The organism is Streptococcus sp. Marseille-Q5619, from assembly GCF_946901205.1.
GTDB lineage: Bacteria > Bacillota > Bacilli > Lactobacillales > Streptococcaceae > Streptococcus.
The window spans coordinates 57672-115342 of sequence record NZ_CAMPPO010000006.1 but is presented as its reverse complement, the minus strand read 5'-3'; the positions used below and the strand labels follow the sequence as shown (position 1 = coordinate 115342).

At 39.7% G+C, this 57671-nt stretch carries 59 protein-coding genes, 2 pseudogenes and 1 riboswitch (2 of these 62 cut by a window edge); of the genes and pseudogenes, 53 read left to right on the top strand and 8 right to left on the bottom strand.

The genetic code is table 11. The annotated features are described in order from the left end of the window. The 4 genes from mreD to tsf all read left to right on the top strand — a co-directional run. Positions 1-436 carry the 3' portion of a rod shape-determining protein MreD gene (gene mreD / locus OC530_RS08475; protein ID WP_061654453.1) on the top strand. 59 nt of this gene lie to the left of the window's left edge, so 436 of the gene's 495 nt are visible here — the last part of the coding sequence; its start codon lies off the left edge, out of view; its stop codon occupies positions 434-436. A gap of 93 nt (positions 437-529) precedes the next feature. Continuing rightward, entirely contained in the window at positions 530-1708 is a 1179-nt protein-coding gene (pcsB, locus tag OC530_RS08470) for a peptidoglycan hydrolase PcsB (protein ID WP_173212950.1), read from the top strand. A gap of 224 nt (positions 1709-1932) precedes the next feature. Further along, positions 1933-2712, top strand: coding sequence for a 30S ribosomal protein S2 (rpsB, locus tag OC530_RS08465; protein ID WP_000268466.1), 780 nt, complete (start codon positions 1933-1935; stop codon positions 2710-2712). 78 nt (positions 2713-2790) lie between these two features. Further along, on the top strand, positions 2791-3831 hold the full coding sequence (gene tsf / locus OC530_RS08460) for a translation elongation factor Ts (protein WP_000808091.1): 1041 nt from the start codon (positions 2791-2793) through the stop codon (positions 3829-3831). A 121-nt stretch (positions 3832-3952) separates the two neighbouring features. On the opposite strand, the gene cysK is transcribed toward tsf, so the two are convergent. From cysK to OC530_RS08445, 3 genes and pseudogenes are all read right to left on the bottom strand, one after another. Then, complete coding sequence (gene cysK, locus OC530_RS08455; protein WP_112444666.1) at positions 3953-4879, bottom strand: cysteine synthase A; 927 nt, start codon at positions 4877-4879, stop codon at positions 3953-3955. A 96-nt stretch (positions 4880-4975) separates the two neighbouring features. Beyond that, positions 4976-5071: pseudogene (locus OC530_RS08450) on the bottom strand (PH domain-containing protein); the annotation flags it as partial. 93 nt (positions 5072-5164) lie between these two features. Further along, a complete protein-coding gene (locus tag OC530_RS08445) occupies positions 5165-5800 on the bottom strand; it encodes a YigZ family protein (protein WP_112444668.1) in 636 nt (211 codons plus the stop codon). A 56-nt stretch (positions 5801-5856) separates the two neighbouring features. On the opposite strand from OC530_RS08445, the gene OC530_RS08440 reads away from it, so the two are divergent. The 39 genes and pseudogenes from OC530_RS08440 (at position 5857) to OC530_RS08250 (ending at position 45006) form a co-directional block, all read left to right on the top strand. Next, the gene (locus OC530_RS08440) at positions 5857-7155 is read left to right on the top strand and encodes a DEAD/DEAH box helicase (RefSeq protein WP_173218763.1); all 1299 of its coding nucleotides are present in this window, start codon (positions 5857-5859) and stop codon (positions 7153-7155) included. Further along, positions 7152-7814, top strand: a complete 663-nt coding sequence (locus tag OC530_RS08435) for a ComF family protein (RefSeq protein WP_173218765.1) — start codon at positions 7152-7154, stop codon at positions 7812-7814. Before OC530_RS08440 ends, OC530_RS08435 begins: the two co-directional genes overlap by 4 nt. A 79-nt stretch (positions 7815-7893) precedes the next feature. Next, the gene (gene hpf / locus OC530_RS08430; protein ID WP_050073478.1) at positions 7894-8442 is read left to right on the top strand and encodes a ribosome hibernation-promoting factor, HPF/YfiA family; all 549 of its coding nucleotides are present in this window, start codon (positions 7894-7896) and stop codon (positions 8440-8442) included. A 508-nt stretch (positions 8443-8950) separates the two neighbouring features. Beyond that, positions 8951-10159: an acyl-CoA dehydrogenase family protein gene (locus OC530_RS08425; protein WP_050242834.1), complete on the top strand. Its 1209-nt coding sequence runs from the start codon at positions 8951-8953 to the stop codon at positions 10157-10159. A gap of 81 nt (positions 10160-10240) precedes the next feature. Next, positions 10241-11086, top strand: a complete 846-nt coding sequence (locus tag OC530_RS08420; protein WP_050242833.1) for a 3-hydroxybutyryl-CoA dehydrogenase — start codon at positions 10241-10243, stop codon at positions 11084-11086. Between the two features lie 17 nt (positions 11087-11103). Further along, the gene (locus OC530_RS08415) at positions 11104-12282 is read left to right on the top strand and encodes an acetyl-CoA C-acetyltransferase (RefSeq protein WP_050242832.1); all 1179 of its coding nucleotides are present in this window, start codon (positions 11104-11106) and stop codon (positions 12280-12282) included. Between the two features lie 605 nt (positions 12283-12887). After that, on the top strand, positions 12888-13667 hold the full coding sequence (locus OC530_RS08410; RefSeq protein WP_050242831.1) for an enoyl-CoA hydratase/isomerase family protein: 780 nt from the start codon (positions 12888-12890) through the stop codon (positions 13665-13667). 16 nt (positions 13668-13683) lie between these two features. Continuing rightward, complete coding sequence (locus OC530_RS08405; RefSeq protein ID WP_050242830.1) at positions 13684-14406, top strand: CoA transferase subunit A; 723 nt, start codon at positions 13684-13686, stop codon at positions 14404-14406. Position 14407: 1 nt separating this feature from the next. After that, positions 14408-15061 carry a 3-oxoacid CoA-transferase subunit B gene (locus OC530_RS08400; RefSeq protein ID WP_050242829.1) on the top strand — a complete coding sequence of 218 codons (654 nt, stop codon included), beginning with the start codon at positions 14408-14410 and terminating at the stop codon, positions 15059-15061. A gap of 296 nt (positions 15062-15357) precedes the next feature. Beyond that, positions 15358-16266, top strand: a complete 909-nt coding sequence (locus OC530_RS08395; RefSeq protein ID WP_262081074.1) for a LysR family transcriptional regulator — start codon at positions 15358-15360, stop codon at positions 16264-16266. 15 nt (positions 16267-16281) lie between these two features. Further along, a complete protein-coding gene (locus tag OC530_RS08390) occupies positions 16282-17394 on the top strand; it encodes an acyl-CoA dehydrogenase family protein (RefSeq protein WP_262081073.1) in 1113 nt (370 codons plus the stop codon). Between the two features lie 3 nt (positions 17395-17397). Then, positions 17398-18315 carry an MBL fold metallo-hydrolase gene (locus OC530_RS08385; protein ID WP_050242826.1) on the top strand — a complete coding sequence of 306 codons (918 nt, stop codon included), beginning with the start codon at positions 17398-17400 and terminating at the stop codon, positions 18313-18315. Between the two features lie 105 nt (positions 18316-18420). Beyond that, positions 18421-19359, top strand: a complete 939-nt coding sequence (locus tag OC530_RS08380) for a DUF561 domain-containing protein (RefSeq protein ID WP_262081072.1) — start codon at positions 18421-18423, stop codon at positions 19357-19359. Positions 19360-19562: 203 nt separating this feature from the next. After that, positions 19563-21536 carry a DHH family phosphoesterase gene (locus tag OC530_RS08375; RefSeq protein WP_262081071.1) on the top strand — a complete coding sequence of 658 codons (1974 nt, stop codon included), beginning with the start codon at positions 19563-19565 and terminating at the stop codon, positions 21534-21536. Further along, positions 21533-21985, top strand: coding sequence for a 50S ribosomal protein L9 (rplI, locus tag OC530_RS08370; protein WP_000864214.1), 453 nt, complete (start codon positions 21533-21535; stop codon positions 21983-21985). Before OC530_RS08375 ends, rplI begins: the two co-directional genes overlap by 4 nt. A 43-nt stretch (positions 21986-22028) precedes the next feature. Further along, complete coding sequence (gene dnaB, locus OC530_RS08365) at positions 22029-23381, top strand: replicative DNA helicase (RefSeq protein ID WP_112444677.1); 1353 nt, start codon at positions 22029-22031, stop codon at positions 23379-23381. Position 23382: 1 nt separating this feature from the next. Then, positions 23383-23649: a Veg family protein gene (locus OC530_RS08360; RefSeq protein WP_000128619.1), complete on the top strand. Its 267-nt coding sequence runs from the start codon at positions 23383-23385 to the stop codon at positions 23647-23649. An 87-nt stretch (positions 23650-23736) separates the two neighbouring features. Beyond that, the gene (gene cbpD / locus OC530_RS08355; protein WP_112444678.1) at positions 23737-24855 is read left to right on the top strand and encodes a choline binding-anchored murein hydrolase CbpD; all 1119 of its coding nucleotides are present in this window, start codon (positions 23737-23739) and stop codon (positions 24853-24855) included. Positions 24856-24937: 82 nt separating this feature from the next. After that, positions 24938-25040: riboswitch (TPP riboswitch) on the top strand. Between the two features lie 68 nt (positions 25041-25108). Beyond that, the gene (locus OC530_RS08350; protein WP_049513323.1) at positions 25109-25399 is read left to right on the top strand and encodes a thiamine-binding protein; all 291 of its coding nucleotides are present in this window, start codon (positions 25109-25111) and stop codon (positions 25397-25399) included. After that, the gene (locus OC530_RS08345) at positions 25362-26120 is read left to right on the top strand and encodes an ABC transporter permease (RefSeq protein ID WP_166736901.1); all 759 of its coding nucleotides are present in this window, start codon (positions 25362-25364) and stop codon (positions 26118-26120) included. The genes OC530_RS08350 and OC530_RS08345 overlap by 38 nt, the downstream gene beginning before the upstream one ends. Positions 26121-26158: 38 nt before the next feature. Then, positions 26159-27166 (top strand): ABC transporter substrate-binding protein, encoded by a 1008-nt coding sequence (locus OC530_RS08340; RefSeq protein ID WP_112444682.1) that lies wholly within the window; start codon positions 26159-26161, stop codon positions 27164-27166. Next, entirely contained in the window at positions 27166-27894 is a 729-nt protein-coding gene (locus tag OC530_RS08335) for an ABC transporter ATP-binding protein (RefSeq protein ID WP_262081070.1), read from the top strand. The genes OC530_RS08340 and OC530_RS08335 overlap by 1 nt, the downstream gene beginning before the upstream one ends. A 118-nt stretch (positions 27895-28012) precedes the next feature. Beyond that, complete coding sequence (locus OC530_RS08330; RefSeq protein ID WP_004261972.1) at positions 28013-28471, top strand: CtsR family transcriptional regulator; 459 nt, start codon at positions 28013-28015, stop codon at positions 28469-28471. A 1-nt stretch (position 28472) separates the two neighbouring features. Further along, the gene (locus OC530_RS08325; protein WP_172925425.1) at positions 28473-30905 is read left to right on the top strand and encodes an ATP-dependent Clp protease ATP-binding subunit; all 2433 of its coding nucleotides are present in this window, start codon (positions 28473-28475) and stop codon (positions 30903-30905) included. A 387-nt stretch (positions 30906-31292) separates the two neighbouring features. Continuing rightward, positions 31293-31607 (top strand): YdcP family protein, encoded by a 315-nt coding sequence (locus tag OC530_RS08320; protein WP_000420682.1) that lies wholly within the window; start codon positions 31293-31295, stop codon positions 31605-31607. A 15-nt stretch (positions 31608-31622) separates the two neighbouring features. Next, on the top strand, positions 31623-32009 hold the full coding sequence (locus OC530_RS08315; RefSeq protein WP_000985015.1) for a YdcP family protein: 387 nt from the start codon (positions 31623-31625) through the stop codon (positions 32007-32009). Between the two features lie 28 nt (positions 32010-32037). Further along, entirely contained in the window at positions 32038-33261 is a 1224-nt protein-coding gene (locus OC530_RS08310; protein WP_262081069.1) for an FtsK/SpoIIIE domain-containing protein, read from the top strand. Positions 33262-33263: 2 nt separating this feature from the next. Beyond that, positions 33264-33416 carry a hypothetical protein gene (locus OC530_RS08305; protein WP_000879507.1) on the top strand — a complete coding sequence of 51 codons (153 nt, stop codon included), beginning with the start codon at positions 33264-33266 and terminating at the stop codon, positions 33414-33416. Between the two features lie 22 nt (positions 33417-33438). Continuing rightward, the gene (gene mobT, locus OC530_RS08300; protein WP_000398284.1) at positions 33439-34644 is read left to right on the top strand and encodes a MobT family relaxase; all 1206 of its coding nucleotides are present in this window, start codon (positions 33439-33441) and stop codon (positions 34642-34644) included. A 42-nt stretch (positions 34645-34686) separates the two neighbouring features. After that, on the top strand, positions 34687-34908 hold the full coding sequence (locus OC530_RS08295; RefSeq protein WP_001009056.1) for a hypothetical protein: 222 nt from the start codon (positions 34687-34689) through the stop codon (positions 34906-34908). Between the two features lie 116 nt (positions 34909-35024). Beyond that, on the top strand, positions 35025-35522 hold the full coding sequence (locus OC530_RS08290; RefSeq protein WP_000342539.1) for an antirestriction protein ArdA: 498 nt from the start codon (positions 35025-35027) through the stop codon (positions 35520-35522). Positions 35523-35610: 88 nt separating this feature from the next. Next, positions 35611-36003: a conjugal transfer protein gene (locus OC530_RS08285; protein WP_000723888.1), complete on the top strand. Its 393-nt coding sequence runs from the start codon at positions 35611-35613 to the stop codon at positions 36001-36003. After that, positions 35987-38434, top strand: coding sequence for an ATP-binding protein (locus tag OC530_RS08280; protein WP_000331160.1), 2448 nt, complete (start codon positions 35987-35989; stop codon positions 38432-38434). Before OC530_RS08285 ends, OC530_RS08280 begins: the two co-directional genes overlap by 17 nt. Before the next feature lie 2 nt (positions 38435-38436). Continuing rightward, complete coding sequence (locus tag OC530_RS08275) at positions 38437-40614, top strand: CD3337/EF1877 family mobilome membrane protein (protein ID WP_050199214.1); 2178 nt, start codon at positions 38437-38439, stop codon at positions 40612-40614. Further along, the gene (locus tag OC530_RS08270) at positions 40611-41492 is read left to right on the top strand and encodes a lysozyme family protein (RefSeq protein WP_006150747.1); all 882 of its coding nucleotides are present in this window, start codon (positions 40611-40613) and stop codon (positions 41490-41492) included. The genes OC530_RS08275 and OC530_RS08270 overlap by 4 nt, the downstream gene beginning before the upstream one ends. Then, the gene (locus tag OC530_RS08265) at positions 41489-42424 is read left to right on the top strand and encodes a conjugal transfer protein (protein WP_001224320.1); all 936 of its coding nucleotides are present in this window, start codon (positions 41489-41491) and stop codon (positions 42422-42424) included. Before OC530_RS08270 ends, OC530_RS08265 begins: the two co-directional genes overlap by 4 nt. 313 nt (positions 42425-42737) lie before the next feature. Beyond that, positions 42738-42785 (top strand): annotated as a pseudogene (locus OC530_RS10265) (hypothetical protein); the annotation flags it as partial. 15 nt (positions 42786-42800) lie between these two features. Then, complete coding sequence (gene tet(M) / locus OC530_RS08255; RefSeq protein ID WP_000691743.1) at positions 42801-44720, top strand: tetracycline resistance ribosomal protection protein Tet(M); 1920 nt, start codon at positions 42801-42803, stop codon at positions 44718-44720. Positions 44721-44838: 118 nt separating this feature from the next. Continuing rightward, a complete protein-coding gene (locus OC530_RS08250; protein ID WP_000336323.1) occupies positions 44839-45006 on the top strand; it encodes a cysteine-rich KTR domain-containing protein in 168 nt (55 codons plus the stop codon). A 59-nt stretch (positions 45007-45065) separates the two neighbouring features. Here the strand turns inward: OC530_RS08250 and OC530_RS08245 are convergent, their stop codons facing one another. After that, the gene (locus tag OC530_RS08245) at positions 45066-45419 is read right to left on the bottom strand and encodes a helix-turn-helix transcriptional regulator (RefSeq protein ID WP_001227347.1); all 354 of its coding nucleotides are present in this window, start codon (positions 45417-45419) and stop codon (positions 45066-45068) included. 504 nt (positions 45420-45923) lie between these two features. On the opposite strand from OC530_RS08245, the gene OC530_RS08240 reads away from it, so the two are divergent. Both OC530_RS08240 and OC530_RS08235 read left to right on the top strand, forming a co-directional pair. Then, on the top strand, positions 45924-46346 hold the full coding sequence (locus OC530_RS08240; RefSeq protein ID WP_000804885.1) for a sigma-70 family RNA polymerase sigma factor: 423 nt from the start codon (positions 45924-45926) through the stop codon (positions 46344-46346). Further along, entirely contained in the window at positions 46343-46573 is a 231-nt protein-coding gene (locus OC530_RS08235) for a helix-turn-helix domain-containing protein (protein ID WP_000857133.1), read from the top strand. The genes OC530_RS08240 and OC530_RS08235 overlap by 4 nt, the downstream gene beginning before the upstream one ends. A 225-nt stretch (positions 46574-46798) precedes the next feature. Here the strand turns inward: OC530_RS08235 and OC530_RS08230 are convergent, their stop codons facing one another. Then, on the bottom strand, positions 46799-47050 hold the full coding sequence (locus OC530_RS08230) for a hypothetical protein (protein WP_001845478.1): 252 nt from the start codon (positions 47048-47050) through the stop codon (positions 46799-46801). Here OC530_RS08230 and OC530_RS08225 point away from each other — a divergent pair. From OC530_RS08225 to OC530_RS08205, 5 genes are all read left to right on the top strand, one after another. Further along, the gene (locus OC530_RS08225) at positions 47034-47237 is read left to right on the top strand and encodes an excisionase (protein ID WP_000814511.1); all 204 of its coding nucleotides are present in this window, start codon (positions 47034-47036) and stop codon (positions 47235-47237) included. The genes OC530_RS08230 and OC530_RS08225 overlap by 17 nt on opposite strands. 81 nt (positions 47238-47318) lie before the next feature. Then, complete coding sequence (locus OC530_RS08220; RefSeq protein WP_001291561.1) at positions 47319-48536, top strand: tyrosine-type recombinase/integrase; 1218 nt, start codon at positions 47319-47321, stop codon at positions 48534-48536. 276 nt (positions 48537-48812) lie between these two features. Continuing rightward, a complete protein-coding gene (locus OC530_RS08215) occupies positions 48813-49871 on the top strand; it encodes an AAA family ATPase (RefSeq protein WP_172925428.1) in 1059 nt (352 codons plus the stop codon). 9 nt (positions 49872-49880) lie between these two features. Then, positions 49881-50660 (top strand): nicotinamide riboside transporter PnuC, encoded by a 780-nt coding sequence (gene pnuC / locus OC530_RS08210; RefSeq protein ID WP_173234323.1) that lies wholly within the window; start codon positions 49881-49883, stop codon positions 50658-50660. A gap of 1 nt (position 50661) precedes the next feature. Continuing rightward, entirely contained in the window at positions 50662-51435 is a 774-nt protein-coding gene (locus OC530_RS08205; RefSeq protein ID WP_173249771.1) for an NUDIX hydrolase, read from the top strand. Between the two features lie 165 nt (positions 51436-51600). Here the strand turns inward: OC530_RS08205 and OC530_RS08200 are convergent, their stop codons facing one another. The 3 genes from OC530_RS08200 to hslO are packed head-to-tail and all read right to left on the bottom strand — an operon-like array spanning position 51601 to position 53993. Then, positions 51601-52152 (bottom strand): cysteine hydrolase family protein, encoded by a 552-nt coding sequence (locus OC530_RS08200; RefSeq protein ID WP_172925430.1) that lies wholly within the window; start codon positions 52150-52152, stop codon positions 51601-51603. 1 nt (position 52153) lies between these two features. After that, positions 52154-53134, bottom strand: a complete 981-nt coding sequence (gene dusB, locus OC530_RS08195; RefSeq protein WP_173234318.1) for a tRNA dihydrouridine synthase DusB — start codon at positions 53132-53134, stop codon at positions 52154-52156. Further along, positions 53121-53993 (bottom strand): Hsp33 family molecular chaperone HslO, encoded by an 873-nt coding sequence (gene hslO / locus OC530_RS08190; RefSeq protein WP_262081068.1) that lies wholly within the window; start codon positions 53991-53993, stop codon positions 53121-53123. Before hslO ends, dusB begins: the two co-directional genes overlap by 14 nt. 164 nt (positions 53994-54157) lie before the next feature. Between hslO and OC530_RS08185 the strand changes: the two genes are divergently transcribed. From OC530_RS08185 to glpO, 3 genes are all read left to right on the top strand, one after another. Further along, complete coding sequence (locus OC530_RS08185; RefSeq protein WP_262081067.1) at positions 54158-55585, top strand: helix-turn-helix domain-containing protein; 1428 nt, start codon at positions 54158-54160, stop codon at positions 55583-55585. 158 nt (positions 55586-55743) lie between these two features. Beyond that, positions 55744-57252, top strand: coding sequence for a glycerol kinase GlpK (gene glpK / locus OC530_RS08180; RefSeq protein WP_049511829.1), 1509 nt, complete (start codon positions 55744-55746; stop codon positions 57250-57252). Positions 57253-57293: 41 nt separating this feature from the next. Continuing rightward, positions 57294-57671: the 5' end (the start) of a type 1 glycerol-3-phosphate oxidase gene (glpO, locus tag OC530_RS08175; RefSeq protein WP_164226146.1), read on the top strand. The gene runs 1449 nt beyond the window's last position; only the first 378 of its 1827 coding nucleotides appear in the window; its start codon is at positions 57294-57296; its stop codon lies off the right edge, out of view.

Genomic DNA, 57671 nt, shown 5'->3' with positions numbered 1-57671 from the left:
CGCCCATATTAGCCAGCTTCTGGGCTCATTTTTCCCCCATGTACATTTGGCTAGTCATTTTCTATTTCTATTTCTATTATTTGAGACGATAGAAGTATCAGAGTATCTCTACCTAGTCTATTGTTTTGTGATAGGCTTGGTTTACGATGTTTACTTTTTCCATCTAATAGGGATTGCAACTCTCTTATTTATCTTATTGGGAGCGTTTCTTCATAAATTGAATAGTGTTATTTTGTTGAATCGTTGGACACGAATGCTCTCTATGATTGTCCTGACCTTCCTGTTTGAAATGGGTAGTTATCTTTTGGCTTTTATGGTAGGGCTGACAGTGGATAACATGTCGATTTTTATAGTCTATAGCTTGGTACCGACGATGATTTTAAATTTTTTATGGATTACTGTTTTTCAATTTATTTTTGAAAAATATTATCTATAAGAACGACATATAAATGTAACAAAGGCGTAATATTTATTGGAGTTTTTTTTGGTATACTAGTATTGTCTTAAACAGAAGGAGTATTTATTAACCATGAAGAAAAAAATCTTAGCCTCGCTTTTATTAAGTACAGTAATGGTTTCCCAGGCAGCAGTATTGACGACTGCCCATGCAGAAACGACTGATGACAAAATTGCTGCTCAAGATAATAAAATTAGTAACTTAACAGCACAACAAGAAGAAGCACAAAAACAAGTTGATCAAATTCAGGAGCAAGTATCTGCTATTCAAGCAGAGCAATCTAACTTGCAATCTGAAAATGATAGATTACAAGCAGAATCTAAGAAACTCGAGGGTGAGATTACAGAACTTTCTAAAAACATTGTTTCTCGTAACCAATCTTTGGAAAAACAAGCTCGTAGTGCTCAAACAAATGGAGCCGCAACTAGCTATATCAATACCATTGTAAACTCAAAATCAATTACAGAAGCTATTTCACGTGTTGCTGCAATGAGTGAAATCGTATCTGCCAACAACAAAATGTTGGAACAACAAAAGGCAGATAAAAAAGCTATTTCTGAAAAACAAGTAGCAAACAATGAAGCAATCAATACTGTAATTGCTAATCAACAAAAATTGGCAGATGATGCTCAAGCATTGACTACTAAACAGGCAGAACTAAAAGCTGCTGAATTGAGTCTTGCTGCTGAGAAAGCGACAGCTGAAGGGGAAAAAGCAAGTCTATTGGAACAAAAAGCAGCAGCTGAGGCAGAGGCACGTGCAGCTGCGGCAGCAGAAGCAGCTTATAAAGAAAAACAAGCTAGCCAACAACAATCAGTACTTGCTTCAGGTAATACAAACCTAACAGCACAGGTACAAGCAGTATCTGAATCTGCAGTAGCACCTGTTCAGGCTAAAGTACGTCCAACATATAACACGGATGCCTCAACTTATCCAATTGGAGAATGTACCTGGGGAGTTAAAACATTAGCACCTTGGGCTGGAGACTATTGGGGTAATGGAGCACAGTGGGCTACAAGTGCAGCAGCAGCAGGATTCCGTACAGGATCGACACCTCAAGTTGGAGCAATTGCATGTTGGAACGATGGTGGATATGGACACGTAGCGGTTGTTACAGCTGTTGAATCAACAACACGTATCCAAGTATCAGAATCAAACTATGCAGGTAATCGCACACTTGGAAACCACCGTGGATGGTTTAATCCAACAACGACTTCTGAAGGTTTTGTGACATATATTTATGCAGACTAATTACAGAGGGACTCGAATAGAGCCCTCTTTTTCAGTTTTTACCAGGGACAATAACGATTAAAAATCCCATCAAAATAGCTTGAAAATATCGAAAAAGTATGGTAGAATAAAAATTGTCGTGTGAACGATAATACTCATTCTTGATGAATTGTGAAGCAGTTGCCCTTGGGTCGTTTTGCGAGTTGAAGTCAAGAAGAGGAAAAAAACAAAAAGGAGAAATACTCATGGCAGTAATTTCAATGAAACAACTTCTTGAGGCTGGTGTACACTTTGGTCACCAAACTCGTCGCTGGAACCCTAAGATGGCTAAATACATCTTTACAGAGCGTAACGGAATCCACGTTATCGACTTGCAACAAACTGTAAAATACGCTGACCAAGCATACGACTTCATGCGTGATGCAGCAGCTAACGATGCAGTTGTATTGTTTGTTGGTACTAAGAAACAAGCAGCTGATGCAGTTGCTGAAGAAGCAGTACGTTCAGGTCAATACTTCATCAACCACCGTTGGTTGGGTGGAACTCTTACAAACTGGGGAACAATCCAAAAACGTATCGCTCGTTTGAAAGAAATCAAACGTATGGAAGAAGATGGAACTTTTGAAGTTCTTCCTAAGAAAGAAGTTGCACTTCTTAACAAACAACGTGCACGTCTTGAAAAATTCTTGGGTGGTATCGAAGATATGCCTCGTATTCCAGATGTGATGTACGTAGTTGACCCACATAAAGAGCAAATCGCTGTTAAAGAAGCTAAGAAATTGGGAATCCCAGTTGTAGCGATGGTTGACACAAACACTGATCCAGATGATATCGATGTAATCATCCCAGCTAACGATGATGCTATCCGCGCTGTTAAATTGATCACAGCTAAATTGGCTGACGCTATCATTGAAGGACGTCAAGGTGAAGATGCAGTAGCGGTTGAAGCAGAATTTGCAGCTTCAGAAACTCAAGCAGATTCAATTGAAGAAATCGTTGAAGTTGTAGAAGGCGACAACGCTTAATTCATATAAATAGTAATTACCTAGGAGGGCGGGGCTTAGCCCGGCTCTCCTATTTTTAAAAAATATAGGAGAATAAAAATGGCAGAAATTACAGCTAAACTTGTAAAAGAGTTGCGTGAAAAATCTGGTGCCGGTGTTATGGACGCTAAAAAAGCATTGGTTGAAGTGGAAGGCGATATCGAAAAAGCGATTGAATTGCTTCGCGAAAAAGGTATGGCAAAAGCAGCTAAGAAAGCTGACCGTGTTGCTGCAGAAGGTTTGACTGGTGTTTATGTTGACGGTAACATTGCAGCAGTTGTTGAAGTAAATGCTGAAACTGACTTCGTTGCGAAAAACGCTCAATTTGTTGAGTTGGTAAACGCAACAGCTAAAGCAATCGTTGAAGGAAAACCAGCTAATAATGAGGAAGCACTTGCTTTGACTATGCCTTCAGGTGAAACTCTTGAAGCTGCATACGTATCTGCAACAGCGACTATCGGAGAAAAAATCTCATTCCGTCGCTTTGCTTTGATTGAAAAAACAGATGCACAACACTTCGGAGCATACCAACACAACGGTGGACGTATCGGTGTTATCTCTGTAATCGAAGGTGGAGACGAAGCACTTGCTAAACAAATTTCAATGCACATTGCTGCTATGAAACCAACAGTTCTTTCATACAAAGAATTGGATGAGCAATTTGTTAAAGATGAGTTGGCACAATTGAACCACGTTATCGACCAAGATAACGAAAGCCGTGCAATGGTTAACAAACCAGCTCTCCCACACTTGAAATATGGATCAAAAGCTCAATTGACTGATGATGTTATTGCTCAAGCTGAAGCTGACATCAAAGCTGAGTTGGCTGCAGAAGGCAAACCAGAAAAAATCTGGGACAAAATCATCCCAGGTAAAATGGATCGCTTCATGCTTGACAATACTAAAGTTGACCAAGCTTACACACTTCTTGCACAAGTTTACATCATGGATGACAGCAAGACAGTTGAAGCATATCTTGAATCAGTTAACGCTTCAGTAGTTGAGTTCGCTCGCTTTGAAGTTGGTGAAGGTATTGAGAAAGCTGCAAACGACTTTGAAGCTGAAGTTGCAGCTACAATGGCAGCAGCCTTGAATAACTAATTATAGAAAGGAAGTAAATTTGCTTCCTTTTTTCTATGCAGTCGATCCTTATAGGGAGAACTTCCTATTTTCAAGGTAAAAATAAAAAGCCCTATAATAAGGGCCAATTGTATTTAGGAGACTAAACTTCAAATTCATAGAGTGCTGTAGAGAGATAACGTTCACCGTTATCTGGTGCTAGAGCAAGGACTTTTTTACCTGAACCTAATTTTTTGGCAATTTCGATGGCTCCGTAGATAGCTGCAGCTGAAGAAATCCCTACAAGGAAGCCTTCTTTTCCACCAATTTCACGTCCGAGTGCAAGAGCATCATCTGATGTTACACGAACAATACCATCATAGGCGTTTGTATCAAGTGTATCAGGAATAAATCCAGCTGAGATACCTTGAATTTTGTGAGGACCAGGTTTTTCACCAGATAGAATAGCAGATTCATCAGCTTCCACTGCATAAACTTGAATGTTTGAATTTGCTGATTTGAGTGCATGAGAAACACCAGAAATTGTTCCACCGGTACCAACCCCAGCAACAAAGGCATCTAATCCATCTTTACCGAAAGCAGCTAGTATCTCAGCTCCTGTTGTTCTTTCGTGTACTTCTGGATTAGCTGGGTTGTCAAATTGAAGAGGAAGGAAACCATCACGTTCAGCAGCGATTTCTTGAGCCTTAGCAATAGCACCTTTCATTCCCTCGCTACCAGGAGTTAGGACGAGTTCAGCACCATAAGCTTGGATAATCTTACGTCGTTCCACACTCATAGTTTCAGGCATAACGATAACAACTTTATACCCTTTAGCAGCCCCTACCCATGAAAGTCCAATACCAGTGTTTCCACTTGTTGCTTCAACAATAGTAGAACCAGGTTTCAGAATACCGTCTTGTTCAGCTTTTTCAATCATGCTAAGAGCAATACGGTCTTTTACAGAAGAACCAGGGTTAAATGCTTCAAGTTTTACATAGACATCTGCAGCACCTTCTGGCACAATGTTGTTTAGTTTAACAATCGGAGTTTGACCGATTAGTTCAGTAATGTTGTTATAAATAGACATATGAATACCTCTTTGTATAAGATATATCTAGTATAACGCTATCTATACCATTTGTAAAATATAGAAATCCTATCGAAGTGATAGGATTTTTTTATATCACAGGTCTAAGCCATTAATTTTTAAGCGATTGTGATAAGTTAATTTTAGTAAATAGGTGTAAAGAAGAAAGTTATCAGTTTTCTTTTTGAATTGCTTCATTTTCTAGTAACTCTTGGCAAGAACCTTTTTATGTTGCTAATTAAAGTAGCGGTGAAAATATCAGTGAAACACTGTATTATCTATTGTTTACACTAGGTTTACAGGAACCTCAACTTCGCGTAAACCTTGATCAGTTAAAGTGACTTTTCCATTAAAAAACTCCACCAGTGCAGCTTTAATAGTTTCTTTTTCTTCTTTATCAACATAAATCATCGTATCGACTTGATCTGTAAAATTTGTATCTAGCTCCATGAGATTATGTTCTTTAAGGAAGTTACTGTACTCTTGGTACTGAGCGTAAGATATTTGAATAGCAATGCCAGCTTGTTCCTTTATTTCAATGATGCCAATTTCTTTGACGGCTAAGGCAACACTGCCTGCGTACGCACGAATTAGTCCTCCAGCGCCTAGTTTAATACCACCAAAGTAGCGTGTCACGACCACACAGACATTGGTGAGATTGTGATTTTCTAGTACCCCAAGCATGGGAACACCAGCAGTGCCACTAGGCTCGCCATCATCACTTGTACGTTTGATTTCACTACGTTCCCCAATAATAAATGCAGAGCAGTTATGCGTAGCTTTGTAGTGTTCTTTTTTGATAGCAGTAATGAAGTCACGAGCCTCTTCTTCGCTATAAACACGCTTGGCATGACAGATAAAGCGGGATTTTTTGATTTCTTCTTGGACTTGACCGTCCTCTTTAATTGTTCTAAATTCCATGATTTAATTGTACTAAAAAATCATCTAAAGCGCTAGGTTTTTACGAATAAAGAAGTATGAAAGTAAATCCAAATTATCTCGGTCGTTTGTTTACGGAGAATGAATTAACAGAAGAAGAACGTCAGTTGGCGGAGAAACTTCCAGCAATGAGAAAGGAGAAAGGGAAACTTTTCTGTCAACGTTGTAATAGTGCTATTTTAGATGAATGGTATTTGCCCATCGGTGCTTACTATTGTAGGGAGTGTTTACTGATGAAGCGAGTCAGGAGTGATCAAGCTTTATACTATTTTCCACAGGAGGATTTTCCGAAGCAAGATGTTCTTAAATGGCGTGGTCAATTAACTCCTTTTCAAGAGAAGGTGTCAGAGGGACTGATTCAAGCAGTAGACAAGCAGGAGCCAACCTTAGTTCATGCGGTAACAGGAGCTGGAAAGACAGAAATGATTTATCAAGTAGTGGCTAAAGTGATTAATGGAGGTGGTGCAGTGTGTTTGGCTAGTCCTCGCATAGATGTTTGTTTGGAGCTGTATAAGCGCCTGCAACAGGATTTTTCTTGCGGAATAGCTTTGCTACATGGAGAATCGGAACCTTATTTTCGAACACCACTAGTTGTTGCGACGACCCATCAGTTATTGAAGTTTTATCAAGCTTTTGATTTGCTGATAGTGGATGAAGTAGATGCTTTTCCTTATGTTGACAATCCCACGCTTTACCACGCTGTCAAGAATAGTGTAAAGGAGAATGGATTGAGAATCTTTTTAACAGCGACTTCGACCGATGAGTTAGATAGGAAGGTTCGCATAGGAGAACTAAAACGATTGAGTTTGCCAAGACGGTTTCATGGAAATCCGTTGATTATTCCTAAACCTGTCTGGTTATCGGATTTTAATCACTGTTTAGAGAAAAATCGGTTGTCACCAAAGTTAAAGTCCTATATTGAGAAGCAGAGAAAGACAGCTTATCCGTTACTCATTTTTGCTTCAGAAATTAAGAAAGGGGAGCAATTAAAAGAAATCTTACAGGAGCAATTTCCAAATGAGAAAATTGGCTTTGTATCTTCTGTAACAGAGGATCGATTAGAGCAGGTACAAGCTTTTCGAGATGGAGAACTGACAATACTTATCAGTACGACAATCTTGGAGCGTGGAGTTACCTTCCCTTGTGTTGATGTTTTCGTAGTAGAGGCCAATCATCGTTTGTTTACCAAGTCTAGTTTGATTCAAATTGGTGGACGAGTTGGACGAAGCATGGATAGACCGACAGGAGATTTGCTTTTCTTCCATGATGGGTTAAATGATTCAATCAAGAAGGCGATTAAGGAAATTCAGATGATGAATAAGGAGGCTGGTCTATGAAGTGCTTGTTATGTGAGCAGACTATGAAGACTGTTTTAACTTTTAGTAGTCTCTTACTTATGAAGAATGATGCCTCCTGTCTTTGTTTAGATTGTGATTCTACTTTTGAGAGAATTGGAGAAGAGTACTGTCCAAACTGTATGAAAATAGGATTGTCAACAAAGTGTCAAGATTGTCAATTTTGGTGTAAAGAAGGAGTTGAGGTCAGTCATAGAGCGATTTTCACTTACAATCAAGCTATGAAGGATTTTTTTAGTCGATATAAATTTGATGGAGACTTCCTTTTAAGAAAAGTTTTTTCTTCATTTTTAAGTGAGGAGTTGAAAAAGTACAAAGAGTACCAATTTGTAGTCATTCCATTAAGTAAGGAGAGATATGCTGATAGAGGATTTAATCAGGTTGAGGGCTTGGTCAATGCAGCAGGATTTAAGTACCTGGATTTGTTAGAGAAAAGAGAAGAACGAGCCAGTTCTTCTAAAAGTCGTTCAGAGCGCTTGGCGACAGAACTTCCTTTCTTTATTAAAAGTGGAGTCCGCATTCCTAAGAAAATCCTACTTATAGATGATATCTATACTACAGGAACAACTATAAATCGTGTGAAGAAACTGCTGGAAGAAGCTGGTGCTGAGGATGTAAAAACATTTTCCCTTGTAAGATGAGGAAAAAATTTGCAAAAATAGAATGAAAGCGTTATAATAAAATCATAAAAACAAAAATGTTTAGAAAGAAGGTACTCATATGATTAAATATAGTATCCGTGGTGAAAACCTAGAAGTAACAGAAGCAATTCGTGATTATGTAGTTTCTAAACTCGAAAAGATCGAAAAGTACTTCCAGCCAGAACAAGAGTTGGATGCCCGAATTAACTTAAAAGTTTATCGTGAAAAAACTGCTAAAGTGGAAGTAACGATTCCGCTTGGCTCTATTACTCTTCGTGCAGAAGATGTATCTCAAGATATGTATGGTTCAATTGACCTTGTAACTGATAAAATTGAACGTCAGATTCGTAAAAACAAAACAAAAATCGAGCGTAAAAATAAAAATAAGGTAGCAACTAGTCAATTATTTACAGATGCTTTGGTGGAAGATTCAAATGTTGTCCAGTCTAAAGTTGTTCGTTCAAAACAAATTGATTTAAAACCAATGGATTTGGAAGAAGCTATTCTACAAATGGATTTGTTAGGACATGATTTCTTTATTTATGTGGATGTTGAAGATCAGACAACCAATGTGATTTATCGTCGTGAGGATGGCGAGATTGGTTTGTTAGAGGTTAAAGAATCTTAAGAAAAATGAAATATAAAAAGTGGTTTACTTTCGGGTAAATCACTTTTTATATTTCAAGGAAGAGGGAGTTTGTGTAGCTAATTGAAATTAGAGTTGAACGTCTTAGGTGCTAAAATATTGCTAGTAATTGGATTGAATTTCCTAGTCAATTTGTTTAGATTTTATTTCTCTATATAAAGCGACTGTGTTTAGTTTAAGTATTTTTTATCTATTTTGTCTTTTGTAATACAAGTAGCTATGAGGAATAATAGATATCTATTTAGAGGGTGTGTAGATTGTAGAATGGAAGTTTGGAAGAAAAAGTTATTGCCCATATAAGAGAGATGGCTTGTCTCTATGGATAAATTCTTAAAAAGTAAGTGGAAGAACTATCTATAAATCTAACTTATAGCTCTATTCATTTTTATTAAGTAGACAAAATACTAGTTGAAGAGATAGAATGGATTTGTCAACAAATAGCGAGCAATAAAATGTAAGCGTTCTTAAAATAAAAGAAGGAGTCATAACTATGGCAACAAAACAAGAAATTTTACGTGAACTATATCCTGAGGATCTTTTTCATTACGCTGATGGTTTAACATTAGGGGAAGCTGAAGTACTACAAGAAACTCGTCGTTTGATTGAAAAACATCTACGTCCAGTTATCAACGAATACTGGGAAAAACCTGATTTCCCATTTGAAGAATTTTATGCTGTCGCTAAGGGTGCTCAAATCATGAACAATCCAAAATTGTTTGAAGGTCGTGAAGGAAGCTATAAACCATCTGAATTGTATATTACCTTTTTATATCTAGAACTAGCTCGCTTCGATGCTTCAATCGCAACTTTCTACACAGTTCATGGGGGACTTTGCTATAACACTATTTTATTGGGTGGGGATGAAAGACAACAGAAAGAATTTCTTCCTAAGTTGGCTTCATTTGACTGGCAAGGATGTTTTGCCTTAACAGAACCGCTTTCTGGTTCGGATATCGCTGGTGGTCTATCAACAACTGCTGAGCGTGTTGGAGATAAGTGGATTTTGAACGGAGAAAAGCGTTGGGTTGGTGGTTCAGATACAGCAGATGTTGTTCCTGTATTTGCTCGTGATGTGGCAGACGGTAAGGTGAAATGTTTTATTGTCCGTAAAGGTGCCCCTGGCTACCATGCAGAGCCTATTCCACATAAGATTGCACTGCGTTGTATCCGCAATGGTCATATTACAATGAAGAATGTAGAAGTTCCAGACTCAGATCGTTTGGTTAACATCAATGGATTTGGAGATGTAGCACGTATTCTAACATTTACTCGTGCCGATGTAGCGCATATTGCTATGGGAGTAACATGTGGTTCATATGTGGCAGCTCTTAAATATGCAAAAGATCGTCAACAGTTTAAGCGTCCGATTGCCAAATTCCAAATTGTTCAAGAAAAATTAGCTAGAATGCAAGCTAATGCTGTAGCAGCTCTTGCTTACTCAACTCGTATTGCTGAAATGCAGGAAGAGGGTAATGAGTTGATGCTCAATTCTGCTCTAGCGAAAATGCATAACTCCTTAGTAATGCGTGAAACAGTAGCTCTTGCGCGTGAAACATGTGGTGGTAATGGTATTACTTTGGAAACAGATGTGGCACGATTCTTTGCAGATGCGGAATCAATCTATACTTATGAAGGTTCGCACGAAGTCAATGCTTTGATTGTAGGTCGTGAAATTACTGGATTGGGTGCATTTGTTTAATAGAACTAGGACGATTGAAGGGTTTGTTTTCAATCGTCCTTGCTTCATAATGTGATTTACTTAGAATAAAAAGGAGAAAAAATGATCTCAAATGTAATGATAATTGGCTCTGGTCAGATGGGAAGTGGTATTGCTCAAGTATTTGCTCAAGCTGGATTTACGGTTTATTTGAATGATATCAAAGAAGAATTTGTTCAACGAGGATTGAACAACATAACAAAACAGTTGGAACGTTCGGTTGAAAAAGGACGTCTATCTGCAGATGAGAAAGACAAAGTGGTTGCCAATTTAATTCCTTCTACTTCATACGAAGACGCGAAAAATGTACAATTGGTTATTGAAGCTGCGACTGAAAATCGTGATATTAAACTCAGTATATTTAAACAATTGGACGAAATCACAGATTCTAAAACAATTCTAGCATCAAATACTTCCTCTCTATCTATCACAGATATTGCAGCCGCAACTAAGAACCAAGAACGTGTGATTGGAATGCACTTTTTTAATCCTGCTCCAGTGATGAAATTAGTTGAAGTGATTAAAGCTTTGCAGACTTCGGATGAAGTAGTGGCAGAAATCCGTGAACTTACAAAGAAAATTGGAAAAACTCCTGTTGATGTTAAAGATTCTTATGGATTTGTAGTAAACCGTGTATTGATTCCTATGATCAATGAAGCTATTTATATCTTAGGAGAAGGAGTTGCTAGTGCTGAAGAAATAGATGAGGCAATGAAACTAGGTGCGAATCATCCTATTGGTCCCTTAGCTTTGGCCGATTTGATTGGATTGGATGTTTGCCTTGCAATTATGGGTGTTTTGAACCAAGGATTTGGTGATCAAAAATACCGTCCTGCTCCTCTTTTGAAGAAAATGGTAGAGGCTGGAAAATTGGGACGTAAGTCAAAAGAAGGGTTCTTTACTTACTAGAAAAAATGGAGGTAGTCATGAAAGATGTAGTTATTGTATCGGCGGTACGTACTCCTTTGGGTTCCTTTGGAGGAAGCTTGAAGAATATTTCAGCTGTCGAATTGGGCTCTTTGGTAATTAAGAGTGTTTTGGAAAAAGCGAATATTAAATCAGAGCAGGTAGATGAAGTGATCATGGGGAATGTCCTAGGCGCAGGTTTAGGTCAAAACGTGGCTCGCCAAATGAGTATTCATGCAGGACTCCCTGAATTTACACCAGCTTTTACTATCAATAAGGTTTGTGGTTCAGGTTTGAAGGCAGTACAATTGGCTGCTCAAGCTATTCAGTGTGGGGATGCTGATATTATCGTAGCTGGTGGGGCAGAAAATATGAGTCAAGCTCCATACGTATTGCCAAACTTCCGCTGGGGAGGACGCATGGGAGACTCTAACGTTGTTGATACCATGATTAAAGATGGGTTGTCTGATGCCTTCAACGAATATCATATGGGGATTACAGCTGAGAATGTGGCTGAAGAATATGGTATTAGCAGAGATGATCAAGATGCTCTTGCTTTAGAATCACAAAAAAGAGCAGTGGCAGCTATAGAATCTGGACGCTTTAAAGAAGAAATTGTTCCAGTGGTCATTCCGCAACGTAAAGGAGATCCGGTTGTCTTTGATACAGACGAATTTCCTAGAAAAGATGCCAGCTTGGAAAGCTTGTCTAAGTTACGTCCTGTTTTCAAAAAAGACGGTTCTGTTACGGCGGGGAATGCTTCTGGTATCAATGATGGAGCAGCAGCTGTCTTGGTCATGAGTGCTGACAAAGCTGAAGAATTAGGACTTCCAGTGATTGCTCGCATTCGTTCTTATGCAAGCGCAGGTTTGGATCCTAAGATTATGGGATGTGGACCGATTTATGCGACACGCAAGGCTCTTGAAAAAGGCAATTTGACAGTTGATGATCTTGACTTGATTGAGTCAAATGAAGCTTTTGCCGCCCAGGCTTGTGCGGTTGGTAAAACGCTTGGTTTCAATACAGATATTGTCAATGTTAACGGTGGTGCTATTGCTCTTGGTCATCCAATCGGGGCTTCAGGTTGTCGTATCCTAGTGACTCTTGTACATGAGATGATGAAGCGCGATGCCAAAACTGGATTAGCGACTCTATGTATTGGAGGCGGTATGGGCACAGCTCTTATCGTTGAACGCTAATGAACTATTTATGTCGTGTGTCTTTCTTTTAATATACCATTATTAAATAGAGTTTTATTTGGAAACTGATAATTCTTATACCTTATCACGCATGCTCTTCATGATGCTGCGTGATAAGGTATTTTTGATAGTGTAAGTTAGTAGCAGCCATGGAACATAGATTAAATTAAGATCTAAGTCTGCTGGATAAGAATTGTAGTAGAGCTGTTAGGAAAAGGCGTTTAAGAAGTAACTTCTATATTAAAGTGAAACAAGAATTTAACAATTTAATTTTTGAATTCAAATCAATTAGTTTAGAAACGATATTGCACTAGTCCAGATTCACTTCGCTATATATTTTCCTAGACTTAAGGTAGTTGATATTGTTGAAATGAACTATTTTTTTAATGGTCATATATGTATTTATGTGATTGTTATCGTTCATTTGATGGGGATTATTTGAAGCAAAACTAAACTATAAGTTGTACTTATAGGATTATAAACTAAGATTAAGTAGACGGATTGATTTAAATGAGTTATCATAAAAATGTAAGCTCTTACATTTGGTATCGGTATTTGTTGACACTGTACTCTGTACTCAAAAAAAATTAAGTAGGAGCAGAATAATGAGTAAAACAGTTTTATTAGAGCAGAAGAATGGGATTGGTTACCTTACAATAAATCGTCCAGCAGCTTTGAATGCTTTAAGTTCAGAAGTTTTGACTGACTTAAATCATGTTTTAGACGAAATTGAAGCAAGTGATGATATTCGTGTTGTGATTGTGACTGGACAAGGTGAAAAAGCATTTGTTGCAGGAGCGGATATCAAAGAGATGGATCAAATGTCTCCTATCCAAGCACATGATTATATGACCTATGCTAATGATACGTTTACCCGTCTATCTGAACTAACGCAACCAACTATTGCAGTTCTAAACGGTTATGCTTTAGGAGGTGGTTTGGAATTAGCCCTATCAACAGATATTCGTATTGGTTACGAAAAGACCACTGTAGGATTTCCAGAGGTAGGTCTAGGTATTATTCCAGGATTTGCTGGAACACAAAGAATGTCTCGCTTAATTGGTACCAGCAAGACAAAAGAACTAATTTTTACTGCTAGAATGGTTAAAGGTCAAGAAGCCTATGAATTAGGCATCTTGAATAAATTGGTGGCAGCTGAGGAATTGTTGACAGCAGCTGAGGAATTGGCAGTCTCTATTATGAAAAACGCTCCTTTGGCAGTTGAAAAAGCCAAGCATATTATTCAAGTTGGATCAGAACTCCCACTGAAAAATGCGATTCGATTAGAAACAGAAGCTGAAGCTCTCCTCTTCTCAACAGAAGATAAGGTAGAAGGAATGCGCGCTTTTGTTGAGAAACGCAAAGCTGAGTTTCAGCGTAAATAGAAAGAGGAGATAGAAGATGCAAGTTGTAACATTATCGGATGCAATTTCCTTGATTCACTCAGGAGATAAAGTAGGAATTTCAGGTTTTCTTGGAGTAGGGGAACCACTTGAATTGATTGAAGAATTGGTTTCTCAAAACCAGCAAGATTTGACATTGGTATCAGTCGTAACATCTCAACCTGGTAAGGAAGTCGGTGTGGGGCGTCTTTGTGAAAATCACCAAGTTAAAAAATACATTGCAGCTCACGTAGGAACGTCTGCAGCAGCTCAACACGAGTATTTCAGTGGAAATATGGAAGTTGAATTTACTCCAATGGGAACTGTTGTTGAACGATTACATGCAGCTGGAGCTGGTCTAGGAGCAGTATTGACACCAACAGGTGTAGGTACTATTTTGGAAAAAGATCAGGAGAAGGTTACTCGCAATGGAAAAGAATATTTAATTTATGATCCATTGAAGATTGATGTAGCTTTGATTAAGGCTACAAAGGCAGACAAGTATGGAAACTTATACTTGGACGGTACGACAAAAAATATTTCACTTCAGCTAGCTTTGGCAGCTAATACAGTCATTGTAGAAACTAATGAGTTGTTAGAAGTGGGAGAAATTGATCCTAATGATATTTACATCCCAGGTATCCTTGTCGATTATGTTGTTCAGGGATTGTCTCCAGAAGAGCATCATAAAATGATGGGTGATTTGTGGACAGAGACTAAGAAACTTGCGGGGGTAAACTAAAATGAAGGCAAAAGAAATTATTGCAAGACGTGTGGCGCTTGAGTTTAAAGATGGGGATGTTGTGAATCTGGGATTTGGTATTCCAAATGCATCTGCCGATTATATCCCTGAGGGAGTTAATGTCATTCTTCAAGCAGAAAATGGAGCTCTTCGTTTTGGGGAAACCCCTACCAAAGATGGATACAATGCAAACTTGGCAAATTCGGGAGGTGCCCCAATCACCTTGTTGCCAGGAGCCGCCTTGTTTGATTTGCAAACATCTTTTGCGATTATTCGTGGAGGTCATGTGGATGCTACAGTATTAGGTGCACTTGAAGTGAGCCAAGACGGTAGTATCGCAAACTGGATTATTCCAGGTAAGTTTGCCCCAGGTATGGGTGGTGCTATGGACTTACTTGTTGGAGCAAAACGTGTTATTGGTGCGATTCAACATACGACAGGGGATGGTCAATCAAAATTGTTGAAAGAGTGTACCCTTCCTTTGTCAGCTAAAGGAGTATTGGATTTGATTATTACTGATTTAGCTGTTTTTGGAATCCAAGATGGTAAATTCTTATTGAAGGAATTAGCTCCTGGTGTGACTTTAGAGGAAGTTCTTGAAAAGACAGACGGAGATGTTATTGTTTCAGATGATTTGAAAATCATGCCTATTTGATAATGAGCAATCGGTAGGAAGATATTTTTTCATAGTGTGGTATGATATATATTGATAACTTTTGTAAGCGATTTATAAATGAGAGTGCAATAGTTATCTAACAGACTATACCTAATGAAAAGAGGTTGAAAGATTTCTAAATTATATGATTTGCTATAAGATTTAATTATTGGGTAGCTTGTATAAATAACGGAGATAGAACTGAGCTTGTGTTAGTTTAGAGTTTCCTGTTTGCGTATAAGTTTGGTGAAAAAGATAGTATCTATAGTAGCGAAGGAAAGAGAGGTGATTGGCCAGTGGATATTATTCAAATGAATTATTTTATCAATATTATAGAATGTGGATGTAATCTTTCCATTGCTGCGAAAAAAATCCACATCAGTCAGTCTGCCTTAAGTCAGTTTGTAACAAATTTTGAAGCGACTGAAGGGGTTCAGTTATTTCATAGAAAAAATGGTAGATTAGAAAGTCTCACTGGAGCTGGAAGAAAGATTTATCGGTTTGCTACTGAGATTGTGAATCGTCATGAAGAAATGCTTTCCATGATTCATAGTGAAGCGCAAAAACAAAAAGGGACAATAAACCTTGGAATTCCATCCTTGATTTTACGTGTGTATTTTGCTAGTTTGCTTCCACAATTTTTCAAAAATAACCCTCATATCCATATACAAGTGACAGAAGGAGGGGGAAAAGAAATTCGTCAAAAAATGACGGAAGGAGATTTGCGCCTAGCATTTTTGATTGAGCCTACCTTGTTGGATACAAAGAAGTTTGATCAGCATGTTATCCAACTGGATGAGTATGTTGCTTATATGGATAAAAATCATCCACTTTCAGATAAAGGATTGTTGGAATGGTCAGATATATCTGACTATGAGATAGCAACTTTTAATAAGTCCTTTACTACTTATGATTTGGTTACTGAAAAATTCGCTTCACAGGGAATTTCTCCTAAATTTGCTTATCTTTCCTCTACATGGGACTTTTTGGTGGAGTCAACTTACCAAACGGACTTAATCGCGATTTTACCTAAACCGATTAGCCATCTAGTAGATAGTAGTCGCTTTAAAGCAGTGACTTTTAAAGATCCGATTCCATTTAATATTTGGTTTTGTAGACCATATAAATCTTCCTATAGTGAGGTTGAATCATATGTTTACGAAGAGCTATTGAGGGATTATTACCAACCTGTTGCTGATAATTAAATTGAGGTGAAGATGATGATTGATAATAATGCCTTGGAGCATGAACTGGATGCAGAGTTACGGAATTTACTTTTACCCTATTTGAGGAACAGGGAGGATGAAAATCAATTTCCGAGAGAGTTACTCTCTAAATTTATTGATAAATATAATATGTTTTCCTCTTGTGTAGATAGTCAGCTTGATGGGGCGACTGTACCTTTTCTAACTCTTATTCGTCTGATTGCAAAGTATTTTCCAGCATTTTCTACAATTTTATTGACTCAAGCTTACTATGGAATCTACCCTTTTATGCGTTTTGGAACCATAGACCAGCAGTCTCACTATCTTGAATCATTAGTAAAAGGTGAGAGATTAGTAGGCTTGGGATTCTCTGAAGGAAAATCCATGGAAAGTTTGTCAGTAATTGAAACTACTGCTGCGAAAACAGCTACTGGTTGGCGTTTATCAGGTGAAAAATCAATTGTGTCTAATTGTCGATTTGCTGATATTTTATTGATACTTGCGAAGATAGAAGCAGATGGGGGAAAAGATTCTTTTGGTTTTTTCATAGTCGATACAAGAGACCCAGGTGTTGTTATTGGTGATGACATTAGCAAACCAGGTCTAAAGGGGTTACCCATCAGTTCTGTTGCCTTTGACAATGTGCTTCTGACGCAAGACAGATTATTGGGTTTGAGCTTATCAGGTGCTGAACAATTGAATGATATTCTTCAAAAATTACAGCTTGGTCTTAGTGCAGTCTCCCTCGGAGTTGCTGAAGGTGCATTTGAAAAAGGATTGTCTTTTGTGAAAGTTAAACGTGGGTTTGGCAAGCGTTTACTAGATGCAACTGTTTATCAGTATCAGTTTGCAGACTTGTATACAAAATTGTGTTCAGCAAAAGCGTATTTTAATTCGTATCAAGATAACATGGGAGATGCACTTTTGTTTGTATGTCAGATTAAACTTTATACAACAAAAGTTGCCTTGGAGATTTCTGAGGATATTATTCGGTTGATGAGCCCCTTGCATACTGTGGAAGATATTCCCATTGATCGGTATTTAAAAGATGCTAAAACGCTTGAAATGTATGGTAAATCAGGAGATTCGATTCGCAAGCGAATTGCCTGTCAGTGGCTAAAGGAGTAAAGAATGACAAATCTCACACTACAGGAATATCAGTTCCATGATATGAAGTTGACTTGGCTACGTGGTGCAGATAAATTAACTGATGCAGGAACACTTTTTGGCCCTGTTCCTAAAGTTGTATGGTCGCGCTATTATCCAACCAATGAGGATAATATGATGGCTGAGCTAACAGATCCAATTTTGATTCAATATAAGGAGAAAAATTACCTTATTGATACTAGTTTTGATACAGCTAAATTATCAGAAAAACAAAGACGAAATTTAGGTATTTTATCAGAGAGCAGGGTTGAGGAGAGTTTGGAACTCTTAGGATTGACTACTAGTCAGATTGATGTTGTTCTCATGACTCATATGCATCATGATCATTCAGGTGGTTTGACCTATAGGGATGTCTCTGGAGACTTGGTATCCAAGTATCCCAAAGCAAAAATCATTGTAAACGATGTCGAATGGTATGAAATGCGAAATCCTAATAATCGGACAAAAGGCACTTATCTTAGAGAAAACTGGGAACCAATTGAAAAGCAAGTAACAACTTTTTCAGAATACATTAATGTGATTCCAGAAATTCAAATGATTCGTACGAGTGGTCATAGTAATGGTCATAGTATTATTCTATTGAAACAAGGAAAGGATACGATGATTCATATGGGAGATTTGATGTTGACACATGTTCATCGGAATTCTCTGTGGGTTCCTGCAGTGGATGATTACCCTATGAAATCAATCTTGGCAAAAGAGAAGTGGCTCCGTCAAGCTTTTGAAAATGACTATAAATTTTTCTTTTATCATGATCAATTTTTAGCAGTCGCCCAGTTTGATAAAGAAGGTAAAGAATTTGTAGATTATGTGCCACGCTCTCGACCTCCAATAATTCCTTTTACAGATAGGCAAGATCGCAAACCAATTTTTTTAGGATAGTCGTATATAAGGAGACAAATGATTTCATTTTCTTGTTGACTTGGATCAGGTGGGATGACTACCCATACGCCAACAAGAAGCAACAGAAAATAAAGGAGTATTCACATGTCTATTACAAAACTTTTACAAATTAAATATCCAATTTTTCAAGGAGCTATGGCTCAAATTTCTCATTATCAATTAGCTGCAGCTGTATCAGAAGCTGGGGGATTGGGAATTATTGCCTCTGGTGGGATGACTGGAGAACAGTTACGTGAAGAAATTCGTGAGTTAAGAAAGTTGACAGATAAGCCTTTTGGTGTCAATATTATGTTGATGATGAAGAATATCAAAGATATTGTTACAGTTATTATCGAAGAAAAAGTGCCTGTTGTTACAACTGGAGCGGGAACACCAAAACATGTCATGCCTTATTTGAAGGAAGCTGGAATTAAGGTTATTCCAGTTATTGCTAGTGTGAAACATGCTCAAAAAATGCAAGAACTCGGAGTTGATGCTGTTATTGCAGAAGGTTCAGAAGCAGGTGGTCACATAGGAGAAAGTAATACTATGGCTCTTATCCCGCAAATTGTAGATGCTGTTACGATTCCTGTTATCGCAGCAGGAGGAATTGCGGATGGTAGAGGACTAGCTGCAGCCATTGCTTTAGGAGCAGCAGGTGTGCAGATGGGAACTGTTTTTCTAGCTTCAGATGAGTGTCCGATTGCTACAGAGTACAAAGAAGCAATTTTGGAGGCAAATGACACGGCAACTGCTGTTACTGGACGGATTGCTGGGGCACCAGTTCGGTGCATCCGAAATGCCATGACTGATCATTATATTGAATTAGAGCAAAAAGGAACTAACCGTGAGGAATTAGAGGAAATTACTATCGGATCTCTTTCTAAAGCGGTTTATGAAGGAGATACAGAAAATGGTTCAATGATGAGTGGTCAGATTGCGGGGTTAGTCAAAGAAATCAAACCTTGTAAGTTTATTATAGAGTCTATTGTAAGCCAAGCACAAGAAAGATTGAAAGGTCTTCAGATAGAAGTTGGAGAATAGTCTCTTTTAGTTAAAGAAACTATCGTTAATGAAGAAAATAGAGGATGACTACTTCTTCCTCTATTTTTTATGTTCAAATCAAGAAGAAATAGAGACTGAATGTATAAACTCACAGCTAAACTGTTAATGCTAATAGCCATAAACTTCTTTAAAAGTCGCTTTTTGAGGGGTATTATGGTATAATGGGTGCCAAGAGGTTTGGAATGAAAAAATTTTATGTAAGTCCAGTCTTTCCTATTCTAGTAGGATTGATTGCGTTTGGAGTCTTATCCACTTTCATTATTTTTGTTAATAATCATCTGTTGACGCTTTTAATTTTGTTTCTTTTTGTAGGAGGCTATGTTTTTTTATTTAAGAAACTGAGAGTGCATTATACAAGGAGTGATGTAGAACAGATACAGTATGTAAATCACCAAGCGGAAGAAAGTTTGACATCTCTATTGGAACAGATGCCTGTAGGTGTTATGAAATTGAATTTATCTTCTGGAGAGGTTGAGTGGTTTAATCCCTATGCTGAATTGATTTTGACCAAGGAAGATGGCGATTTTGATTTGGAAGCTGTTCAAACGATTATCAAGGCTTCAGTAGGAAATCCGTCTACTTATGCCAAGCTGGGTGAGAAGCGTTATGCTGTTCATATGGATGCTTCTTCCGGTGTTTTGTATTTTGTAGATGTATCCAGGGAGCAAGCCATAACAGATGAATTAGTAACGAGTCGACCAGTGATTGGAGTTGTGTCTGTGGATAATTATGATGATTTGGAGGATGCAACTTCTGAGTCAGATATTAGTCAAATCAATAGTTTTGTAGCTAATTTTATATCAGAGTTTTCAGAAAAATACATGATGTTCTCTCGTCGAGTGAGTATGGATCGCTTTTATCTATTTACGGACTACACGGTGCTTGAGGGATTGATGAACGATAAATTTTCTGTTATTGATTCTTTCAGAGAAGAGTCGAAACAGAGACAGTTGCCATTGACCTTAAGTATGGGATTTTCTTATGGTGATGGAAATCATGATGAAATCGGGAAAGTTGCATTGCTCAACTTAAACTTGGCTGAAGTACGTGGTGGCGACCAGGTGGTTGTCAAGGAGAATGATGAAACGAAAAATCCAGTCTACTTTGGCGGTGGGTCGGCTGCGTCCATCAAGCGCACTCGTACCCGTACTCGATCAATGATGACAGCCATATCTGATAAGATTCGTAGTGTGGATCAAGTGTTTGTAGTTGGGCATAGAAATTTAGATATGGATGCCTTGGGCTCTGCTGTAGGTATGCAGTTGTTCGCCAGCAATGTGATTGAAAATAGCTATGCTCTTTATGATGAAGAACAAATGTCTCCAGATATTGAACGTGCTGTTTCATTCTTAGAAAAAGAAGGAGTTACGAAGTTGTTGTCTGTCAAGGATGCAATGGCGATGGTGACCAATCGTTCTTTGTTGATTCTTGTAGACCATTCAAAGACTGCTTTAACTTTATCAAAAGAATTTTATGATTTGTTTACACAGACCATCGTTATTGACCACCATAGAAGGGATCAGGATTTTCCAGATAATGCAGTCATCACTTATATCGAAAGTGGTGCAAGCAGTGCCAGTGAGTTGGTAACGGAATTGATTCAGTTCCAGAATTCTAAGAAAAATCGTTTGAGTCGTATGCAAGCAAGTGTCTTGATGGCTGGTATGATGCTGGATACTAAAAATTTCACCTCACGAGTGACTAGTCGGACATTTGATGTTGCTAGCTATCTCAGAACGAGAGGAAGTGATAGTATTGCTATCCAAGAAATCGCTGCGACAGATTTTGAAGAATATCGTGAGGTCAATGAACTGATTTTACAGGGGCGTAAATTAGGTTCAGATGTACTAATAGCAGAGGCTAAGGACACGAAATGCTATGATACAGTTGTTATTAGTAAGGCAGCAGATGCCATGTTAGCTATGTCAGGTATTGAAGCGAGTTTTGTTCTTGCGAAAAATACACAAGGATTTATCTCTATCTCAGCTCGAAGTCGTAGTAAACTGAATGTACAACGGATTATGGAAGAGTTAGGCGGTGGAGGTCACTTTAATTTGGCAGCAGCTCAAATTAAGGATTTAACCTTGTCGGAAGCAGGTGAAAAACTGACAGAAATTGTATTAAATGAAATAAAGGAAAAGGAGAAAGAAGAATGAAAGTAATCTTTTTAGCAGATGTTAAAGGAAAAGGTAAAAAAGGCGAAATTAAGGAAGTACCAACAGGGTATGCGCAAAACTTTCTTATCAAAAAGAACCTAGCAAAAGAAGCGACTGCTCAAGCTGTAGGTGAACTTCGTGGTAAACAAAAATCCGAAGAGAAAGCTCACGCTGAGATGATTGCAGAAGCAAAAGCAATTAAAGCCCAACTTGAAGCAGAAGAAACGGTTGTAGAATTTGTTGAAAAAGTTGGTCCAGATGGTCGTACCTTTGGTTCTATTACCAATAAGAAGATTGCAGAAGAATTGCAAAAGCAATTTGGAATTAAGATTGATAAACGTCATATTCAAGTACAAGCTCCGATTCGAGCGGTTGGTTTGATTGATGTGCCAGTGAAAATCTATCAAGATATCACAAGTGTAATCAATCTTCGTGTGAAAGAAGGATAAGTTTACACCTTCTTGACAAGATTGTAAAAGGAAGGGAAGTCTGATGGCAGAAGTAGAAGAGTTACGAGTACAACCTCAAGATATCTTAGCTGAGCAATCTGTTTTGGGGGCTATCTTTATTGATGAGAGTAAACTTGTTTTTGTGCGAGAATATATTGAGTCTCGGGACTTTTTTAAGTATGCCCATCGTTTGATTTTCCAAGCTATGGTTGATTTATCCGATCGTGGCGATGCTATAGATGCAACAACGGTTCGTACCATTCTTGATAATCAAGGTGATTTACAGAATATTGGTGGCTTGTCTTACTTGGTTGAGATTGTCAATTCTGTGCCAACTTCTGCTAATGCGGAGTACTATGCTAAGATTGTTGCAGAAAAAGCAATGCTACGGCGATTAATCTCCAAGTTGACAGAGTCTGTCAATCAAGCTTACGAGGCTTCGCAACCAGCTGATGAAATCATTGCTCAGGCAGAAAAAGGCCTGATTGATGTCAGTGAAAATGCTAATCGAAGTGGATTTAAGAACATTCGAGATGTGTTGAATATCAACTTTGGAAATCTGGAAGCTCGCTCGCAGCAAACGACTGATATTACAGGTATTGCGACAGGCTATCGTGATTTAGATCATATGACGACTGGTCTTCATGAGGAGGAGTTGATTATCTTAGCAGCTCGTCCGGCGGTTGGTAAGACAGCCTTTGCCTTGAATATTGCTCAGAATATTGGGACCAAGTTGGACAAAACGGTTGCTATTTTTTCACTGGAAATGGGTGCGGAAAGTCTAGTGGATCGTATGTTGGCGGCAGAAGGTTTGGTGGAATCCCATTCTATCCGTACGGGGCAATTGACTGATGAGGAATGGCAAAAGTATACCATTGCTCAAGGGAATCTAGCCAACGCGAGTATCTATATCGATGATACGCCAGGGATTCGAATCACGGAAATTCGTTCTCGCTCACGCAAACTTGCTCAAGAAACGGGTAATCTTGGTTTGATTTTGATAGATTACTTGCAGCTTATCACGGGAACTGGGCGAGAAAACCGCCAACAAGAAGTTTCAGAAATTTCACGTCAGTTGAAAATCCTAGCAAAAGAACTGAAAGTTCCAGTAATTGCTCTAAGTCAGCTTTCTCGTGGTGTAGAACAACGTCAGGATAAAAGACCAGTCTTGTCTGATATTCGTGAATCTGGGTCTATTGAGCAAGATGCTGATATCGTAGCTTTTCTCTATCGTGACGATTACTATGAGCGTGGTGGTGAAGAAGAGGACGGTATCCCAAATAATAAGGTGGAAGTTATTATCGAGAAAAACCGTAGTGGAGCTCGTGGAACAGTGGAATTGATTTTCCAAAAAGAATACAATAAATTTTCAAGTATCTCAAAAAGGGAGGCATAAAATGACAGATGCATTTACAGATGTAGCTAAGATGAAAAAAATCAAAGAGGAAATCAAGGCACATGAGGGTCATGTAATTGAAATGACCTTGGAAAATGGGCGTAAGCGTCAAAAAAATAGATTGGGTAAGTTAATTGAAGTTTATCCATCCCTATTTATTGTGGAATTTGGGAATGTGGAAGGAGATAAACAGGCTAATGTTTACGTTGAATCCTTTACTTACTCAGATATCCTTACAGAAAAAAATCTAATTCATTATCTGGACTAAAGTGAGAAATTTTCTCACTTTTTCTTTTTTCTCCGAATAGTTTAAGTGAAGGTAATCTTCGATTTATATTATTTTCAAGGAGGAAGAATGAAAATTTTACCGTTTAAAGTAACAGAGACAAGGTTTTCTTTCAGAAAATCAGCTAAAAAGGTTGTTCCTTTTTTAGTAGTAGGATTGATGTTAGCAGCGAGTGATAGTGTATATGCCTATTCTGGAGGAAATGGATCGATTGCGCGTGGAGATGATTATCCTGTTTATTATAAAAATGGGAGCCAGGAGATTGATCAGTGGCGCATGTATTCTCGTCAGTGTACTTCTTTTGCAGCCTTTCGTTTGAGTAATGTCAATGGTTTTGAGATTCCAAGGGCTTATGGAAATGCGAATGAATGGGGCTATCGTGCTCGTCGTGAAGGTTATCGTGTCGATAATAGACCAGCGATTGGCTCTATTGCTTGGTCTACTGCAGGAACTTATGGGCATGTTGCCTGGGTGTCAAATGTAATGGGAGATCAGATTGAGATCGAGGAATATAACTATGGTTATACAGAAGCCTATAATAAACGAATTATAAAAGCAAATACGATGACAGGATTTATTCATTTTAAAGATTTAGCTGGTGGCAGTGTTGGGAATAGTCAAACCTCAGTTTCAACAGGAGGAACACATTATTTCAAGTCTAAGTCTGCTATCAAAAATCAGCCACTAGCTAGCGCAACTGCGATTGATTACTATTATCCTGGGGAGAAGGTTCATTATGATCAAATTCTCGAAAAAGATGGATACAAGTGGTTGAGTTATACAGCTTATAACGGAAGTCGTCGTTATATCCAGCTAGAGGGAGTGACTTCTTCACAAAATTATCAGAACCAATCAGGGAATAGCTCTAATTATAGCTCAAATAATGGATCGACTGTCGGTTGGAAGAAAATAAATGGTAGTTGGTATCATTTTAAATCAAATGGGTCTAAATCAACGGGATGGTTGAAAGATGGTTCTAGCTGGTATTATTTGAAATCATCTGGTGAAATGCAGACAGGCTGGTTAAAGGAAAATGGCTCGTGGTATTATCTGGATAGTTCAGGGGCAATGAAAACAGGCTGGTATCAAGTTTCTGGTAAGTGGTATTATTCTTACTCTTCAGGTGTCTTAGCTGTTAATACGGCGGTGGATGGCTACAGAGTAAACAGTGATGGAGAACGAGTATAGAAAATTGGAGTAGGAAATGTTTCCTGCTCTTTTCTGTAAGCAGTTTCCTTGACATTTTTCTTAATTTGCGCTATCATATATCCATATAATATATGGGAGTCTGTGTACAGTCTGAGAGGAAGTGTTAAACTTCGACCGCACCTGATCTGGGTAATGCCAGCGGAGGGAACGATACTTAGTCTATTCTTGACCTTTTCCATATATGGTAAAGGTTTTTCTTTTTGTCAAAGGAAAACGAGAAGAGGAGGTTTTTATGAAAGCAAGCATCGCCTTGCAAGTTTTACCCCTAGCACAGGGGATTGATCGGATTGCTGTTATCGATCAAGTCATTGCTTATCTACAAGCTCAAGAAGTGACCATAGTGGTGACACCATTTGAAACGGTCTTGGAAGGGGAGTTTGATGAGCTCATGCGCATTCTCAAAGAAGCGCTGGAAGTGGCAGGGCAGGAGGCAGATAATGTCTTTGCCAATGTCAAAATAAATGTAGGAGAGATTTTAAGTATTGATGAGAAACTTGAAAAGTATACTGAGACGACACATTAGTCTATTGGGCTTTCTGGGGGTCTTGTCAATCTGGCAGTTAGCAGGTTTTCTTAAACTTCTCCCCAAGTTTATCCTGCCGACACCTTTTGAAATTCTTCAGGCCTTTGTTCGTGATAGAGAATTTCTCTGGTACCATAGCTGGGCGACCTTGAGAGTGGCTTTGCTAGGTCTAATTTTGGGAGTCTTGATTGCCTGTCTCATGGCTGTGCTCATGGACAGTTTGACTTGGCTCAATGACTTGATTTACCCTATGATGGTGGTCGTTCAGACCATTCCGACCATTGCTATAGCTCCTATCTTGGTCTTGTGGCTAGGTTATGGGATTCTGCCCAAGATTGTCTTGATTATTTTGACGACAACTTTTCCTATCATCGTTAGTATTTTGGACGGTTTTAGGCATTGTGACAAGGATATGTTGACCTTGTTTAGTCTGATGCGGGCCAAGCCTTGGCAAATCCTGTGGCATTTTAAAATTCCAGTCAGTCTGCCTTACTTTTATGCAGGTCTGAGGGTCAGTGTCTCCTATGCCTTTATCACAACCGTGGTATCTGAGTGGTTGGGAGGATTTGAAGGACTAGGTGTCTACATGATTCAGTCCAAGAAACTGTTTCAGTATGATACCATGTTTGCTATTATTATTCTGGTATCGATTATCAGCCTTCTGGGTATGAAGTTGGTCGATATCAGCGAGAAATATGTTATTAAATGGAAACGTTCGTAGAATTAGAATGTTTCTGAAAAAGAAAAGAGGAAATTGAAATGAAGAAAACATGGAAAGTGTTTTTAACGCTTGTAACAGCTCTTGTAGCTGTTGTGCTTGTGGCCTGTGGTCAAGGAACTGCTTCTAAAGACAACAAAGAGGCAGAACTTAAGAAGGTTGACTTTATCCTAGACTGGACACCAAATACCAACCACACAGGGCTTTATGTTGCCAAGGAAAAAGGTTATTTCAAAGAAGCTGGAGTGGATGTTGATTTGAAATTGCCACCAGAAGAAAGTTCTTCTGACTTGGTTATCAACGGAAAGGCACCATTTGCAGTTTATTTCCAAGACTACATGGCTAAAAAATTGGAAAAAGGGGCAGGAATTACTGCCGTTGCAGCTATCGTAGAACACAATACATCTGGAATTATCTCTCGAAAATCTGATAATGTAGCTAGTCCAAAGGACTTGGTTGGTAAGAAATACGGAACTTGGAATGACCCAACTGAACTTGCTATGTTGAAAACCTTGGTAGAATCACAAGGCGGAGACTTTGAGAAGGTTGAAAAAGTACCAAACAACGACTCAAACTCGATCACACCGATTGCCAATGGCGTCTTTGACGCTGCTTGGATTTACTACGGTTGGGATGGTATCCTTGCCAAATCTCAAGGTGTAGATGCTAATTTCATGTACTTGAAAGACTACGTTAAAGAATTTGACTACTATTCACCAGTCATCATCGCAAACAACGACTATTTGAAAGATAATAAAGAAGAAGCTCGTAAAGTCATCCAAGCTATCAAAAAAGGCTACCAATATGCTATGGAGCATCCAGAAGAAGCAGCTGATATCCTCATCAAAAATGCACCTGAACTCAAGGAAAAACGTGACTTTGTTATCGAATCTCAAAAATACTTGTCAAAAGAATACGCAAGCGACAAGGAAAAATGGGGTCAATTTGATGCAGCTCGCTGGAATGCCTTCTACAAATGGGATAAAGAAAATGGTATCCTTAAAGAAGACTTGACAGACAAAGGCTTCACCAACGAATTTGTGAAATAATGACAGAAATTAGACTAGAACACGTCAGTTATGCCTATGGTCAAGAGAGGATTTTAGAGGACATCAACCTGCAGGTGACTTCAGGCGAAGTGGTTTCCATCCTAGGCCCAAGTGGTGTTGGTAAGACTACGCTTTTCAACTTAATTGCGGGGATTTTAGAAGTTCAGTCAGGGAGAATTGTCCTTGATGGTGAAGAAAATCCCAAGGGGCGCGTGAGTTATATGTTGCAAAAGGATCTGCTCTTGGAGCACAAGACGGTGCTTGGTAATATCATTCTTCCTCTCTTGATTCAAAAAGTGGATAAGGCGGAAGCTATTGCCCGCGCGGATGAAATTCTTGCGACCTTCCAGTTGACAGCTGTAAGAGATAAATACCCTCATGAACTCAGTGGTGGGATGCGTCAGCGTGTAGCCTTGCTTCGAACTTACCTTTTCGGGCACAAGCTCTTTCTCTTGGATGAGGCCTTTAGCGCTTTGGATGAGATGACCAAGATGGAACTCCATGCTTGGTATCTTGAAATTCACAAGCAGTTGCAGCTAACAACCTTGATTATTACTCACAGTATCGAGGAGGCCCTTAATCTCAGCGACCGCATCTATATTTTGAAAAATCGCCCTGGGCAGATTGTTTCAGAAATTAAACTAGATTGGTCTGAAGAAGAGGACAAGGAAGTCCAAAAGATTGCCTACAAACGTCAAATCTTGGTAGAATTAGGCTTGGATAAGTAGAAAAATAGGGAGTTGGTGAAGATTATCCTTTACCAGCGCCCTTTTTCTTTTAAAAATGAGAAAATTTCGGTATAATAGTCAAAGATAGTCAAGGTTTAAAGAGAGAGGTGGGTTTGTAATGAGATTTAAAAATACATCGGATCATATTGAGGCCTACATCAAGGCGATTTTAGATCAATCTGGAATTGTGGAGTTGCAACGGAGTCAGTTGGCAGATACCTTTCAGGTTGTTCCTAGTCAGATCAACTATGTGATCAAGACACGCTTTACGGAAAGTAGAGGCTACTTGGTTGAAAGTAAGCGTGGTGGCGGAGGCTACATTCGTATAGGACGGATTGAGTTTTCTAGTCATCATGAAATGCTCAGGGAGCTGCTTTACTCAATTGGTGAGCGGGTCAGTCAAGAAATTTATGAGGATATTCTACAGCTTTTGGTTGAGCAGGAATTGATGACCAAGCAGGAGATGAATTTGCTGGTAGCAGTAGCTTTGGATCGCGTTCTAGGAGAAGAAGCTCCAGTTGTTCGTGCTAATATGCTACGACAGGTCATACAAGAGGTAGATAGAAAAGGGAAGTAAGATGAACTATTCAAAAGCATTGAATGAATGTATCGAAAGTGCCTACATGGTGGCTGGCCATTTTGGAGCTCGTTATCTAGAGTCTTGGCACTTGTTGATTGCCATGTCCAATCACAGTTATAGTGTGGCAGGGGCGACTTTAAATGATTATCCATATGAGATGGACCGTTTAGAAGAAGTCGCTTTGGAACTGACTGAAACGGACTATAGCCAGGATGAAACCTTTACGGAATTGCCGTTTTCTCATCGTTTGCAGGTTCTCTTTGATGAAGCCGAATATGTAGCGTCAGTGGTTCATGCTAAGGTGCTGGGGACAGAGCATGTCCTCTATGCGATTTTGCATGATGGCAATGCCTTGGCAACTCGTATCTTGGAGAGAGCTGGTTTTTCTTATGAAGACAAGAAAGATCAGGTCAAGATTGCTGCCCTTCGTCGAAATCTAGAAGAACGGGCAGGCTGGACTCGTGAAGACCTCAAGGCTTTACGCCAACGCCATCGTACAGTAGCTGACAAACAAAATTCTATGGCCAATATGATGGGTATGCCCCAGACTCCTAGTGGTGGTCTCGAGGACTATACGCATGATTTGACAGAGCAAGCGCGTTTTGGCAAGTTAGAACCAGTCATCGGTCGGGACAAGGAAATCTCGCGTATGATTCAAATCTTGAGTCGGAAGACTAAGAACAACCCTGTCTTGGTTGGGGATGCTGGTGTCGGGAAAACTGCTCTGGCGCTTGGTCTTGCCCAGCGTATTGCTAGTGGGGATGTGCCTACGGAAATGGCTAAGATGCGCGTGTTAGAGCTTGATTTGATGAATGTCGTTGCAGGGACACGTTTCCGTGGTGACTTTGAAGAACGCATGAACAATATCATCAAGGATATTGAAGAAGATGGTCAAGTTATCCTCTTTATCGATGAACTTCACACTATCATGGGTTCTGGTAGTGGGATTGACTCAACTCTGGATGCGGCCAATATCTTGAAGCCAGCCTTGGCGCGTGGAACTTTGAGAACGGTTGGTGCCACCACTCAGGAAGAGTACCAAAAACACATCGAAAAAGATGCGGCCCTTTCTCGTCGATTCGCCAAAGTAACGATTGAAGAGCCAAGTGTTGCAGACAGCATGACCATTTTGCAAGGTTTGAAGGCGACTTATGAGAAACATCATCGTGTGCAAATCACAGATGAAGCGGTTGAAACAGCCGTCAAGATGGCGCATCGTTACTTGACTAGTCGTCACTTGCCAGACTCTGCTATCGATCTCTTGGATGAGGCAGCAGCAACAGTGCAAAATAAGTCAAGGCATGTAAAAGCAGACGATTCTGGTTTGAGTCCAGCTGACAAGGCCTTGATGGATGGTAAGTGGAAACAGGCAGCTCAGCTAATCGCAAAAGAAGAGGAAGTGCCTGTCTATAAAGACTTGGTGACAGAGTCTGATATTTTGACCACCTTGAGTCGCTTGTCAGGTATCCCCGTTCAAAAACTGACTCAAACGGATGCTAAGAAGTACCTGAATCTTGAAGCTGAACTGCACAAACGTGTCATCGGTCAAGATCAAGCAGTTTCAAGCATTAGCCGTGCGATTCGCCGCAACCAGTCAGGGATTCGTAGTCATAAGCGCCCGATTGGTTCCTTTATGTTCTTAGGGCCTACGGGTGTCGGAAAAACTGAATTAGCCAAGGCTCTGGCAGAGGTCCTCTTTGACGACGAATCAGCCCTTATTCGCTTTGATATGAGTGAGTATATGGAGAAATTCGCGGCCAGCCGTCTCAATGGAGCTCCTCCGGGCTATGTGGGGTATGAAGAAGGTGGGGAGTTGACAGAGAAGGTTCGCAACAAACCCTATTCCGTTCTCCTCTTTGATGAGGTAGAGAAGGCCCATCCAGACATCTTTAATGTTCTCTTGCAGGTTCTGGATGACGGTGTCTTGACAGATAGCAAGGGACGCAAGGTCGATTTTTCAAATACCATTATTATCATGACGTCAAATCTTGGTGCGACAGCCCTTCGGGATGACAAGACCGTCGGTTTTGGAGCTAAGGATATTCGTTTTGACCAGGAAAATATGGAAAAACGCATGTTTGAAGAGCTGAAAAAGGCTTATAGACCGGAGTTTATCAACCGTATTGATGAAAAGGTGGTCTTCCATAGACTGTCTAGCGACCATATGCAGGAAGTGGTGAAGATTATGGTCAAACCTTTAGTGGCAAGTTTGGCTGAAAAAGGTATTGACTTGAAATTACAAACTTCCGCACTGAAATTGTTGGCCAATCAAGGATATGACCCAGAGATGGGAGCTCGTCCACTTCGCAGAACCCTACAAACAGAAGTGGAAGACAAGTTAGCAGAACTTCTTCTCAATGGAGAATTAGAGGCAGGCAGCACACTTAAGATTGGTGTCAAAGCAGGCCAGTTAAAATTTGATATTGCATAAAAATGGAGAATCAGGAGAAATCTTGATTCTCTTTTTTGCTACTTTTTTATAAAAAATAGCATAAAAATCTAGTTATCCGCATAAAAACTGGACTTATCACACTTTATCAAGGTCAAAACCACTCAATTTACTACTAATTTACTACTTATGAATGAGCTTTGATACGACGATTTATCCTTGAAAAGTGAAGATATAAAGATACTTCCAATAAAATTTGAATATTTAATAGGTAGACACTTCAAAAAATGAGGTGTCTATTTTTTTACCCGATTTTGAAAGGAAGTGAACTTATGAAAACAAAAAATCAAGAATCAAAAGGTCGTTCCCCACTCTTTAAGACCATCAAACATTCATTCAGCCAATAAAAAAGAAAGGATAGGTAAAAATATGGAACTTAAATTTGTGATTCCCAACATGGAAAAAACATTCGGCAATTTAGAATTTGCTGGCGAGGATAAAGTCGTTCAGCGAAGAATCAACGGACGGCTAACTGTCTTATCAAGAAGCTATAATCTCTATTCTGATGTTCAAAGAGCAGATGATATTGTGGTGGTGCTTCCTGCTGAAGCTGGCGAAAAACATTTCGGCTTTGAGGAACGTGTGAAGTTAGTCAATCCACGTATTACCGCAGAGGGCTACAAAATCGGCACTCGTGGTTTTACAAATTACCTTTTACATGCTGACGACATGATAAAAGAATAAAGAAAGAGAGGAAAAATGATGAGATTAGCAAATGGCATTGTATTAGATAAAGACACGACTTTTGGAGAATTGAAATTCTCTGCTCTACGTCGTGAAGTGAGAATCCAAAATGAAGACGGGTCGGTTTCAGATGAAATCAAGGAACGTACCTATGACTTAAAATCCAAAGGACAAGGACGCATGATTCAAGTAAGTATTCCTGCCAGCGTGCCTTTGAAAGAGTTTGATTATAACGCACGGGTGGAACTTATCAATCCCATTGCGGACACCGTTGCTACTGCCACCTATCAAGGAGCAGATGTTGACTGGTATATCAAGGCAGACGATATTGTGCTGACAAAGGATTCTAGTTCATTCAAAGCTCAACCACAAGCAAAGAAAGAACCGACACAAGACAAATAGTCGCTAGGTAGAAAGGAGACTTTTTCGCATGAAACAGCGTGGTAAAAGGATTCGCCCATCTGGTAAAGATTTAGTCTTTCATTTTACGATAGCGTTTGTATTCAAACGGGTTCGCTATGATACGGTTAAACAACTTTACCACCGTCAAAAACTGGCAAAGATGATACTTGAAAACAAGTGGTATGAATCTGAACAGGTCAAAACAGAGGTTTTCTTTAAAGATAGTGCTGGTCGTACAAAGGAAAAGATAACCTACTTCCCTAAAATGTATTATCGACTTAAAAATGGCTTGATACAGATACGGGTGGAAATCACGCTGGGAAAATATCAAGACCAACTCTTACACTTGGAAAAGAAATTAGAGAGTGGCTTGTACTGTGAGCTGACGGATAAAGAGTTAAAGGATTCCTATGTGGAATATACTTTGCTCTATGACACCATAGCCAGTCGTATTTCTATTGATGAAGTAGAAGCTAAAGATGGTAAACTTCGCTTAATGAAAAACGTATGGTGGGAATATGATAAGCTCCCTCATATGTTGATTGCTGGTGGTACAGGTGGCGGTAAAACTTACTTTATACTGACACTGATTGAAGCCTTGCTTCATACAGATTCAAAACTGTATATTCTTGACCCGAAAAATGCTGACCTTGCGGACTTAGGTTCTGTGATGGCAAATGTCTACTATAGAAAAGAAGACTTGCTTTCTTGCATTGAAACATTCTATGAAGAAATGATGAAACGTAGTGAGGAAATGAAGCAGATGAAGAACTATAAGACTGGCAAAAATTATGCTTACTTAGGTCTCCCGGCACACTTCTTAATCTTTGATGAATACGTCGCTTTCATGGAAATGCTGGGAACAAAAGAAAACACCGCAGTTATGAATAAGCTGAAACAGATTGTCATGTTAGGTCGTCAAGCTGGCTTCTTTCTAATACTGGCTTGTCAACGTCCAGACGCAAAATATTTAGGCGACGGAATCCGTGATCAGTTTAATTTCAGAGTGGCTTTAGGTCGTATGTCTGAAATGGGCTATGGCATGATGTTTGGCAGTGACATACAAAAGGATTTCTTCTTAAAGCGAATCAAAGGTCGTGGCTATGTTGATGTAGGAACAAGTGTCATATCAGAGTTTTATACTCCCCTTGTACCAAAAGGATATGATTTCTTGGAGGAAATTAAAAAGTTATCCAACAGCAGACAGTCCACGCAGGCGACGTGCGAAGCGGAAGTCGCAGGTGTGGACTGATCTTGCTGGCTGGTGTGGCAATAGCCACGCCAGCACTTAACCCCCCGTATCTAACAGGGGGGTACAAATCGACAGGAAACAGTCAAAAAAACATTAGAAAATCCTTTGGTTACAAGGGATTTACAAAATTTCAGCGTATGTCAAATGGGCTTTAAAAGTTGACATACGCCTTTTTGATTGGAGGGATTTTTACTGAATGAACAAACTTGGTTACAGCATTTAAAAGAAAAACGCTTGGCTTATGGACTATCTCAAAACCGTTTAGCTGTTGCGACTGGTATTACAAGGCAGTATCTAAGCGATATTGAAACAGGAAAAGTCAAGCCATCAGAGGATTTACAGCAGTCCCTTTGGGAAGCTCTGGAACGCTTCAATCCCGACGCTCCCCTTGAAATGCTGTTTGATTATGTAAGGATTCGCTTTCCGACAACAGACGTACAGCAGGTGGTCGAAAACATCTTACAACTGAAACTGTCCTATTTTCTTCATGAGGACTATGGTTTCTATTCTTATTCAGAGCATTATGCTTTAGGCGACATATTCGTCCTTTGCTCCCATGAACTGGACAAAGGAGTTCTGGTGGAATTGAAAGGTCGTGGGTGCAGACAATTTGAAAGCTATCTTCTGGCACAACAAAGAAGCTGGTATGAGTTCTTTATGGACGTTTTGGTGGCTGGCGGTGTGATGAAACGCCTTGACCTTGCCATTAACGATAAGACAGGGATTTTGAATATCCCTGTACTCACTGAAAAGTGCCAACAGGAAGAATGTATCTCCGTCTTCCGCAGTTTTAAAAGCTATCGCAGTGGCGAACTGGTACGCAAAGAGGAAAAGGAATGTATGGGAAACACCCTCTATATCGGTTCATTACAAAGTGAAGTTTATTTCTGTATCTATGAAAAGGACTACGAGCAGTACAAGAAAAATGATATTCCCATTGAAGACGCAGAAGTAAAAAACCGTTTTGAGATTCGATTGAAAAATGAGCGTGCCTATTATGCAGTCCGTGATTTACTCGTCTATGACAATCCAGAGCATACCGCCTTTAAAATTATCAATCGGTATATCCGTTTTGTAGATAAAGACGATTCCAAACCTCGTTCTGATTGGAAACTGAATGAAGAATGGGCTTGGTTTATTGGGAACAATCGTGAACGATTAAAACTAACCACAAAACCAGAGCCTTACTCCTTCCAAAGGACGCTGAACTGGCTATCTCATCAAGTTGCCCCGACCTTAAAGGTTGCGATTAAACTTGATGAAATCAACCAGACGCAGGTTGTAAAAGACATTCTCGACCATGCGAAACTGACAGACCGACACAAGCAGATTTTGAAGCAACAGTCAGTAAAAGAACAGGACGTGATAACAACAAAAAAATAACTCAAATACAAATTCATTGAATATAGAGAGGAGAACATTTTTATGAATTTTGGACAAAACCTTTATAACTGGTTTCTATCAAACGCTCAATCACTGGTGCTTTTAGCAATCGTTGTGATTGGCTTGTATCTTGGCTTCAAGCGTGAGTTTAGCAAACTGATTGGCTTTTTAATTATTGCGATTATTGCGGTTGGCTTAGTCTTCAACGCTGCTGGAGTAAAAGACATTTTACTAGAGCTATTCAATCGCATTATTGGTGCTTAAATAAAACCGTTCTTTTGTGGAATATAAGTGGTTTTCTTATGTTCCGCAAAGGAATGGTACACCAAACGAAGTGCGGTAGGGATTTTTGAATCTCTACAAAGAAAGGACGTGAATATATGGACGATATGCAAGTCTATATTGCGAATTTAGGCAAATACAATGAGGGCGAATTGGTCGGTGCGTGGTTTACCTTTCCCATTGACTTTGAGGAAGTCAAAGAGAAAATCGGCTTGAATGATGAATATGAGGAATACGCCATTCATGACTACGAGTTACCCTTTACGGTTGACGAATACACTTCCATTGGCGAACTCAATCGACTATGGGAAATGGTATCGGAATTACCCGAAGAATTACAATCGGAGCTATCTGCTCTGCTCACTCATTTTTCAAGCATTGAAGAACTAAGCGAACATCAAGAGGATATTATCATTCATTCCGATTGTGATGATATGTATGACGTGGCACGCTACTACATTGAAGAAACGGGTGCTTTAGGCGAAGTACCAGCTAGTCTTCAAAACTATATTGATTATCAAGCCTATGGTCGGGATTTAGACCTTTCAGGAACGTTTATCTCAACCAATCATGGGATTTTTGAAATCGTCTATTAAATCTGTCGGTACATTACTACTGGCAGATTTTCTATTTTACGGGGTGGCTCAATCAGCTACCCCTATTTTTTATGAAAGGATTGATTACATGAAGAAAATACGAAGCTATACCAGTATCTGGTCTGTGGAAAAGGTACTGTATTCTATCAATGATTTTAGACTTCCGTTTCCCATAACCTTTACGCAAATGACATGGTTTGTCGTGTCACTCTTTGCAGTGATGATACTTGGCAACTTGCCCCCTCTTTCCATGATAGAGGGAGCATTTCTCAAATACTTTGGGATTCCTGTGGCTTTCACATGGTTTATGTCTACAAAAACTTTTGATGGTAAAAAGCCTTATGGATTTTTGAAGTCTGTCATTGCTTATGCACTGCGACCAAAGCTGACCTATGCAGGAAAAAAAGTAACGCTTGGCAGAAACCAGCCACAAGAAGCCATTACAGCAGTTAGGAGTGAATTTTATGGCATATCCAATTAAATACATTGAAAACAATCTCGTCTGGAATAAAGACGGGGAATGTTATGCTTACTATGAGCTTGTTCCTTACAATTACTCATTTCTAAGTCCAGAACAGAAAATACAAGTGCATGATTCTTTCAGACAGCTTATCGCACAAAATCGTGATGGCAAAATTCATGCTTTACAAATCAGTACAGAATCCAGCATACGTTCTGCACAAGAGCGTTCCAAAAATGAAGTCACTGGCAAGCTCAAAGCGGTTGCCTATGACAAAATCGACCAACAGACAGACGCTTTAATATCCATGATTGGCGAAAATCAAGTGAACTACCGTTTCTTTATCGGCTTTAAGTTGCTTCTCAACGATCAGGAGTTTTCTATGAAAAGTCTTACCGTTGAAGCAAAAAATGCTTTGTCTGATTTTGTCTATGATGTGAACCATAAGCTGATGGGCGATTTTGTTAGTATGAGTAATGATGAAATCCTGCGTTTTCAGAAGATGGAAAAGCTCTTAGAAAATAAAATCTCTCGTCGTTTCAAAATCCGCAGGTTAGATAAGGACGACTTCGGCTATCTGATTGAACACCTTTACGGACAGACAGGCACTGCCTATGAAGAGTATGAGTACCATCTATCAAAGAAAAAGCTGGATAATGAAACGCTGATTAAATACTATGACTTGATTAAGCCTACTCGCTGTTTGGTGGAAGAAAAACAGCGATATTTGAAAATCCAGCAGGAAGATGAAACCGTCTATGTAGCTTACTTTACCATTAACAGCATTGTCGGAGAACTGGACTTCCCGTCCTCTGAAATCTTCTACTACCAGCAACAGCAATTTACATTCCCGATTGATACGTCAATGAATGTGGAAATTGTAGCGAATCGTAAAGCCCTATCTACTGTCCGCAATAAAAAGAAAGAACTGAAAGACTTGGATAACCACGCTTGGCAAAGTGATAATGAAACCAGCTCCAATGTGGCGGAAGCTCTGGAAAGTGTGAATGAGCTGGAAACCAATTTAGACCAAAGCAAGGAATCTATGTACAAGCTGTCTTATGTGGTAAGGGTATCAGCAAATGATCTTGACGAACTCAAACGTCGTTGTAATGAAGTGAAAGATTTTTATGACGATTTAAGCGTAAAACTGGTACGACCATTTGGGGATATGCTCGGCTTACATGAAGAATTTTTACCTGCCAGCAAGCGTTATATGAATGATTATATTCAATACGTGACCTCTGATTTCCTCGCTGGTTTAGGTTTTGGTGCTACTCAAATGCTGGGGGAAAATGAGGGGATTTATGTTGGCTACAGCTTAGATACTGGACGCAATGTCTATCTGAAACCTGCTCTTGCCAGTCAAGGGGTTAAGGGTTCAGTAACCAATGCGTTAGCGTCGGCTTTTGTTGGTTCGCTGGGTGGTGGTAAATCCTTTGCGAATAACCTTATCGTCTATTATGCGGTGCTTTATGGGGCACAAGCAGTGATTGTAGACCCAAAAGCAGAACGTGGCAGATGGAAAGAAACCTTGCCAGAGATTTCCCATGAAATCAATATCGTCACTCTGACTTCTGATGAGAAAAACAAAGGCTTACTTGACCCTTATGTGATTATGAAAAATCCCAAAGATTCTGAATCACTGGCTATTGATATTCTGACATTCCTTACGGGGATTTCCTCTCGTGATGGGGAACGCTTCCCAATCCTTAGAAAAGCCATTCGTGCAGTAACCAATAGTGAAGTACGAGGGTTGATGAAAGTGATTGAGGAATTACGGGTTGAGAATACGCCACTAAGTACCAGTATAGCCGACCATATCGAAAGTTTTACAGACTATGACTTTGCACATTTATTATTCAGTAATGGTTATGTGGAGCAGTCTATCAGCTTAGAAAAACAACTGAACATTATACAGGTTGCGGACTTGGTACTTCCCGACAAGGAAACTTCCTTTGAGGAATATACCACTATGGAGCTTTTATCCGTTGCTATGCTGATTGTCATTAGTACCTTTGCTTTAGACTTTATCCATACAGACCGAAGCATTTTCAAGATTGTAGATTTAGACGAAGCATGGAGCTTTTTACAGGTAGCACAAGGAAAAACACTATCTATGAAGCTGGTTCGGGCTGGTCGTGCTATGAACGCTGGGGTATATTTCGTGACCCAAAATACAGACGACCTCTTAGATGAAAAACTGAAAAATAACCTCGGCTTAAAATTTGCATTTCGTTCCACTGACCTTAACGAGATTAAAAAGACCTTAGCCTTTTTTGGTGTAGACCCAGAGGACGAAAACAATCAGAAGCGATTGCGTGATTTGGAAAACGGGCAATGCCTTATCAGTGATTTATATGGTCGTGTCGGTGTGATACAGTTCCACCCTGTATTTGAAGAACTGCTCCATGCCTTTGATACCAGACCACCTGTGCGAAAAGAGGTGTAAATGTGAAACCATCAATAGTAAACAGAATAAAATCAAACTGGACGCTGAAACGTCTAGGTAAAGTGGCAATGACAGTGGCTTTCACACTTGTGATTGCCATTTTTCTTTTAGCCATGCTGGGAACGGTGGTTCAAGCTGCGGGCTTGGTAGATGATACGGTCAATGTGGCAAATGAATACAGCCGATACCCACTTGAAAACTATCAACTGGATTTTTATGTGGATAATAGCTGGGGCTGGCTTCCGTGGAACTGGTCGGACGGGATTGGAAAACAGGTCATGTATGGACTATATGCCATTACCAATTTTATTTGGACAATCAGTTTGTATGTTTCCAATGCGACAGGTTACTTAGTACAGGAAGCCTATTCCTTAGACTTCATTTCCGCTACAGCAGATTCCATTGGTAAGAATATGCAGACCTTAGCTGGTGTGAGTGCAAACGGATTTTCAACAGAGGGTTTCTATGTTGGATTCCTCTTACTCTTGATTTTGGTTCTTGGGGTTTATGTTGCCTATACGGGACTGATAAAGAGAGAAACCACAAAGGCAATTCATGCCATTATGAATTTTGTGCTGGTGTTTATCCTATCGGCTTCCTTTATTGCCTACGCTCCCGACTACATTAAAAAAATCAATGACTTTTCATCAGACATCAGTAATGCCAGTTTATCACTTGGCACGAAGATTGTCATGCCCCATTCCGATAGTCAAGGCAAGGACAGCGTGGACTTAATCAGAGATAGCCTGTTTTCCATACAGGTTCAGCAACCGTGGCTACTGCTTCAATACAACAGTTCAGACATTGAAAGTATCGGTATTGACCGTGTGGAAAGCCTGCTCTCCACCAGCCCAGATTCCAACAATGGCGAAGACAGAGAAAAAATTGTTGCGGAAGAAATTGAAGACAGAAGCAATACCAATCTAACCATTACAAAGACCATTAACCGTTTAGGTACAGTCTTCTTCCTATTTGTCTTCAATATTGGGATTTCCATATTTGTATTCCTATTAACAGGAATCATGATTTTCTCGCAGGTACTTTTTATCATCTATGCTATGTTTCTGCCTGTGAGCTTTATTTTAAGCATGATTCCATCATTTGATGGTATGTCAAAACGAGCCATAACAAAGCTCTTTAATACCATTTTGACACGAGCTGGAATCACATTGATTATTACGACAGCATTTAGTATTTCAACCATGCTCTATACCTTATCGGCTGGTTATCCGTTCTTTTTGATTGCTTTTCTACAGATTGTGACCTTTGCAGGAATCTACTTCAAGCTGGGCGATTTAATGAGTATGTTTTCTCTACAGAGTAACGATTCTCAAAGTGTGGGAAGTCGTGTGATGAGAAAACCTCGTATGCTTATGCACGCTCACATGCACCGTCTACAGCGGAAACTTGGACGTTCCATGACTACTCTAGGGGCTGGGTCTGCCATTGTTACAGGTAAAAAAGGACAGTCGGGTTCGGGGAGTTCTGCAAGGACACAAGCAGATCACTCCCGACCAGACGGAAAGGAAAAATCAACACTTGGAAAACGTATCGGTCAAACCATCGGTACAGTAGCTGATACCAAAGACAGAATGGTAGACACTGCTAGTGGTTTGAAAGAACAGGTTAAAGATTTGCCGACCAATGCAAGATATGCAGTATATCAAGGAAAATCCAAAGTAAAAGAGAATGTCCGTGATTTAACCAGTAGTATTTCTCAAACCAAAGCGGACAGAGCCAGTGGACGCAAGGAACAGCAGGAACAAAGGCGAAAAACCATTGCGAAGCGTCGCTCTGAAATGGAACAGGTCAAACAGAAAAAACAGCCTGCTTCTTCTGTTCATGAAAGACCGACTACAAGACAAGAACAATATCATGATGAACAGACCTCAAAACAGTCTAATATTCAGACTTCATATAAGGAATCTCAACAAGCCAAACAAGAGCGTCCAGCAGTTAAGTCCGATTTTTCAAGTCCAAAAGTGGAACGCCAAGGCAATACCGTTCAAGAAAAAATCGTTCAAAAGCCAGCAACTTCAACCACTACAGCAGATAGAACTTCACAACGTCCAATCACAAAAGAACGTCCGTCTACTGTTCAAAGAGTACCACTACAAAATACAAGAAGTAGACCACCAATCAAAACCGCCACCATTAAGAAAGTCGGTAAGAAACCATGAAGTTGAAAACTTTAGTGATTGGTGGTTCTGGATTATTCTTGATGGTCTTCTCACTGCTTCTGTTTGTTGCCATTTTATTTTCAGATGAACAGGACAGCGGAATTTCCAATATTCATTATGGAGGTGTGAATGTTTCCGCAGAAGTGCTGGCTCATAAGCCTATGGTAGAAAAATATGCCAAAGAATATGGCGTTGAAGAATATGTCAACATACTTCTTGCGATTATACAGGTGGAATCGGGCGGTACTGCGGAAGATGTTATGCAGTCCTCGGAATCCCTCGGTCTTCCACCTAATTCATTGAGTACAGAAGAATCCATTAAGCAAGGTGTGAAGTATTTCAGTGAATTATTAGCCAGTAGCGAAAGGCTCAGTGTAGATTTAGAATCGGTTATCCAGTCCTACAATTATGGTGGTGGTTTCTTAGGGTATGTGGCTAATCGTGGAAATAAATATACCTTTGAACTGGCTCAAAGTTTCTCAAAAGAGTATTCAGGTGGCGAAAAAGTGTCTTACCCCAATCCCATAGCCATACCTATCAATGGGGGCTGGCGATACGTTTACGGTGGAGCTTCCCCGACTACTTCTTTTGATTGTAGCGGACTGACACAATGGACGTATGGAAAAGCTGGAATTAACTTACCACGAACCGCACAACAGCAATATGATGTGACCCAGCATATCCCACTATCGGAAGCACAAGCTGGCGATTTGGTTTTCTTTCATTCTACCTATAACGCTGGCTCTTATATTACTCATGTTGGGATATACCTTGGCAATAACCGTATGTTTCATGCAGGCGACCCAATCGGTTATGCCGACTTAACAAGCCCCTACTGGCAACAGCATTTAGTGGGAGCAGGACGAATCAAACAATGAGAAAGGAAGATTTAATGATGAAATTTAGAAAAAATCAGAATAAAGAAAAACAGATACCAAAGGAAAAGAAACCTCGTGTCTACTATAAGGTCAATCCTCATAAAAAGGTTGTGATTGCCTTGTGGGTACTTTTAGGGCTTAGTTTCAGCTTTGCGATATTCAAGCACTTTACAGCTATAGATACTCATACTATTCACGAAACAACTATCATAGAAAAGGAATACGTTGATACTCATCATGTAGAAAATTTTGTAGAGAACTTTGCGAAAGTCTACTATTCATGGGAGCAATCCGATAAGTCCATTGATAATCGAATGGAAAGTCTAAAAGGCTATCTGACAGATGAACTTCAAGCTCTCAATGTTGATACAGTACGCAAAGATATTCCTGTATCGTCTTCTGTAAGAGGATTTCAGATATGGACGGTAGAGCCAACTGGCGACAATGAGTTTAATGTAACCTACAGTGTAGACCAGCTCATTACAGAGGGAGAAAATACAAAGACCGTCCACTCTGCTTATATAGTGAGTGTCTATGTAGATGGTTCTGGAAATATGGTACTGGTTAAGAATCCGACCATTACCAACATACCTAAGAAATCAAGTTATAAACCAAAAGCCATTGAAAGTGAGGGGACGGTTGATTCCATTACAACCAATGAAATCAATGAGTTTTTAACGACGTTCTTCAAGCTCTATCCTACAGCGACAGCCAGTGAACTTTCCTACTATGTGAATGACGGGATATTAAAACCAATCGGAAAAGAGTACATCTTTCAAGAACTGGTAAATCCTATTCACAATCGTAAGGATAATCAAGTCACGGTATCGCTGACAGTGGAGTATATCGACCAGCAGACCAAAGCAACGCAGGTATCTCAATTTGATTTGGTACTTGAAAAGAACGGGAGTAATTGGAAGATTATAGAATAACAAATATTGGTACATTATTACAGCTATTTTGTAATCACGTACTCTCTTTGATAAAAAATTGGAGATTCCTTGACAAATATGCTCTTACGTGCTATTATTTAAGTATCTATTTAAAAGGAGTTAATAAATATGCGGCAAGGTATTCTTAAATAAACTGTCAATTTGATAGTGGGAACAAATAATTGGATGTCCTTTTTTAGGAGGGCTTAGTTTTTTGTACCCAGTTTAAGAATACCTTTATCATGTGATTCTAAAGTATCCGGAGAATATCTGTATGCTTTGTATGCCTATGGTTATGCATAAAAATCCCAGTGATAAAAGTATTTATCACTGGGATTTTTATGCCCTTTTGGGTTTTTGAATGGAGGAAAATCACATGAAAATTATTAATATTGGAGTTTTAGCTCATGTTGATGCAGGAAAAACTACCTTAACAGAAAGCTTATTATATAACAGTGGAGCGATTACAGAATTAGGAAGCGTGGACAAAGGTACAACGAGGACGGATAATACGCTTTTAGAACGTCAGAGAGGAATTACAATTCAGACAGGAATAACCTCTTTTCAGTGGGAAAATACGAAGGTGAACATCATAGACACGCCAGGACATATGGATTTCTTAGCAGAAGTATATCGTTCATTATCAGTTTTAGATGGGGCAATTCTACTGATTTCTGCAAAAGATGGCGTACAAGCACAAACTCGTATATTATTTCATGCACTTAGGAAAATGGGGATTCCCACAATCTTTTTTATCAATAAGATTGACCAAAATGGAATTGATTTATCAACGGTTTATCAGGATATTAAAGAGAAACTTTCTGCCGAAATTGTAATCAAACAGAAGGTAGAACTGTATCCTAATATGTGTGTGACGAACTTTACCGAATCTGAACAATGGGATACGGTAATAGAGGGAAACGATGACCTTTTAGAGAAATATATGTCCGGTAAATCATTAGAAGCATTGGAACTCGAACAAGAGGAAAGCATAAGATTTCAGAATTGTTCTCTGTTCCCTGTTTATCACGGAAGTGCAAAAAACAATATAGGGATTGATAACCTTATAGAAGTGATTACGAATAAATTTTATTCATCAACACATCGAGGTCAGTCTGAACTTTGCGGAAAAGTTTTCAAAATTGAGTATTCGGAAAAAAGACAGCGTCTTGCATATATACGTCTTTATAGTGGCGTACTGCATTTGCGAGATTCGGTTAGAATATCGGAAAAGGAAAAAATAAAAATTACAGAAATGTATACTTCAATAAATGGTGAATTATGTAAAATTGATAAGGCTTATTCCGGGGAAATTGTTATTTTGCAGAATGAGTTTTTGAAGTTAAATAGTGTTCTTGGAGATACAAAGCTATTGCCACAGAGAGAGAGAATTGAAAATCCCCTCCCTCTGCTGCAAACGACTGTTGAACCGAGCAAACCTCAACAAAGGGAAATGTTACTTGATGCACTTTTAGAAATCTCCGACAGTGACCCGCTTCTGCGATATTATGTGGATTCTGCGACACATGAAATCATACTTTCTTTCTTAGGGAAAGTACAAATGGAAGTGACTTGTGCTCTGCTGCAAGAAAAGTATCATGTGGAGATAGAAATAAAAGAGCCTACAGTCATTTATATGGAAAGACCGTTAAAAAAAGCAGAGTATACCATTCACATCGAAGTTCCACCGAATCCTTTCTGGGCTTCCATTGGTCTATCTGTAGCACAGCTTCCATTAGGGAGCGGAGTACAGTATGAGAGCTCGGTTTCTCTTGGATACTTAAATCAATCGTTTCAAAATGCAGTTATGGAGGGGATACGCTATGGCTGTGAACAAGGATTGTATGGTTGGAATGTGACGGACTGTAAAATCTGTTTTAAGTATGGCTTATACTATAGCCCTGTTAGTACCCCAGCAGATTTTCGGATGCTTGCTCCTATTGTATTGGAACAAGTCTTAAAAAAAGCTGGAACAGAATTGTTAGAGCCATATCTTAGTTTTAAAATTTATGCGCCACAGGAATATCTTTCACGAGCATACAACGATGCTCCTAAATATTGTGCGAACATCGTAGACACTCAATTGAAAAATAATGAGGTCATTCTTAGTGGAGAAATCCCTGCTCGGTGTATTCAAGAATATCGTAGTGATTTAACTTTCTTTACAAATGGACGTAGTGTTTGTTTAACAGAGTTAAAAGGGTACCATGTTACTACCGGTGAACCTGTTTGCCAGCCCCGTCGTCCAAATAGTCGGATAGATAAAGTACGATATATGTTCAATAAAATAACTTAGTGTATTTTATGTTGTTATATAAATATGGTTTCTTGTTAAATAAGATGAAATATTTTTTAATAAAGATTTGAATTAAAGTGTAAAGGAGGAGATAGTTATTATAAACTACAAGTGGATATTGTGTCCTGTATGTGGAAATAAAACACGATTAAAGATAAGGGAAGATACTGAATTAAAAAAATTCCCCCTCTATTGTCCGAAATGCAGACAAGAAAATTTAATTGAAATAAAGCAGTTCAAAGTAACTGTGATTACAGAGCCAGACGCAAAGACGCAGAGCCGATAAAATGAGATTAATACAATCTCATTTTATCGGCTCTTTCCGTTATGTATGGATTCTTTTAATTAGTCTTCGATGTTTCTTGCTTCGTTGATACCGCTGGCTAAAGATTCCATTAAGGATAGTTCTTTGTCTGTAAAGCTATCCATGTATTTCTCTATCTGTAATCGTCGGGTGCTTTTTACCAAGTTATTAGCAGGTAAGAAAAATTCATCAACGGAAACATGAAGTAACGATACAAGGTCATAAAGAACTTGTATGCTGGGGTGTTGCCCTTTATTTTCAATATTAGTTAAGTACCGTGGGTCAATTTCAATCAATGCTCCCACTTGTTCACGAGTTAAACCTCGTTTCAATCGAGCTTCTTTAATGGCTAAACCAAAGGCTCTAAAATCATATTTATCTTCTTTTTTACGCATAGTAGACCACCTCTATACATTTTATTGTTCCTACTGAATTAAAAACAGGTATAGAAAAACGTGTTATATGGTTTATAGGTTTATATTTAATAAAAAGCACTACTAAACGCCAATAAAAAAAACCGTTATATGGTAGTGCTATTTACGCTGTTAAAATATTGTATATTACTTCCAAATGGCGGTTTGTTGGAGGTCAACGTCGCCATGAAGTACATCATATACAATAAATTTCCTTACATTGGGTTCTTGTCAAAAAAAGTCGTCTATCTGCAATAGATAAGTACGTCCACCAATGTGGTTTTATAAATCATATAGATAGAATAACAGAAGCATGTAAACAGAGAAATAAATCTGTTTATATGCTTTTTTGGCTATTCAGAACTTTTTTACAAAGTTTATTTATCAGTAATGCAACAAATCCCCCTTTCACATTGGGACTAAGAGTGAAAGGAGATAAACGAGCAAGGCTCACTTCCTTTCCTAGACAGAAAGGGGGTGAGAAACATGAAACCATCTTCTTTTCAGACCACAATAGAAAATCAGTTTGACTATATCTGTAAACGTGCTATGGAAGACGAGCGAAAGAATTATATGCTTTATCTTTCAAGGATTGCAAAGCGTGAGGTGTCCTTTTCGGATGTTGGCGATTATCTTGTTAGCCAGTTTGCGACAACAGATAACTATTCAACTGACTTTCAGATTTTTACACTCAATGGGTTATCAGTAGGCGTTGAAAATGATTTGTTGAGTGAAGCATTACGTGAGTTGCCAGACAAGAAACGTGAAATTCTACTGCTGTTTTACTTTATGGACATGAGCGATTCAGAAATTGCAGACCTGTTGAAATTGAACCGTTCTACTGTCTATCGGCATAGAACCAGTGGACTAGCCTTAATTAAAAAGTTTATGGAGGAATTTGAAGAATGAAAACACAATATCCTATGATTCCCTTTCCTCTCATTGTAAAGGCAACAGATGGCGATACCGAAGCGATTAACCAGATTCTACATCATTACAGAGGGTACATAACGAAGCGTTCCCTACGACTTATGAAAGATGAATATGGCAATCAAAGTATGGTCGTTGATGAAGTCTTACGTGGAAGAATGGAAACCAGACTGATTACAAAGATTTTGTCATTTGAAATTAAGTAATATCCTCTCTCCTTTCGTGGAAGCGTGCTAAACCATTCCACGCTTCCCGAACAGGGAGGTTTGTTATTCCACCAAAGCATATTGAACTTTCAATGTGTTTTGATAGGCTAACGAGCCATTGTTCTTTGAAAACTGAATAAAAGTAATCGAATACGTTTCGATAAGAAAAGAGCCAACGGAACTAACCGCCATGACCTATCTTATAAAGATAGCGAGCGATTCATGTTAGTGATCCGAGAAGCAATCTTTAGCAGGATTGCCTGCAACGACATTCTTATCGTGATAATGATACTCCCATACAGTCAATAGTCCGAGCGTGATAAAACCGTCGCAGGCAATGAGTATGGCTACATGAGAACCATGCAGGGGTGGAACTCCCGTGAGCTTTGCTAAAGCTGTTCGATTGCTGGTAAAACAACTTTTATGAAATCCAAATAAGTGATTTGGAAAGGAGGATTTTATGAAGCAGACTGACATTCCTATTTGGGAACGTTATACCCTAACCATTGAAGAAGCGTCAAAATATTTTCGTATTGGCGAAAACAAGCTACGACGCTTGGCAGAGGAAAATAAAAATGCAAATTGGCTGATTATGAATGGCAATCGTATTCAGATTAAACGAAAACAATTTGAAAAAATTATAGATACATTGGACGCAATCTAGCGTCGCCAAAGGGTCTTGTATATGATAAAATAGTATTAAGTCGTATCAAGGCTCTTTCCATAAAGGAAAGGAGCAAATGCCATGTCAGAAAAAAGACGTGACAATAAAGGTCGAATCTTAAAGACTGGAGAGAGCCAACGAAAAGACGGAAGATACTTATACAAATATATAGATTCATTTGGAGAACCGCAATTTGTTTACTCGTGGAAACTTGTGGCTACAGACCGAGTACCAGCAGGAAAGCGTGATTGTATCTCACTTAGAGAGAAAATCGCAGAGTTACAGAAAGACATTCATGATGGTATTGATGTTGTAGGAAAGAAAATGACACTCTGCCAGCTTTACGCAAAACAGAACGCTCAAAGACCAAAGGTTAGAAAAAACACTGAAACTGGACGCAAATATCTTATGGATATTTTGAAGAAAGACAAGTTAGGTGTAAGAAGTATTGACAGTATTAAGCCATCAGACGCTAAAGAATGGGCTATTAGAATGAGTGAAAATGGTTATGCTTATCAAACCATCAATAACTACAAACGTTCTTTAAAGGCTTCATTCTATATTGCTATACAAGATGATTGTGTTCGGAAGAATCCATTTGACTTTCAACTGAAAGCAGTTCTTGATGATGATACTGTCCCTAAGACCGTACTAACAGAAGAACAGGAAGAAAAACTGTTAGCCTTTGCAAAAGCTGATAAAACCTACAGCAAAAATTATGATGAAATTCTGATACTCTTAAAAACAGGTCTTCGTATTTCAGAGTTTGGTGGTTTGACACTTCCAGATTTAGATTTTGAGAATCGTCTTGTCAATATAGACCATCAGCTATTGAGAGATACTGAAATTGGGTACTACATTGAAACACCAAAGACCAAAAGTGGCGAACGTCAAGTTCCTATGGTTGAAGAAGCCTATCAAGCATTTAAGCGAGTGTTAGCGAATCGAAAGAATGATAAGCGTGTTGAGATTGATGGATATAGTGATTTCCTCTTTCTTAATAGAAAGAACTATCCAAAAGTGGCAAGTGATTACAACGGCATGATGAAAGGTCTTGTTAAGAAATACAATAAGTATAACGAGGATAAATTGCCACACATCACTCCACATAGTTTGCGACATACATTCTGTACCAACTATGCAAATGCAGGAATGAATCCAAAGGCATTACAGTACATTATGGGACATGCTAATATAGCCATGACGCTGAACTATTACGCACATGCAACATTCGATTCTGCAATGGCAGAAATGAAACGCTTGAATAAAGAGAAGCAACAGGAGCGTCTTGTTGCTTAGTAGTACAAATGAATTTACTACTTATTTACCACTTCTGACAGCTAAGACATGAGGAAATATGCAAAGAAACGTGAAGTATCTTCCTACAGTAAAAATACTCGAAAGCACATAGAATAAGGCTTTACGAGCATTTAAGAAAATATAAAAAGATAATTAGAAATTTATACTTTGTTTAAGTATAAAAATAATAAAAATCTATTGACGAAATAAAAATATAGTTTATAATAAAAACATAGACAATGAAAATATCGAAAATTATAAAAAGGCAATGCATTTATGAAAAAGAAAACAGCAGTGGTATTTGGAACCTTTGCTCCGCTTCATCAAGGGCATATCGATCTGATCCAGTGTGCAAAGCGGCAGTGTGACCAGGTTTGGGTTGTCGTTTCAGGCTATGAGGGAGACAGAGGGGAACAGGTAGGCTTAACGCTTCAAAAAAGATTTCGCTATATCCGAGAGGCCTTTCGTGATGACGAGTTGACCTCTGTCTGCAAGTTAGATGAAATCAATCTTCCTCGTTACCCTATGGGTTGGCAGGAGTGGTTGGACCAAATGTTAGCGGAGATTTCCTATGATAAAAACCAGCAAGAACTAATTTTCTTTGTGGGAGAAGCAGACTACCAGCAAGAATTGTCTAATCGTGGCTTTGAGACTGTCTTGCAAGAAAGAAAGTTTGGTATCTCAGCGACTATGATTCGAGAAAATCCAAGCAAATATTGGAAATATATTGCTCAACCCTTCCGACGTCAGTTTACAAAGAAAGTGTTGATTATGGGAAGTGCTAGCAATGGGAAGACAACTTTGGCCAAGGATTTGGCTAGGTATTACGATGCACCCGTTAGTCTGGAATACGCGCGTGAATACCAGATCAAAAACAATGTCCGCGACGATGAATTGACTCCAAAAGATTACTATTATATCCTGTTGGGGCAGTATGACCAGACCTCTAAGTTAATTGACAGTAATGCCAATAGGGGACTGGTGGTAGCAGACACCAACTCCTTAGTAACCAAGGGCTACTATGATTATTACATGGAGACTGAGGATCAAGGGGACTTATCGGGAGAGACTTTTGATAATCTCTTTGTCTCGATATTGGCTAAGGAGAAATGGGACTTGATTCTCTTTGTGCAGCCTGTCGGCTCCTATGTCAATGACGGATTTAGAGATATGACTATGGCAGAAGACCATATTCGTCATAGTTTTTCCCAGCATTTGGATCAGATGAGGGAGCGCTACTTAGCAAATATTCCACTAGTTTATCTAGCAGAGGATTATCTAGGAAATTATGAAACTGCAAAAGAGGCTATTGATGCCATTTATCAAGCAGATTAGGAGAAAATTATGAAAAAACTAACTGAAAAAATCACACAATTTATCGAAAACTTTAAAAATGTCCATGCGGAAGCCCGCAAGATTGGTTTTGCAGGAATCATGCACTTGCTCTGGAAAGATCTCTTTGTCGGCCGTAGTCTTTTCCAGTGGTTGTATCTCATCGTCCTGTCAAGTGTTCCCTTGATCTTGGAATTCACGCAAAATACAGAAAGTCATGACTGGATGAGCTTGTTTGCATCTTGGACTGGGATTGTCTGTGTTATCTTGGTAGCAGAAGGGCGTGCAAGCAATTATCTCTTTGGGGCCATTAACTCTGCTATCTATTTGGTTTTGGCCATGAATGCGACTTTTTATGGCGAAGTTTTGACGACAGTTTACTTCTTTGTCATGCAGCCGATTGGCCTCTATGCTTGGCTGTCCAACCGTATTAATGACCAAGGAAAAGCAGAAGAATCTCACTTTGAAGCCAAGAAATTATCTGTGCTTGACTGGCTCAAGTACTTAGCCTTGACTGCTATCATTTGGATTGGTATGGGCTTAGCTTACCAAAGTATCCATAGTGCTCGCCCTTTCTGTGATAGTGTTACCGATGCGACCAATGGTGTTGGTCAGCTCTTGATGACACGTCTTTACCGTGAGCAATGGATTTTCTGGATTGCAACCAATCTCTTTAGTATCTATCTCTGGTGGGGTGAAAAGATCCATATCCAAGGGATGTACTGGGTTTACACTCTCAATAGTCTAGTAGGTTGGTACCAATGGACCAAGGCAGTTCGTAAGGAGGCATAAAATGGCGGACACGATGATTCCAGCTGGGATGACAGAGAGAGAATATTTTGAAATCCATGCCAGTCAGGAAGAGTTTTTAGATTGGTACTACAAGCAGGAACTCCCTCAATACGAAAAACCAAGTGTGACGGTGGATATGGTAGCCTACTGCTTTGTCGAAGGAAAGATCAAGCTCTTATTAATTCGACGCAAGGCTCACCCTTATCAAAATTGTTTGGCTCTGGTTGGAGGATTTATGGACAAGGGCGAAGACGCTGCGCATGCCTGTCAGCGTGAGGTGAGAGAAGAAGTCAATCTCGATCTTCCTTTGGAAAAAATCGAGCAATTGATGACCGTATCGACTCCCGGCCGTGACCCACGGGGCTGGACAGTGACCATTGCCCACTTGGTTTATTTGCCTAGTCGTGCATTAGAACTTGTTCAAGCAGGAGACGATGCCAAGGATGTCGTTTTCGTAGATGTCGATTTTCAGACGGGCAAGTGCTTCTTAGAGGGAGTAGAGTTGGAGGAGCAAGCCTTCGCTTTTGACCATTATGCCATTATCCAAGAATCCATCAAACGAATCCAAGGTCGACTTGACTGGAATCCGACCTTCCTTTATCTGCTAGAGGAGGAGTTCACTGTATACGAAGGGACTGAACTGGTCAATCTTATCAACCCCGGTCGTCCAATCGTCAGCAATAACTTTCTCGTAAAATATGGAGAATATGTAGAAGAAGTCGGACTCAAACGAGTACCTAAAAAGAAACCAAGAAAAACCTATCGATTGAAATAAAAGAGTCTGGGACAAAAAGATTTTGATTTTAGGAATTCTTTATTATAAATTTTAAAAATCGATAGATTAGACAAAAAAGCGAACAAGACAGAATTCTGAGTGTCAGATAACTCGTTTTGTTCGCTTTTTATATTTAAGGCTAGACTTTTGTCCCAGACTCTTATTTTATACTTGTACTTGGGTTAAAAATTCTTCTGTAGTAAGAATTTGAGCAAACTCATCTTGTAGAGAAAGGAGATTAATCTCATGGATAGTCTCAGGAGAGATGACTTGACCGTTTTTGTTAGATAGGGTAAAACTGGCAGTAGCATCTGCTAGTAAAGTGACTTCAAAACCAAGATTTGCTGCCATTCGTGTCGTAGTAGATACACAATGAGGCAGGGTCAAACCAACAACGACTAAATGACAAATCTGATTTTTTCGTAAATAGGCTTCAAGATTTGTTCCAATAAAGGCGCTGTTAACCGTTTTTTGAAAGACAGGTTCTGAAGCAACTGGTTCAAATCCACTTTTAAACACCTGATTTTGTTTGTTATGAAATTGTGACTGGGGATTGTCAGATATGTGTTGAACATGTAAGACTGGAAGAGCGTGTTTACGAAAGTATGCCAGTATCCTCAATGCTTGTTGTTCAGCTTGAGGGTTGTTCCGTTCTCCCCAGATAGGGTTATCAAATGCTTTTTGCATATCGATAATCAGTAGAGCAGTATGAACCATTTTATGCTTTATCCAATTGCAAGAGGGCTTCAATCTCTGCTAGGGTGCTAGCTTGTGAAATAGCTCCACGAAGTTTAGCTGCACCAGATGTTCCACGGAGGTAGTGAGGAGCGAGTCCACGGAATTCACGAACTGCTACGTTTTCTCCTTTGAGGTTAATCAATCGTTTCAAGTGTTCGTAGGCGATTTTCATCTTGTCTTCAAAGGTCAAATCAGGTAGGATTTCTCCTGTTTCAAAGTAATGGTTGATTTGGTTGAAGAGGTAAGGATTTCCCATGGCAGCGCGGCCAATCATGACTGCATCAGCACCGACTTCTTCGATACGTTGTTTGGCTTCTTGGACAGTACGGATGTCACCGTTGGCGATGAAGGGAATCTTGGTCAGAGCTTGGGCAACCTTGTGAAGGGTCTCAAGGTCTGCGTGACCTGTATACATTTGTTCACGGGTACGGCCATGCATGGCGAGGGCAGAAACACCTGCTGCTTCAGCAGCCAGGGCGTTTTCTACTGCCAGAGATGGGTCAGCCCAGCCGGTACGCATTTTAACGGTGAGGGGAATATCAAGAACAGATTGGACCTTGTTGATGATCGAGTAAATCTTATCTGGGTCCTTGAGCCACATAGCGCCAGCTTCGTTCTTCACGATTTTATTAACTGGACAGCCCATGTTGATATCGACGATATCGGTCTTAGTGTTTTCTTGGATGAATTCTGCTGCGCGTGCTAGGCTGTCTTCATCGCTACCAAAAAGTTGGATAGAAACAGGGTTTTCGCCCTCATCGATATGAAGCATATGCAAGGTTTTTTCATTGTTGTATTGGATTCCCTTGTCAGAGACCATTTCCATGACAACGAGTCCAGCTCCGAGTTCTTTTGCGATGGTACGAAAGGCTGAGTTGGTCACGCCAGCCATAGGCGCTAAAACGGTACGATTGGGAATCTCAACATTGCCAATCATAAAAGATGTATTAAGATTTGTCACGAATGAGTTCCTCCAGGTCGTTTTCATCAAAGTTGTAAGTCGTTTGGCAGAATTGACAAGTGATTTCTGCCCCGTGGTCTTCCTCTTTCATTTCCTGTAAGTCTGAGCTTGGAAGGCTGGCAAGAGCGTTCATAAAGCGCTCATGGCTACAGTCACATTGGAAACGGATTTCTTCTTCAGAAAGACGCTTGTAGGCCTCGTCACCGTAGATAGCCTTGAGGAGGGCTTCGATATGGTCGTCACTCTCTAGAAGAGTTGAGATAGCTGGCATCTCTTGGATGCGTTTTTCAAAGCGAGCAATCTCTTCTTCCTTGGCTCCTGGCAAGACTTGAACTAGGAAACCACCAGCAACCTTGACCTTGTCTTCCTCGTCCAAAAGGACATTGAGACCGACTGCAGAAGGGGTTTGTTGGCTTTCTGTTAGGTAGAAAGCAAGGTCTTCACCGATTTCTCCAGAGATAAGGGGAGTCATGGAGTTGTAAGGATTTCCAGTACCGTAGTCTGTGATAACGAGGAATTGACCGTTTCCAACAAAAGGTCCGACTAGAACTTCACCAGTTGCAGTCTTTTTGATGTCAACACCAGGATTTTGAACGTAGCCTTTGACGTTCCCCTTGGTATCAGCAACGGTGATAATGGCTCCTAGAGAGCTAGTTCCCAGTACCTTCACTGTTAGTTTGGTATTTCCTTTTTCATTGGCTGCGAGAATCTGGCTAGCGATAAGAGTTCGACCAAGCGCTACAGTTGAGCTAGCTTGGGTTTTGTGTTTTTCTTGAGCAGTGCGGACGGTTTCTGTGCTATCAAGGACAAAAGCACGAAAGGCGCCGCTTTCTGATATTGTTTTAATAATTTTATCCATAGCTACTATTTTAGCATAAAAATGCCCAAAGGGGGAGCCGTGTGTTTGCTGATTTTCAGGATAATGGACCAGGAAATCAGCATGAAAATAAAAAGAGAAACAGATTATTTCAGCATTTCTAAGATTTATGCTATGCTTAAGGTAGAAAATGAAAGGGGTAACAAATGTATTTAGGAGATTTGATGGAAAAGGCTGAATCTGGCCAATTTTCAATCCTTTCCTTTCTATTACAAGGATCTCAGACGACTGTCAAGGCTGTAATGGAGGAAACAGGATTTTCAAAAGCAACTCTAACCAAATATGTCACCCTACTTAATGACAAGGCTTTGGATAGTGCCTTAGAGCTGAACATCTCCTTAGAAGATGAAAATCTGCGTCTGTCAATCGGTGCAGCTACCAAGGGGAGAGAGATTCGGAGCTTGTTTTTGGAGAATGCTGTTAAATACCAGATTTTGGTTTATCTTCTCTACCACCAACAGTTTTTAGCCCATCAGCTGGCTCAAGAATTGATGATTAGCGAGGCTACGCTTGGCCGCCACTTGGCTGGTTTAAATCAGATTTTGTCAGAATTTGATTTATCCATCCAAAATGGACGTTGGCGAGGTCCAGAGCATCAGATACGCTATTTCTATTTCTGTCTTTTCCGCAAGGTCTGGTCAAGTCAGGAGTGGGAAGGTCACATGCAGAAACCAGAGAGAAAACAGGAGATTGCTACACTAGAAGAAATTTGCGGTGCAAGTTTGTCTTCAGGGCAGAAATTGGACTTGGTTCTCTGGTCTCATATCAGTCAACAACGTCTCCGTGTCAATGCCTGTCAGTTTCAAGTCATAGAAGAAAAAATGCGAGGGTATTTTGACAATATTTTCTACCTTCGTTTGCATCGAAAGGCTCCGTCCTTTTTTGCTGGGCAACACATCCCTCTCGGAACTGAGGACGGGGAGATGATGATTTTCTTCTCTTTCCTCCTATCTCATCGTATTCTTCCTCTTCATACTATGGAGTATATCCTTGGTTTTGGAGGGCAGTTGGCAGATTTGCTGACGCAATTGATTCAAGAAATGAAGAAGGAGGAGTTGCTGGGCGGTTATACAGAGGACCATGTCACCTATGAACTCAGTCAGCTTTGTGCTCAAGTCTATCTATACAAGGGCTATATTTTACAGGATCGCTACAAGTACCAGTTAGAGAATCGTCATCCATATTTGCTGATGGAACATGATTTTAGGGGAACGGCAGAGGAGATTTTTCATGCTCTACCTGCTTTTCATCAGGGGACAGACTTAGATAAGAAGATTCTCTGGGAATGGCTCCAGTTAATCGAATATATGGCTGAAAATGGTGGCCAGCATATGCGGATTGGTCTTGATTTGACATCTGGTTTTCTTGTCTTTTCAAGGATGGCTGCTATTTTAAAACGGTATTTGGAATACAATCGTTTTATTACCATTGAAGCCTATGACCGAACTCGGCATTATGATTTGCTGGTTACCAATAACCCGATTCATAAGAAGGAACAAACACCAGTCTATTATTTAAAAAATGATTTGGATATGGAAGATTTGGCAGGGATTCGTCAGTTATTATTTACCTAAAAGGCTTGGTTAACCCAGGCCTTTTTTGTGAAATTCACACAATCTCCTCACATTTTTTAAAAAATTAAAAAAAGTTGATAAACAAGAAAGCGCTTTATTTTGTATACTAGTAAGTGTAAAGAGGAAACACCTCAAGATCTTTATGAGGAGGACAGCACATGTCACAAGAAAAATACATTATGGCTATTGACCAGGGAACTACAAGTTCTCGTGCCATCATTTTTAATAAAAAAGGAGAAAAGGTCAGCTCTAGCCAAAAAGAGTTTACTCAGATTTTCCCTCAGGCAGGTTGGGTTGAGCACAATGCCAATGAAATTTGGAACTCAGTCCAGTCAGTTATTGCGGGTGCTTTCATCGAAAGCGGTGTCAAGCCAAATCAAATCGAAGCAATCGGGATTACCAACCAACGTGAAACAACTGTCGTCTGGGATAAGAAAACAGGACTTCCTATCTACAATGCTATCGTTTGGCAGTCACGCCAGACAGCACCTTTGGCTGAACAACTAAAAAGCCAAGGTTATGTGGAAAAATTCCATGAAAAAACTGGTTTGATTATCGATGCTTACTTCTCAGCGACCAAGGTTCGTTGGATTTTGGACCATGTAGAAGGCGCTCAAGAGCGAGCAGAAAAAGGGGAATTGCTCTTTGGTACCATCGATACGTGGTTGGTTTGGAAATTGACTGACGGTGCGGCTCACGTGACGGACTACTCAAACGCAGCTCGTACCATGCTTTATAACATTAAAGAACTTAAATGGGATGATGAGATTTTGGAAATTCTCAACATTCCTAAGGCTATGCTTCCGGAAGTTCGTTCTAACTCTGAAATCTACGGTAAGACAGCCCCATTCCATTTCTACGGTGGAGAAGTCCCAATCTCAGGTATGGCTGGTGACCAACAGGCAGCCCTCTTTGGACAGTTGGCCTTTGAGCCTGGTATGGTCAAGAATACTTATGGAACAGGTTCTTTCATCATCATGAATACTGGTGAAGAGATGCAGTTGTCTGAGAACAACCTCTTGACAACCATTGGTTACGGTATCAATGGCAAGGTTTACTATGCCTTGGAAGGTTCTATCTTCATCGCAGGAAGTGCCATTCAGTGGCTTCGTGACGGTCTTCGCATGGTAGAGAACTCACCAGAATCTGAAAAATACGCTCGTGATTCTCACAATGATGATGAAGTTTATGTAGTTCCAGCCTTTACAGGACTAGGAGCACCATACTGGAACCAAAATGCTCGCGGCTCTGTCTTTGGTTTGACTCGTGGAACAAGTAAGGAAGACTTTATCAAGGCAACTCTTCAATCTATCGCTTATCAAGTGCGTGACATCATCGACACCATGCAAGTGGATGCTCAGACAGCTATCCAAGTCTTGAAGGTGGATGGTGGTGCAGCTATGAACAACTTCCTCATGCAGTTCCAAGCTGACATTTTGGGAATCGATATCGCACGTGCCAAAAACTTGGAAACAACAGCTCTAGGTGCGGCCTTCCTAGCAGGTTTGTCAGTAGGTTACTGGAAAGACTTGGATGAGTTGAAACTCTTGAACGAGACAGGAGAACTTTTTGAGCCATCGATGAACGAATCGCGCAAGGAACAACTCTACAAGGGCTGGAAGAAGGCTGTGAAAGCAACGCAAGTCTTTGCGGAAGTAGACGACTAATACTGGCAGAATAAAGCGACTCAGTTAGAAAGTGTGTAAATATGGAATTTTCAAAGAAAACACGTGAATTATCAATTAAAAAAATGCAGGAACGCACCCTGGACCTCTTGATTATTGGGGGAGGAATCACAGGGGCTGGTGTAGCCTTGCAGGCGGCAGCCAGTGGTCTTGAGACTGGTTTGATTGAAATGCAGGACTTCGCAGAAGGGACATCTAGCCGTTCAACTAAATTGGTTCACGGAGGACTTCGTTACCTTAAGCAATTTGACGTAGAAGTGGTCTCAGATACAGTTTCTGAACGTGCAGTGGTTCAACAAATTGCCCCACACATTCCAAAACCGGACCCAATGCTCTTACCAGTTTACGATGAAGATGGAGCAACCTTCAGCCTCTTCCGTCTTAAAGTAGCCATGGACTTG

Bases quoted from the DNA above. Each gene is read 5' to 3' on its own strand.
- pcsB (WP_173212950.1), top strand. From the start codon at position 530: ATGAAGAAAAAAATCTTAGCCTCGCTTTTATTAAGTACAGTAATGGTT.
- rpsB (WP_000268466.1), top strand. From the start codon at position 1,933: ATGGCAGTAATTTCAATGAAACAACTTCTTGAGGCTGGTGTACACTTT.
- tsf (WP_000808091.1), top strand. From the start codon at position 2,791: ATGGCAGAAATTACAGCTAAACTTGTAAAAGAGTTGCGTGAAAAATCT.
- cysK (WP_112444666.1), bottom strand. From the start codon at position 4,879: ATGTCTATTTATAACAACATTACTGAACTAATCGGTCAAACTCCGATT.
- OC530_RS08445 (WP_112444668.1), bottom strand. From the start codon at position 5,800: ATGGAATTTAGAACAATTAAAGAGGACGGTCAAGTCCAAGAAGAAATC.
- OC530_RS08440 (WP_173218763.1), top strand. From the start codon at position 5,857: ATGAAAGTAAATCCAAATTATCTCGGTCGTTTGTTTACGGAGAATGAA.
- OC530_RS08435 (WP_173218765.1), top strand. From the start codon at position 7,152: ATGAAGTGCTTGTTATGTGAGCAGACTATGAAGACTGTTTTAACTTTT.
- hpf (WP_050073478.1), top strand. From the start codon at position 7,894: ATGATTAAATATAGTATCCGTGGTGAAAACCTAGAAGTAACAGAAGCA.
- OC530_RS08425 (WP_050242834.1), top strand. From the start codon at position 8,951: ATGGCAACAAAACAAGAAATTTTACGTGAACTATATCCTGAGGATCTT.
- OC530_RS08420 (WP_050242833.1), top strand. From the start codon at position 10,241: ATGATCTCAAATGTAATGATAATTGGCTCTGGTCAGATGGGAAGTGGT.
- OC530_RS08415 (WP_050242832.1), top strand. From the start codon at position 11,104: ATGAAAGATGTAGTTATTGTATCGGCGGTACGTACTCCTTTGGGTTCC.
- OC530_RS08410 (WP_050242831.1), top strand. From the start codon at position 12,888: ATGAGTAAAACAGTTTTATTAGAGCAGAAGAATGGGATTGGTTACCTT.
- OC530_RS08405 (WP_050242830.1), top strand. From the start codon at position 13,684: ATGCAAGTTGTAACATTATCGGATGCAATTTCCTTGATTCACTCAGGA.
- OC530_RS08400 (WP_050242829.1), top strand. From the start codon at position 14,408: ATGAAGGCAAAAGAAATTATTGCAAGACGTGTGGCGCTTGAGTTTAAA.
- OC530_RS08390 (WP_262081073.1), top strand. From the start codon at position 16,282: ATGATTGATAATAATGCCTTGGAGCATGAACTGGATGCAGAGTTACGG.
- OC530_RS08385 (WP_050242826.1), top strand. From the start codon at position 17,398: ATGACAAATCTCACACTACAGGAATATCAGTTCCATGATATGAAGTTG.
- OC530_RS08380 (WP_262081072.1), top strand. From the start codon at position 18,421: ATGTCTATTACAAAACTTTTACAAATTAAATATCCAATTTTTCAAGGA.
- OC530_RS08375 (WP_262081071.1), top strand. From the start codon at position 19,563: ATGAAAAAATTTTATGTAAGTCCAGTCTTTCCTATTCTAGTAGGATTG.
- rplI (WP_000864214.1), top strand. From the start codon at position 21,533: ATGAAAGTAATCTTTTTAGCAGATGTTAAAGGAAAAGGTAAAAAAGGC.
- dnaB (WP_112444677.1), top strand. From the start codon at position 22,029: ATGGCAGAAGTAGAAGAGTTACGAGTACAACCTCAAGATATCTTAGCT.
- OC530_RS08360 (WP_000128619.1), top strand. From the start codon at position 23,383: ATGACAGATGCATTTACAGATGTAGCTAAGATGAAAAAAATCAAAGAG.
- cbpD (WP_112444678.1), top strand. From the start codon at position 23,737: ATGAAAATTTTACCGTTTAAAGTAACAGAGACAAGGTTTTCTTTCAGA.
- OC530_RS08350 (WP_049513323.1), top strand. From the start codon at position 25,109: ATGAAAGCAAGCATCGCCTTGCAAGTTTTACCCCTAGCACAGGGGATT.
- OC530_RS08345 (WP_166736901.1), top strand. From the start codon at position 25,362: ATGAGAAACTTGAAAAGTATACTGAGACGACACATTAGTCTATTGGGC.
- OC530_RS08340 (WP_112444682.1), top strand. From the start codon at position 26,159: ATGAAGAAAACATGGAAAGTGTTTTTAACGCTTGTAACAGCTCTTGTA.
- OC530_RS08335 (WP_262081070.1), top strand. From the start codon at position 27,166: ATGACAGAAATTAGACTAGAACACGTCAGTTATGCCTATGGTCAAGAG.
- OC530_RS08330 (WP_004261972.1), top strand. From the start codon at position 28,013: ATGAGATTTAAAAATACATCGGATCATATTGAGGCCTACATCAAGGCG.
- OC530_RS08325 (WP_172925425.1), top strand. From the start codon at position 28,473: ATGAACTATTCAAAAGCATTGAATGAATGTATCGAAAGTGCCTACATG.
- OC530_RS08320 (WP_000420682.1), top strand. From the start codon at position 31,293: ATGGAACTTAAATTTGTGATTCCCAACATGGAAAAAACATTCGGCAAT.
- OC530_RS08315 (WP_000985015.1), top strand. From the start codon at position 31,623: ATGATGAGATTAGCAAATGGCATTGTATTAGATAAAGACACGACTTTT.
- OC530_RS08310 (WP_262081069.1), top strand. From the start codon at position 32,038: ATGAAACAGCGTGGTAAAAGGATTCGCCCATCTGGTAAAGATTTAGTC.
- OC530_RS08295 (WP_001009056.1), top strand. From the start codon at position 34,687: ATGAATTTTGGACAAAACCTTTATAACTGGTTTCTATCAAACGCTCAA.
- OC530_RS08290 (WP_000342539.1), top strand. From the start codon at position 35,025: ATGGACGATATGCAAGTCTATATTGCGAATTTAGGCAAATACAATGAG.
- OC530_RS08285 (WP_000723888.1), top strand. From the start codon at position 35,611: ATGAAGAAAATACGAAGCTATACCAGTATCTGGTCTGTGGAAAAGGTA.
- OC530_RS08280 (WP_000331160.1), top strand. From the start codon at position 35,987: ATGGCATATCCAATTAAATACATTGAAAACAATCTCGTCTGGAATAAA.
- OC530_RS08270 (WP_006150747.1), top strand. From the start codon at position 40,611: ATGAAGTTGAAAACTTTAGTGATTGGTGGTTCTGGATTATTCTTGATG.
- OC530_RS08265 (WP_001224320.1), top strand. From the start codon at position 41,489: ATGAGAAAGGAAGATTTAATGATGAAATTTAGAAAAAATCAGAATAAA.
- OC530_RS08245 (WP_001227347.1), bottom strand. From the start codon at position 45,419: ATGCGTAAAAAAGAAGATAAATATGATTTTAGAGCCTTTGGTTTAGCC.
- OC530_RS08240 (WP_000804885.1), top strand. From the start codon at position 45,924: ATGAAACCATCTTCTTTTCAGACCACAATAGAAAATCAGTTTGACTAT.
- OC530_RS08235 (WP_000857133.1), top strand. From the start codon at position 46,343: ATGAAAACACAATATCCTATGATTCCCTTTCCTCTCATTGTAAAGGCA.
- OC530_RS08225 (WP_000814511.1), top strand. From the start codon at position 47,034: ATGAAGCAGACTGACATTCCTATTTGGGAACGTTATACCCTAACCATT.
- OC530_RS08230 (WP_001845478.1), bottom strand. From the start codon at position 47,050: ATGTCAGTCTGCTTCATAAAATCCTCCTTTCCAAATCACTTATTTGGA.
- OC530_RS08220 (WP_001291561.1), top strand. From the start codon at position 47,319: ATGTCAGAAAAAAGACGTGACAATAAAGGTCGAATCTTAAAGACTGGA.
- OC530_RS08215 (WP_172925428.1), top strand. From the start codon at position 48,813: ATGAAAAAGAAAACAGCAGTGGTATTTGGAACCTTTGCTCCGCTTCAT.
- pnuC (WP_173234323.1), top strand. From the start codon at position 49,881: ATGAAAAAACTAACTGAAAAAATCACACAATTTATCGAAAACTTTAAA.
- OC530_RS08205 (WP_173249771.1), top strand. From the start codon at position 50,662: ATGGCGGACACGATGATTCCAGCTGGGATGACAGAGAGAGAATATTTT.
- OC530_RS08200 (WP_172925430.1), bottom strand. From the start codon at position 52,152: ATGGTTCATACTGCTCTACTGATTATCGATATGCAAAAAGCATTTGAT.
- hslO (WP_262081068.1), bottom strand. From the start codon at position 53,993: ATGGATAAAATTATTAAAACAATATCAGAAAGCGGCGCCTTTCGTGCT.
- OC530_RS08185 (WP_262081067.1), top strand. From the start codon at position 54,158: ATGTATTTAGGAGATTTGATGGAAAAGGCTGAATCTGGCCAATTTTCA.
- glpK (WP_049511829.1), top strand. From the start codon at position 55,744: ATGTCACAAGAAAAATACATTATGGCTATTGACCAGGGAACTACAAGT.